The 54,691-nt window shown below is 72.9% G+C and carries 50 protein-coding genes, 2 pseudogenes and 1 riboswitch; of the genes and pseudogenes, 28 read left to right on the forward strand and 24 right to left on the reverse strand.

The genetic code is table 11. The features are described from left to right. Positions 1-630 precede the first annotated feature (630 nt). Positions 631-930: pseudogene (locus ACGFZF_RS36020) on the reverse strand (DnaB-like helicase N-terminal domain-containing protein); the annotation flags it as partial. A 638-nt stretch (positions 931-1,568) separates the two neighbouring features. Here ACGFZF_RS36020 and ACGFZF_RS36025 point away from each other — a divergent pair. The 4 genes and pseudogenes from ACGFZF_RS36025 to ACGFZF_RS36040 all read left to right on the forward strand — a co-directional run bounded on the left by ACGFZF_RS36025 (position 1,569) and on the right by ACGFZF_RS36040 (position 5,100). Continuing rightward, positions 1,569-2,417 carry a hypothetical protein gene (locus ACGFZF_RS36025; protein WP_393561323.1) on the forward strand — a complete coding sequence of 283 codons (849 nt, stop codon included), beginning with the start codon at positions 1,569-1,571 and terminating at the stop codon, positions 2,415-2,417. Between the two features lie 80 nt (positions 2,418-2,497). Continuing rightward, entirely contained in the window at positions 2,498-3,571 is a 1,074-nt protein-coding gene (locus ACGFZF_RS36030) for a hypothetical protein (RefSeq protein ID WP_393561325.1), read from the forward strand. A gap of 417 nt (positions 3,572-3,988) precedes the next feature. Then, positions 3,989-4,273, forward strand: a pseudogene (locus ACGFZF_RS36035) (SH3 domain-containing protein); the annotation flags it as partial. A gap of 596 nt (positions 4,274-4,869) precedes the next feature. Continuing rightward, positions 4,870-5,100 (forward strand): hypothetical protein, encoded by a 231-nt coding sequence (locus ACGFZF_RS36040; RefSeq protein ID WP_393561327.1) that lies wholly within the window; start codon positions 4,870-4,872, stop codon positions 5,098-5,100. Positions 5,101-5,147: 47 nt separating this feature from the next. Here ACGFZF_RS36040 and ACGFZF_RS36045 read toward each other — a convergent pair whose 3' ends face one another. From ACGFZF_RS36045 to ACGFZF_RS36055, 3 genes are all read right to left on the reverse strand, one after another. Then, the gene (locus ACGFZF_RS36045) at positions 5,148-5,330 is read right to left on the reverse strand and encodes a DUF6207 family protein (RefSeq protein ID WP_328940561.1); all 183 of its coding nucleotides are present in this window, start codon (positions 5,328-5,330) and stop codon (positions 5,148-5,150) included. 72 nt (positions 5,331-5,402) lie between these two features. After that, complete coding sequence (locus tag ACGFZF_RS36050; RefSeq protein WP_393561329.1) at positions 5,403-6,521, reverse strand: fatty acid desaturase family protein; 1,119 nt, start codon at positions 6,519-6,521, stop codon at positions 5,403-5,405. A gap of 7 nt (positions 6,522-6,528) precedes the next feature. Beyond that, entirely contained in the window at positions 6,529-7,584 is a 1,056-nt protein-coding gene (locus ACGFZF_RS36055) for a ferredoxin reductase (RefSeq protein WP_393561331.1), read from the reverse strand. Between the two features lie 87 nt (positions 7,585-7,671). On the opposite strand from ACGFZF_RS36055, the gene ACGFZF_RS36060 reads away from it, so the two are divergent. Together ACGFZF_RS36060 and ACGFZF_RS36065 are read left to right on the forward strand one after the other, a co-directional pair. After that, positions 7,672-8,811, forward strand: coding sequence for a PucR family transcriptional regulator (locus tag ACGFZF_RS36060; RefSeq protein WP_393561333.1), 1,140 nt, complete (start codon positions 7,672-7,674; stop codon positions 8,809-8,811). Between the two features lie 348 nt (positions 8,812-9,159). Then, positions 9,160-9,309 carry an integrase gene (locus tag ACGFZF_RS36065; protein ID WP_189801159.1) on the forward strand — a complete coding sequence of 50 codons (150 nt, stop codon included), beginning with the start codon at positions 9,160-9,162 and terminating at the stop codon, positions 9,307-9,309. Between the two features lie 162 nt (positions 9,310-9,471). Here ACGFZF_RS36065 and ACGFZF_RS36070 read toward each other — a convergent pair whose 3' ends face one another. Both ACGFZF_RS36070 and ACGFZF_RS36075 read right to left on the reverse strand, forming a co-directional pair. After that, a complete protein-coding gene (locus tag ACGFZF_RS36070; protein ID WP_361309942.1) occupies positions 9,472-10,995 on the reverse strand; it encodes an aldehyde dehydrogenase family protein in 1,524 nt (507 codons plus the stop codon). A 45-nt stretch (positions 10,996-11,040) separates the two neighbouring features. Next, complete coding sequence (locus ACGFZF_RS36075) at positions 11,041-12,372, reverse strand: GAF domain-containing protein (protein WP_393561336.1); 1,332 nt, start codon at positions 12,370-12,372, stop codon at positions 11,041-11,043. 177 nt (positions 12,373-12,549) lie between these two features. Then, positions 12,550-12,654, forward strand: a riboswitch (ZMP/ZTP riboswitch). Between the two features lie 28 nt (positions 12,655-12,682). Here ACGFZF_RS36075 and ACGFZF_RS36080 point away from each other — a divergent pair. After that, complete coding sequence (locus ACGFZF_RS36080; protein ID WP_393561338.1) at positions 12,683-13,537, forward strand: bifunctional 5,10-methylenetetrahydrofolate dehydrogenase/5,10-methenyltetrahydrofolate cyclohydrolase; 855 nt, start codon at positions 12,683-12,685, stop codon at positions 13,535-13,537. Between the two features lie 173 nt (positions 13,538-13,710). Beyond that, positions 13,711-14,457 (forward strand): hypothetical protein, encoded by a 747-nt coding sequence (locus tag ACGFZF_RS36085; protein WP_393561340.1) that lies wholly within the window; start codon positions 13,711-13,713, stop codon positions 14,455-14,457. Between the two features lie 53 nt (positions 14,458-14,510). Here ACGFZF_RS36085 and ACGFZF_RS36090 read toward each other — a convergent pair whose 3' ends face one another. Next, on the reverse strand, positions 14,511-15,824 hold the full coding sequence (locus ACGFZF_RS36090) for an SWF or SNF family helicase (protein ID WP_393561342.1): 1,314 nt from the start codon (positions 15,822-15,824) through the stop codon (positions 14,511-14,513). Further along, the gene (locus tag ACGFZF_RS36095) at positions 15,821-18,829 is read right to left on the reverse strand and encodes a DEAD/DEAH box helicase (RefSeq protein WP_393561344.1); all 3,009 of its coding nucleotides are present in this window, start codon (positions 18,827-18,829) and stop codon (positions 15,821-15,823) included. The genes ACGFZF_RS36090 and ACGFZF_RS36095 overlap by 4 nt, the downstream gene beginning before the upstream one ends. A 293-nt stretch (positions 18,830-19,122) precedes the next feature. On the opposite strand from ACGFZF_RS36095, the gene ACGFZF_RS36100 reads away from it, so the two are divergent. The 3 genes from ACGFZF_RS36100 to ACGFZF_RS36110 all read left to right on the forward strand — a co-directional run bounded on the left by ACGFZF_RS36100 (position 19,123) and on the right by ACGFZF_RS36110 (position 21,039). After that, positions 19,123-20,211 (forward strand): fatty acid desaturase family protein, encoded by a 1,089-nt coding sequence (locus ACGFZF_RS36100; protein WP_393561346.1) that lies wholly within the window; start codon positions 19,123-19,125, stop codon positions 20,209-20,211. A gap of 39 nt (positions 20,212-20,250) precedes the next feature. Continuing rightward, on the forward strand, positions 20,251-20,433 hold the full coding sequence (locus ACGFZF_RS36105) for a hypothetical protein (RefSeq protein ID WP_147976450.1): 183 nt from the start codon (positions 20,251-20,253) through the stop codon (positions 20,431-20,433). 63 nt (positions 20,434-20,496) lie between these two features. Further along, positions 20,497-21,039, forward strand: a complete 543-nt coding sequence (locus ACGFZF_RS36110; RefSeq protein ID WP_393561349.1) for an MOSC domain-containing protein — start codon at positions 20,497-20,499, stop codon at positions 21,037-21,039. A 9-nt stretch (positions 21,040-21,048) separates the two neighbouring features. On the opposite strand, the gene ACGFZF_RS36115 is transcribed toward ACGFZF_RS36110, so the two are convergent. The 4 genes from ACGFZF_RS36115 to ACGFZF_RS36130 form a co-directional block, all read right to left on the reverse strand. Then, positions 21,049-22,422 (reverse strand): tannase/feruloyl esterase family alpha/beta hydrolase, encoded by a 1,374-nt coding sequence (locus ACGFZF_RS36115; RefSeq protein WP_393561351.1) that lies wholly within the window; start codon positions 22,420-22,422, stop codon positions 21,049-21,051. A gap of 137 nt (positions 22,423-22,559) precedes the next feature. Further along, positions 22,560-23,459 (reverse strand): hypothetical protein, encoded by a 900-nt coding sequence (locus ACGFZF_RS36120; RefSeq protein ID WP_393561353.1) that lies wholly within the window; start codon positions 23,457-23,459, stop codon positions 22,560-22,562. Between the two features lie 219 nt (positions 23,460-23,678). Next, entirely contained in the window at positions 23,679-23,993 is a 315-nt protein-coding gene (locus ACGFZF_RS36125; RefSeq protein WP_393561355.1) for a hypothetical protein, read from the reverse strand. A gap of 159 nt (positions 23,994-24,152) precedes the next feature. After that, complete coding sequence (locus tag ACGFZF_RS36130) at positions 24,153-24,752, reverse strand: class I SAM-dependent methyltransferase (RefSeq protein ID WP_393561356.1); 600 nt, start codon at positions 24,750-24,752, stop codon at positions 24,153-24,155. A gap of 150 nt (positions 24,753-24,902) precedes the next feature. Between ACGFZF_RS36130 and ACGFZF_RS36135 the strand changes: the two genes are divergently transcribed. The 5 genes from ACGFZF_RS36135 (at position 24,903) to ACGFZF_RS36155 (ending at position 30,422) form a co-directional block, all read left to right on the forward strand. Next, positions 24,903-25,835 (forward strand): MHYT domain-containing protein, encoded by a 933-nt coding sequence (locus ACGFZF_RS36135; RefSeq protein WP_393561358.1) that lies wholly within the window; start codon positions 24,903-24,905, stop codon positions 25,833-25,835. Between the two features lie 297 nt (positions 25,836-26,132). After that, entirely contained in the window at positions 26,133-28,961 is a 2,829-nt protein-coding gene (locus tag ACGFZF_RS36140) for a nitrate- and nitrite sensing domain-containing protein (protein WP_393561360.1), read from the forward strand. Beyond that, entirely contained in the window at positions 28,958-29,392 is a 435-nt protein-coding gene (locus ACGFZF_RS36145; RefSeq protein ID WP_356605152.1) for a roadblock/LC7 domain-containing protein, read from the forward strand. Before ACGFZF_RS36140 ends, ACGFZF_RS36145 begins: the two co-directional genes overlap by 4 nt. A 12-nt stretch (positions 29,393-29,404) precedes the next feature. Beyond that, complete coding sequence (locus tag ACGFZF_RS36150; RefSeq protein WP_147976457.1) at positions 29,405-29,830, forward strand: DUF742 domain-containing protein; 426 nt, start codon at positions 29,405-29,407, stop codon at positions 29,828-29,830. Continuing rightward, the gene (locus tag ACGFZF_RS36155; protein WP_393561363.1) at positions 29,811-30,422 is read left to right on the forward strand and encodes an ATP/GTP-binding protein; all 612 of its coding nucleotides are present in this window, start codon (positions 29,811-29,813) and stop codon (positions 30,420-30,422) included. The genes ACGFZF_RS36150 and ACGFZF_RS36155 overlap by 20 nt, the downstream gene beginning before the upstream one ends. Before the next feature lie 155 nt (positions 30,423-30,577). On the opposite strand, the gene ACGFZF_RS36160 is transcribed toward ACGFZF_RS36155, so the two are convergent. Beyond that, complete coding sequence (locus ACGFZF_RS36160) at positions 30,578-31,003, reverse strand: PPOX class F420-dependent oxidoreductase (RefSeq protein ID WP_356605149.1); 426 nt, start codon at positions 31,001-31,003, stop codon at positions 30,578-30,580. 136 nt (positions 31,004-31,139) lie between these two features. Here ACGFZF_RS36160 and ACGFZF_RS36165 point away from each other — a divergent pair, with 136 nt between their 5' ends. The 3 genes from ACGFZF_RS36165 to ACGFZF_RS36175 all read left to right on the forward strand — a co-directional run bounded on the left by ACGFZF_RS36165 (position 31,140) and on the right by ACGFZF_RS36175 (position 34,212). Continuing rightward, positions 31,140-31,553 (forward strand): roadblock/LC7 domain-containing protein, encoded by a 414-nt coding sequence (locus ACGFZF_RS36165; RefSeq protein WP_393561365.1) that lies wholly within the window; start codon positions 31,140-31,142, stop codon positions 31,551-31,553. A 145-nt stretch (positions 31,554-31,698) separates the two neighbouring features. Further along, complete coding sequence (locus ACGFZF_RS36170) at positions 31,699-32,610, forward strand: DUF6397 family protein (protein WP_393561367.1); 912 nt, start codon at positions 31,699-31,701, stop codon at positions 32,608-32,610. Between the two features lie 54 nt (positions 32,611-32,664). Next, positions 32,665-34,212 carry an ATP-dependent DNA ligase gene (locus ACGFZF_RS36175; RefSeq protein WP_393561369.1) on the forward strand — a complete coding sequence of 516 codons (1,548 nt, stop codon included), beginning with the start codon at positions 32,665-32,667 and terminating at the stop codon, positions 34,210-34,212. 22 nt (positions 34,213-34,234) lie between these two features. Here the strand turns inward: ACGFZF_RS36175 and ACGFZF_RS36180 are convergent, their stop codons facing one another. Continuing rightward, positions 34,235-34,864: a DUF6328 family protein gene (locus ACGFZF_RS36180; RefSeq protein ID WP_393561371.1), complete on the reverse strand. Its 630-nt coding sequence runs from the start codon at positions 34,862-34,864 to the stop codon at positions 34,235-34,237. Between the two features lie 192 nt (positions 34,865-35,056). Between ACGFZF_RS36180 and ACGFZF_RS36185 the strand changes: the two genes are divergently transcribed. Together ACGFZF_RS36185 and ACGFZF_RS36190 are read left to right on the forward strand one after the other, a co-directional pair. Next, a complete protein-coding gene (locus ACGFZF_RS36185; protein ID WP_393561373.1) occupies positions 35,057-35,434 on the forward strand; it encodes a hypothetical protein in 378 nt (125 codons plus the stop codon). A gap of 721 nt (positions 35,435-36,155) precedes the next feature. Continuing rightward, positions 36,156-36,932 carry a polysaccharide deacetylase family protein gene (locus tag ACGFZF_RS36190; RefSeq protein WP_393561374.1) on the forward strand — a complete coding sequence of 259 codons (777 nt, stop codon included), beginning with the start codon at positions 36,156-36,158 and terminating at the stop codon, positions 36,930-36,932. A 395-nt stretch (positions 36,933-37,327) separates the two neighbouring features. Here the strand turns inward: ACGFZF_RS36190 and ACGFZF_RS36195 are convergent, their stop codons facing one another. From ACGFZF_RS36195 to ACGFZF_RS36225, 7 genes are all read right to left on the reverse strand, one after another. After that, positions 37,328-38,527: a globin domain-containing protein gene (locus ACGFZF_RS36195; protein WP_393561376.1), complete on the reverse strand. Its 1,200-nt coding sequence runs from the start codon at positions 38,525-38,527 to the stop codon at positions 37,328-37,330. A gap of 88 nt (positions 38,528-38,615) precedes the next feature. Continuing rightward, positions 38,616-39,059 (reverse strand): RrF2 family transcriptional regulator, encoded by a 444-nt coding sequence (locus ACGFZF_RS36200; protein ID WP_393561378.1) that lies wholly within the window; start codon positions 39,057-39,059, stop codon positions 38,616-38,618. Positions 39,060-39,095: 36 nt separating this feature from the next. Next, the gene (locus ACGFZF_RS36205; RefSeq protein ID WP_393561380.1) at positions 39,096-39,908 is read right to left on the reverse strand and encodes a hypothetical protein; all 813 of its coding nucleotides are present in this window, start codon (positions 39,906-39,908) and stop codon (positions 39,096-39,098) included. Positions 39,909-40,042: 134 nt separating this feature from the next. Then, positions 40,043-40,438 carry an SHOCT domain-containing protein gene (locus tag ACGFZF_RS36210; protein ID WP_356605131.1) on the reverse strand — a complete coding sequence of 132 codons (396 nt, stop codon included), beginning with the start codon at positions 40,436-40,438 and terminating at the stop codon, positions 40,043-40,045. A 117-nt stretch (positions 40,439-40,555) separates the two neighbouring features. Further along, positions 40,556-41,011 (reverse strand): peroxiredoxin, encoded by a 456-nt coding sequence (locus ACGFZF_RS36215; protein WP_356605129.1) that lies wholly within the window; start codon positions 41,009-41,011, stop codon positions 40,556-40,558. A 103-nt stretch (positions 41,012-41,114) separates the two neighbouring features. After that, positions 41,115-42,107, reverse strand: coding sequence for a LysR family transcriptional regulator (locus tag ACGFZF_RS36220; protein WP_393561383.1), 993 nt, complete (start codon positions 42,105-42,107; stop codon positions 41,115-41,117). Positions 42,108-42,174: 67 nt separating this feature from the next. Then, positions 42,175-42,747: a PadR family transcriptional regulator gene (locus ACGFZF_RS36225; protein ID WP_393561385.1), complete on the reverse strand. Its 573-nt coding sequence runs from the start codon at positions 42,745-42,747 to the stop codon at positions 42,175-42,177. A gap of 298 nt (positions 42,748-43,045) precedes the next feature. Here ACGFZF_RS36225 and ACGFZF_RS36230 point away from each other — a divergent pair, with 298 nt between their 5' ends. The 4 genes from ACGFZF_RS36230 (at position 43,046) to ACGFZF_RS36245 (ending at position 46,099) form a co-directional block, all read left to right on the forward strand. Further along, a complete protein-coding gene (locus ACGFZF_RS36230) occupies positions 43,046-43,531 on the forward strand; it encodes an SRPBCC domain-containing protein (protein WP_393561387.1) in 486 nt (161 codons plus the stop codon). Positions 43,532-43,637: 106 nt separating this feature from the next. Continuing rightward, positions 43,638-44,201 (forward strand): MBL fold metallo-hydrolase, encoded by a 564-nt coding sequence (locus tag ACGFZF_RS36235; RefSeq protein ID WP_393561389.1) that lies wholly within the window; start codon positions 43,638-43,640, stop codon positions 44,199-44,201. 135 nt (positions 44,202-44,336) lie between these two features. Further along, positions 44,337-45,683 (forward strand): Ig-like domain-containing protein, encoded by a 1,347-nt coding sequence (locus ACGFZF_RS36240; protein WP_393561391.1) that lies wholly within the window; start codon positions 44,337-44,339, stop codon positions 45,681-45,683. Between the two features lie 98 nt (positions 45,684-45,781). After that, complete coding sequence (locus ACGFZF_RS36245; RefSeq protein WP_393561393.1) at positions 45,782-46,099, forward strand: CU044_2847 family protein; 318 nt, start codon at positions 45,782-45,784, stop codon at positions 46,097-46,099. A 24-nt stretch (positions 46,100-46,123) separates the two neighbouring features. On the opposite strand, the gene ACGFZF_RS36250 is transcribed toward ACGFZF_RS36245, so the two are convergent. After that, complete coding sequence (locus tag ACGFZF_RS36250; protein ID WP_393561395.1) at positions 46,124-46,909, reverse strand: DeoR/GlpR family DNA-binding transcription regulator; 786 nt, start codon at positions 46,907-46,909, stop codon at positions 46,124-46,126. 55 nt (positions 46,910-46,964) lie between these two features. Here ACGFZF_RS36250 and ACGFZF_RS36255 point away from each other — a divergent pair, with 55 nt between their 5' ends. Together ACGFZF_RS36255 and helR are read left to right on the forward strand one after the other, a co-directional pair. Continuing rightward, positions 46,965-48,167 carry an MFS transporter gene (locus ACGFZF_RS36255; RefSeq protein WP_393561397.1) on the forward strand — a complete coding sequence of 401 codons (1,203 nt, stop codon included), beginning with the start codon at positions 46,965-46,967 and terminating at the stop codon, positions 48,165-48,167. A gap of 494 nt (positions 48,168-48,661) precedes the next feature. Beyond that, on the forward strand, positions 48,662-50,815 hold the full coding sequence (gene helR, locus ACGFZF_RS36260; protein ID WP_393561399.1) for an RNA polymerase recycling motor ATPase HelR: 2,154 nt from the start codon (positions 48,662-48,664) through the stop codon (positions 50,813-50,815). Positions 50,816-50,872: 57 nt separating this feature from the next. On the opposite strand, the gene ACGFZF_RS36265 is transcribed toward helR, so the two are convergent. Together ACGFZF_RS36265 and ACGFZF_RS36270 are read right to left on the reverse strand one after the other, a co-directional pair. Further along, a complete protein-coding gene (locus ACGFZF_RS36265; RefSeq protein WP_393561401.1) occupies positions 50,873-52,159 on the reverse strand; it encodes an alpha/beta hydrolase in 1,287 nt (428 codons plus the stop codon). Between the two features lie 166 nt (positions 52,160-52,325). Continuing rightward, on the reverse strand, positions 52,326-53,942 hold the full coding sequence (locus tag ACGFZF_RS36270) for a PHB depolymerase family esterase (RefSeq protein ID WP_393561403.1): 1,617 nt from the start codon (positions 53,940-53,942) through the stop codon (positions 52,326-52,328). A 166-nt stretch (positions 53,943-54,108) separates the two neighbouring features. Between ACGFZF_RS36270 and ACGFZF_RS36275 the strand changes: the two genes are divergently transcribed. After that, complete coding sequence (locus ACGFZF_RS36275; RefSeq protein ID WP_393561405.1) at positions 54,109-54,621, forward strand: tetratricopeptide repeat protein; 513 nt, start codon at positions 54,109-54,111, stop codon at positions 54,619-54,621. The last annotated feature ends 70 nt before the right edge of the window (positions 54,622-54,691 follow it).

A 54,691-nucleotide genomic window follows, 5' to 3' on the forward strand; every position in this document is an offset into this window, starting at 1 on the left:
CTCCCGGGCCGCGTCCGCGCCCCGGGCCCGGCCCCCCCGGGGGGGGGCCCCCCCGGGCCCCCCCGGGGGGGGGGGGGGGCCCGGCCCCCCCCCCCCCCCCGCGGCCCGGTGCTTTCCACATGCTGCTCCACAGCCGGAGGGACTCTGTCTGCCGTCTCGGCAAGACGCCTCGACTGCACAGGCACTGAGCTGCCCGACGGGACGCTCGCCGAACCGGTCCGCCAGCCCGTCACTCGATCAGGGGCCACTCTGAAAGAGCTCCGTGGCTGGTCCGGAACAGTCGGTCTGGAGTGGGAGAGAATCGGGATGAATGGGGAGGAACAGGAAGAATCGACGTCCGCGTCGAGCGGGTTGCGCCATCGGCGCCTGACGCAAAGCCCAGGTCAGACGCCGTTGTTTGTGCTCCTAGAAGAAGCCGAGCCGCTTCGGCGAGTAGGAGACGAGGAGATTCTTCGAGTGCTGGTGGTACACGCCTCGCGCGGCCGCTGACCAGCGGAACGGCCATGATTCGGCCAGGCCGCGGGTGGCTGGTCCGCGTGTGGCCCGGATCTTGGTCGGCTCGGAGCGGGGTTCGAAGCCGGCGGTGAGCAGGCCGCGCTGCTGGCCCTCCCAGAGCACGGTGATCGGGTCGACGCTGTGGAGGTAGGAGGCGGTCAGTCCGCGGGCCTGTTCGAGAGCGGCGGTGAGAACTTCTTCGAGCCACTTGGTGTTCTGCGCGTGCTGAGCCGGGTCGGGGGTCGGCAGGGAGCGGACGGCAGCGAACAGTGCGGCGTGTGCGGCTGTGGAGAATGCGTCTGGACCGATGCCGGGCACGTCGCCGAGGCGTTGCGGGTCGAGGAGGAGGGCCCCGAGGAGGGCCTGCTCGGCGTAGAAGACCGGATGCGGGATCGTGTCGAGGTCTTCCTCGTCGGGACTCGGAGTACGGGGCATCAAGCGGCCAGGGTGAAGTCGTCGGGGTTCAGGGGGGCTCAGGTGCGGTGCGAGGAGGTGGCCTGCGAGCAGACATGCACAGGCCTCCATGCCTGACCACAACTCGCCGTACCGAGGCCATTTGCGCCGACGTCGCCGACCTGTCTTCGACGGTTTCACGCCGACCGCGCGGCCGGCCGCTGCGGTCCCGACTCCGGCGTGGCGCGCCGTCGGCCGATTTGCCAGCCCCGGGCATCGGACAGATCCTGTTGTTGTCCGGCGCCCGACACTACCGCCCGTCGCTGCGGTCGAAAGGGTGCCGGGATCACTGGGGCGGTGAACGAAAGCCGTCCTTCGTTGCGCAGGTAAGCGCGATGAGGCACGCATGAAGCATCTCGTCCCAGCGCGAGCGAGCCCTCGGGGAGGTCTACGCGGATCGCAGTCCGGTTGCGCAGGGCCGGCCAGGCTCCTTCAGAAACCGGAGGCAGGCAATGCTGTGCCACAGCCGGAAGATGAGGCGCTGCCTCGTCATCGCCACCGCAACCGTGTTGACCACACTCTTCGCCCTTTTGTCATCTTCGCGTACCGGGGCGTCGGCCGAAGCTTCCCGGTACGCGACAGTAAATCCGTCCGTCAGCTCCAGGGAAGGATGGCAGCAAATGCCGCTTTCCGTTGGAAAAGGCGAGACGTTCGCCGTGTTCTATGTCTCCGGTTCGTGGACCGTGGACGTGCGAAACTTCCCTATGGTCGGCCCCGGAGGCTACGGGGCAGACATCGACAGGAAGATCTTCCAGCCCTGCAAGTTCGTCGCGGGCCAAGCGTTCGGGGAACTCCTGGGTCGCATCGGAGAGAGCGGCACAGCGTTCTCGGTCGGCGCGGGCGGCATGTTGACCGCTCCGGACAGTGGCACCCTGTTCCTCCGTATCAATGACGCGGACCGCTGCCTCGGTGACAACGACGGATCGATCACCGTCGCCTTGGCGGGCGGCGATGACGATGTGCGCCATCCTCTGTCCCGGCGGAGTTTCGATGAGTACTGCAGGGATCAAGGGTTCGAAGAGGGTGCAGTCACCACGGGAAGCGACGCGTACTCCGTGCGGTGCAAGAACAGCGATGGCAGCCTTCAAGAGTTCAACAACCCGGAAGACATCCACAACTTCGTGGGTGAGGTATGCCAGTCAACGTATCCGGACATCGGCGTGATCGACCGACTCACCACGATGCAGGGAACGTACGGCGCCTGGGAGTGCATGAACCGCACGTCCTATGCGGGGGTTCCCGATCTCCAGGGATGGTGCGAGTCCAGGGGTCTCACCTTGTCCCACAGGACTGATGCCAGGTATGCCGCTTATGGCTGGACCTGCGTGAACGCCGACCGGACACGCAGCGAGGGCATCTCCGTGGGCCTGGTGTGCAAAGGCCAGTTCGGACAGGACGCCCTTGATCGCGTATCCAATGTCCGGGCCAAGGACATCGGGGACGCATGGGATTGCCGGTACGTCAGATAGGGGTCGGCTGCGGCGTACGGGCTCCGCATCCTGGTGGCACATTCGCTTGCGCCCGAGCACGAACGACGACGGGGCCTGTTATGACTCACATACTCAGCACCCGGGTGGGGGCGGTAACGGCCGCGCTGCTCAGTGGATTCCTGGCCCTGGCGATGGTGATCTCCGTTCCACCGGCGCAAGGATCCGTCGGGAGCGGAGGAGATCGAACGTCCCGGGCGGAAGGCATCGACTGGAAGAACCTGACCTACGGGCTCACCTGCGACGACTCCGTGGACAGACCAGTCCCGGTTGCCCTGCGCGATGGAGCCGGGACGGCGAGGGACGACGCGATCGGAAGGGATCGCCATTGGGAGGTTCAGATCCAGCGGATCGTCCACGGCACCCTCCCCCGCTTCGGCAAGGTCACTTCCATTCTCTTCTACTGCCACCCACAGCCGACGAACTACTTCCGCCAGGAGCTACGCGTCTACCACAGCGGCGACGGAACCGAGATCGGGCGCACGCCCACCTTCGATGTTTCCGGCTTTCCTCCGGAGTATCAGCCGGAAACACTAGAGATCAAGAACGGCCACGTGTCCGCCGATCTCGCGTTCTACGGGGAGGAAGACGCTCACGGCCACCCCTCGATACTCCGCCATGTCACCTGGGCCTGGAACGGTCGGCAGTTCGTGAAGCGATCCGAGACCGACGCCCTCTCGAGCCGCGTCGACCTCCGCCGTGAACGTGTCACGGTCAACGGAATCGGCCCCGTACGCATCGGCATGAGCGGTCAGCAAGTGGAGGAGGCGATCGGTTCACCGCTCACCATCGTCGGTGACTTCTCGCACTGCGCCGACGGAACGGTGGCGGGAGCACCCGACGGGCTGTCACTGCGGTTCATATTCGGCACCCTCGTCGCCGTATCAGTGGAGCCACCGGCCAAGACCTCCACGGCTTCCGGGATGCGCGTCGGCACCACACGGGATGATTTGATCCGCACCTACGCCGACGAGATCACCTCGGTCGGGGTAGACGGTGGCTCCGAGCGGCTTGTGTTCGCACCCACCGCACCACGGTTCGGCGGAAGGGTCATCGTGTTCGACCTCGTGGACGGTCAGGTCGAGAGGTTCACCGCGGGAACGCGCGACGGAGCGACCGCCGGTCCCTGTCCCTAGACGCAACAACCATGCCGCCGTACTGCCGGATCGCCGACTCGACCGAATCCTCCTTGGTGAGGCGGTGCATCGCCCCTTCCAACGAGCCAAGGAGCGTGCACCTACCCAGCTACTGCACAACGGCGCTGTCACCTAGGAATCCCTGGCGAGCCGCAGCTCGTCGGCCTCCACCTGCGGCGCGACCTCCAGGCGTTGACGTTCCGCCTTGACCACACCGAACTCTCCCGCCCGCGCTGGTGCAGTCCTGGCTTATCCACCGCGGCTGCCCGCCAGAGGCCATCCGCCTCACGGGAATGGGCCCCGCGCCGGCGGACAAGGCGGCACAAGCGCTCGAGCGACGCCTCGGACGCGACGGAGACCACTACGCGCTCGGCTACAGCCACACCCGCGACGACCCCGACCGCCCCGGTCATCCTCGTGGCCCTGCGCGCCCGCGACGAGAGCGCGCCGTTGCGCCCTTCCGTGTCGCGGTGGAGGAGTCGGACACCGATGCGTGCACCTACACCCTGCGCGAGGGCGGCTTCTCCACGGCAGGAGAAGCCCTGCAATGGTGCCACCGCGGTCGGCTTCCTCTACCGCGGCCACGAGTTCACCGTCCATAAGACGAGCGGCAGCTGGTACTACATCACGGACCGGACCACCGGCGTGAGGGGCTGGGCGTCCGGAACCTACGTCTATCGCGACGTCCGAATGTGCCTCGACTCACAACACGACTACGACGTGGCCGAGTTCCCTTCCGGTCGATTTCCTTCCCAAGAGCGACTGGGCCGTTGTGCCCGGCGGAAAGGAGTTCTCTGTCCGACGGCAAAGAGGACCGCGCAGCGAGGACAGCAGCCCCAAGGGCTGAGCCGCAATCTGGCCCGTGTATAGCCCGGAACTGCTGGCCAGGACTGGGATAGGGGTGGGATGAACTGGAGGAAGGGGAGTATTTCGACGCCTCCCTCATGGGAAGGTGCGGGCGCTCCCAGAAGACGCCTGACCCGGGGAAAGCCCCAGGTCAGGCGCCCTTCTGTGGATCTCTAGAAGAAGCCCAGTTTCTTCGCCGAGTACGACACGAGGAGGTTCTTCGTGTGCTGGTGGTACACGCCTCGCGCGGCCGCTGACCAGCGGAAACGGCCACGAATCGACCCGGCTGCAGGCGGCCGGTCCGCGTATGGCCCGGATCTTGGTCGGCACGGAAGACCCCTGACCGTCGCCCCGTGGCGGCGGCAAGGGGGCACACAAACGAGGGGTGTGCCGACAGGGCTCCACGGAGCATGCCTCGACATGACGCTGGACTGCCGATATAAGTGCGAACCATGGCGGCATCGCAGCCCTTCAGCCTCATGGACAACCCCGGGCATGCGCGGCTGTCGGAGGCGGATGACGAGATCGTGGACCGGGCGCTCACCGTGCGCACGATGGCGGCTGGCCCAGTCCGACTGATCACGTACGACACGAGCATGGCGATGCGAGCGAAGTTCGCGACCCTGCCCGTACTGAAGCTGCGCACGGGCGCAGGCACTGGCAAGGAGCCGGGGAAGAGATAGAGCCCCTCACGCACCAGCGGGGCGCGAGCCACCCAAGCGTCCCTGCGTCATGGCGGAGCGCAGGTCAGGCCGTGAACGGGCGAGCAGCAAGGAGTTCTTGGACCTCGCGCAGAACCGTCGAGGGCGGCAGGGTGCCGTCGACGACGAGCTGGGCGCACGTCCAGGAAGCGCAGCCGGACGCCGGGCTGCCCCGGATCCCGTGTCGTACGGTCTGAATCGCGGCCGCCCACCGTCCGCAACGGGTCTCACCGGACCCGGCGGTGCCGCTGGTACGGCCGAAAGATCTGAACCAATACCGGGAATCAGGCCGCGACGAGCTCCTGCTCGCGGTCCGGCGTCTTGACCTTGGGCTTCTTGTTCGGCAGCGAGAGCCGGAAGACCTTGTGCCACGCGGAGAACACCTGCTTGGGCAGCGGCCCGGTGACGTACTCCAGCTCGTACTTTTCGAACAGCGCGCGCACCTTCACCGCGACCTCGGCGTACCGGTTGCTCGGCAGGTCCGGGAACAGGTGGTGCTCGATCTGGTGCGACAGGTTGCCGGTCATGAAGTGCATGGCCCTGCTGCCGCTGATGTTCGCCGAGCCCATCATCTGGCGCAGGTACCACTGGCCGCGAGTCTCGCCCTTGATCGACCGGCGCTCGAAGACCTGCACGCCCTCGGGGAAGTGCCCGCACATGATCACCGAGTGGGACCAGATGTTGCGGACCAGGTTCGCGGTGAACGTGGCGGCGAGCGTGGTGAGGAACGACGGGCCCGACAGCAGCGGGTGGATCACGTAGTCCTTGAGCACCTGCTTGCGGATCTTGCGGCCCACGGCCTTGGCCCGCGCGCGGAACTCCGGGTTCTTGCGGCGGCGCCTGTGCAGGTTCTTGCCGAGCTCCAGGTCGTACGCCGCGATGCCGTACTCGAAGAAGCAGGCGTTGATGAAGTTCCACAGCGGCTGGCCGAGGTGGAACGGGTGCCACCGCTGATCCTCGTCGACGCGCATGATGCCGTAGCCGAGGTCGTTGTCCTTGCCGATCACGTTGGTGTACGTGTGGTGCAGCTCGTTGTGCGAGTGCTTCCACTGATCGGCCGGCGAGACGTGGTCCCACTCCCAGGTGGTGGAATGGATCTTCGGGTCCCGCATCCAGTCCCACTGGCCGTGCAGGATGTTGTGGCCGATCTCCATGTTGTCCATGATCTTCGCCACGGACAGACCGGCGGTGCCGATCAGCCACGCGGGCGGGAAGATCGAGAACAGCAGTACGCCCCTGCTGACCAGCTCGAGCTTGCGCTGCGCCGAGATGACCTTGCGGATGTAGGCGGCGTCCTGCTCGCCGCGGGCGGCGAGCACCTCGTCGCGGATCGCGTCCAGCTCGCGGCCGAGCTCCTCGATCTGCTCCGCGGTCAGGTGGGCGGTGGGGTCGATGGCGGTCAAGGTGTTCCTACCGTTCGATGTCGCAGGGGCCCGCCGCGGCGGACACGCAGGTCTGGATGAGGACGCCCGGCTCGGCCTCGGTGATGTCCCCGGTGCGCAGATCGCGGACGGCGCCCGACTTGAGCGGCGTGACACAGCCGAAGCAGATGCCCATGCGGCACCCGGAGGGCATGAGCACGCCGGCCTCCTCGCCGATGTCCAGCAACGGCGTGCCGCCGTCCGCGTCGACGGTCTTGCCGCTGGCGCTGAACGTGACCTCGCCGCCTTCGCCTGCGACGACGATGCCGGAGCGGAAGCGTTCGGTGTGCAGGCGCTCTCGCACGCCGTGCGCGGTCCAGTGCTCCTCGACGGCGTCGAGGAGGCCCGCGGGCCCGCAGGCCCAGGTCTCGCGCTCGGCCCAGTCGGGTACCAGTTCGTCGAGACGGGCGATGTCGAGCACGCCGTCCGTGTCGGTGTGCACCTCGGTGAGCCGCAGCTTCTTGTCCGCGACCATGTCGTGCAGTTCGTTGCGGAAGATCACGTCCTGCGGCTGTGGCGCGCAGTGGACCATGACGACGTCGTCGAGCTCGATGTCACGCAGCATGCCCATCACAGGCGTGATGCCGCTGCCGGCCGTCAGATGGAGCACCTTGGCGGGCTTGGCCTTCGGCAGGACGAAGTCACCGGCCGGCTGGTCGAGCTGTACCAGAGTGCCCGGTTTCGTCCTGTGGACCAGGTGGTTGCTGACCTTGCCGTCCGGGATTGCCTTCACGGTGATCGTGACGCGGCCGTCCTGGCGGTTTGCCGGCGAGGTGATGGAGTAGGCACGCCACAGGCGCACCCCGTCGACGTCGACCCCGATCCGCACGTACTGACCGGCCGTGTGGCCGCGCCACCCCCGTCCCGGCCGGATCACGATGGTCGCGGCGTCACGCGTCTCGGGGTGCACGGCCTCAATGCGCCCCCGCAGGTCGGCGCCCGCACGCAGCGGGCTGACCAGGTCGAGATAGTCCGACGGCAGCAGCGGCGTCGTGACCATCTCCAGCAGTTTCCACGCCTTGCTGCGGAGGGCTGTACTCGTCATGGGCCCAGCTTGCTGCGTCTCAAGGCGTAAAGTCCTGACCGCAGGACGTGAATCTGATCGGGGTAATTGTTCGCAGGGAATAAGAACGTGAGCCATGTAACCCAGAGGGCCAGCGAACTGGCCCTGAATGAGACGACGGTCACCGCACTTCGGGCCGCGCTGAAGACCACCGCCGACGAGGTCGTCCAGGCGATCATCGACGAGGTCCCTCCCTACGCCAACGCCCTTTCGGGCCGCATGGGCGGCACCATCCGCCGAGCCGTCCGCACCGCCCTGGGGCACTACCTGGACCTCGCGAGCGGGAACGCCACAGGCGGCGACGGCGGTGACGCGGCCTACGAGCTGGGCCGCGGCGAGGTGCGAGACGGCCGTTCGATGGACGCCCTGCTCAGCGCATACCGCGTCGGCGCCCGCGTGGCCTGGCGATGCCTGGCAGCGGGTGCAGTACCCGCAGGCCTGCCCGCCGCCGAGGTCGCCAAGTTCGCCGAGCTGACCTTCGCCTACATCGACGAGCTCTCCGCCGCGAGCGCCGCGGGCCACGCCGACGAACTGGCCGCCCGGGGCAGGGCCCACGAGCGCCACCTGGAACACCTGGCCCGCGACCTCCTCGCCGGCGCGAGCCCGGACGTGTTGCTGGCCTCTGTTCAACGGGCCGGGTGGCAGCCTCCGGTTTCGCTGACCGCGGTTCTGCTGCCCGCCGCCCAGGCCCGGCCTGCCTACCGCGCGCTCGACCCGAGCACCCTCGTCCTCGACGATCTGCCGGACGCCTTCGGTGTGCTGCTCGTCCCCGATGCCGACCGGTCACATCTCTTGCGGCAGCTGACCGACCGCACCGCCGTGGTCGGCCCGGCCCGGCCATGGACTCGTGCGTCCGCCTCGTACGCACGCGCCGTACGCGCGCGCTCCCTCTCCCCTGATATTCGCGACACCGAGGACCACCTGCCCGAGCTGGTGCTGAGCGCCGACGTGGACGCGTTCGCAGACCTGCGTGCCCGAGCCCTCGCACCGTTGCGGACCTTGTCTGTCGCGACCGCACGGCGGCTGGAGGAGACGTTGCGGGAGTGGCTGCTGCACCAGGGCAGGCGGGACGAGGTGGCGGCGGCGTTGTTCGTCCATCCCCAGACCGTCCGGTACCGGATGTCGCAGCTGCGGGAGCTGTTTCCGGATCTCGCATCGCCACATCGGGTCCTTGAACTGACGCTGGCGGTCGGTCTTCGGGTCAGCTGACGCATACTTCGACCGTCCACGACCGAGTCCGCGAGCGATCCACTATGGCCCGTGTACGCAATCGACGCTGAGAATACGGTGCCGTTTCTAGGGTCTCGCACTTCGTGGCACGGGTCGGGCTTCTTCGAACCGTCTCACAAACGTGGCATTTCTCGGAGAGAGCCTTTGCTGGGCGGCGGTCGGCCGAGCGGGTACATCCCGGCCCCACTCGCTCTGACGGAGGCCGTGACGCCGGCCGGAGCCTGACCGCCGTTGGCTTGCCCTCGGGAGAAGAGGTGCGCCGTTCTGAGGTCAGCAGCGCTGCCGAGGTGGCACCTCAGCCCCTGCGGACTCGCCGGGGCCGAGTGGGTGCGCGGCTCCCACGACGTCCTCCTCGGCGACCTCTTCCGGCACTACGCCAAGTTCCTGGACGGCGTGCGAGCGCAGGCCAACCGCCTCAACGAGAAGTCCATGGAGGAGTGGGACCGTGTCAGCCGGGGCCAGGCGCCTGAGCGGTGAGTCCGGAGTTTGGTCCGTGACTGGTCCGGAAGTGCTGGTCAGGGGTGGGACACCGGTGGGACGAACTGGGAGTTTCGGCGCAAACGAGCTCCCTCCCTGTGCGGTGTCAGCGAGAGGCGCCTGACCGGTGAGAGCCCAGGTCAGGCGCCTCCTTTCGTGTCCCTAGAAGAACCCGAGCTTCTTCGGCGAGTAGCTGACCAGCAGGTTCTTCGTCTGCTGGTAGTGGTCGAGCATCATCTTGTGCGTCTCGCGGCCGATGCCCGACTGCTTGTAGCCGCCGAACGCCGCGTGCGCCGGATAGGCGTGGTAGCAGTTCGTCCAGACGCGGCCCGCCTGGATCGCGCGCCCCGCGCGGTACGCGGTGTTGGCGTCGCGCGTCCACACGCCCGCACCGAGGCCGTAGAGCGTGTCGTTCGCCGTGGCGATCGCGTCGTCGAAGTCGGTGAAGGAGGTGACCGCGACGACCGGGCCGAAGATCTCCTCCTGGAAGACCCGCATGCGGTTGTCGCCCTCGAAGATCGTCGGCTGCACGTAGTAGCCGCCCGCCAGTTCGCCGTCGTACTCGACGCGGCTGCCGCCGGTGAGGATCTTGGCGCCCTCCTGCTGGCCGATGTCCAGGTACGAGAGGATCTTCTGGAGCTGGTCGTTGGAGGCCTGGGCGCCGATCATCGTGTCGGTGTCCAGGGGGTGGCCCGGCACGATCTTCTCCGTGCGGACGACCGCCGCCTCCAGGAACTCGCCGTAGTGGCCGCGCTGGACCAGGGCCCGGGACGGGCAGGTGCACACCTCGCCCTGGTTGAGGGCGAACATGGTGAAGCCTTCGAGGGCCTTGTCGCGGAAGTCGTCGTCCGCCGCCCACACGTCGTCGAAGAAGATGTTCGGCGACTTGCCGCCCAGCTCCAGCGTCACCGGTTTGATGTTCTCCGAGGCGTACTGCATGATCAGCCGCCCGGTCGTGGTCTCCCCGGTGAAGGCGATCTTCGCGACGCGCGGCGAGGACGCCAGCGGCTTGCCCGCCTCCGCACCGAAGCCGTTGACGATGTTGACCACGCCCGGCGGCAGCAGGTCCGCGATCAGGCTCATCCAGAAGTGGACGGACACCGGGGTCTGTTCGGCCGGCTTCAGGACCACCGCGTTGCCGGCCGCGAGCGCCGGGGCCAGCTTCCAGACCGCCATCAGGATCGGGAAGTTCCACGGGATGATCTGCGCGACCACGCCGAGCGGCTCGTGGAAGTGGTACGCGACGGTGTCGTCGTCGATCTCGCTGAGCGCGCCCTCCTGGCCGCGCAGCGCCCCCGCGAAGTAGCGGAAGTGGTCGACGGCCAGCGGGATGTCCGCCGCCAGCGTCTCGCGCACCGGCTTGCCGTTCTCCCAGCTCTCGGCGACCGCCAGTTCCTCCAGGTGCGACTCCATCCGGTCGGCGATCCGCAGCAGGACGTTGGACCGCTCGGTCGGGGACGTGCGACCCCATGCCGGGGCCGCCGCGTGGGCCGCGTCCAGGGCCCGCTCGACGTCCTCGGCGGTGCCGCGGGCGACCTCGGTGAAGGGACGGCCGTCGACCGGGCTCGGGTTCTCGAAGTACCGGCCGAGGGCCGGGGCGACGAACTCACCGCCGATCCAGTGGTCGTAGCGGGACTGGTACGACATGATCGCGCCCTCGGTACCGGGTGCGGCGTAACGGGTCATGGACAGGGCCTCCCTCGGACCGCGCCGGCCGTCCCTGGCCGGCGCTCACCGCCGAGTCTGGGGACCCCGACGTTGCAACCGCGTTGCGCCCTCGACGGGCCCGCCCGCGAGGCCGGCCGGGCCGGCCAGGCCGTCCGCGCCCCGAGAGAGTTCCTCGTCCAGCGCGGTCAGCCGGGCCAGCACGGGCGGCCGCTGCGCCGCCGGAACCGCCGCCGACAGGGCCCGCCACATCTCCACGTCGTCCTCGCCCCAGGCGCTGTACGTCCAGTCGGCGAGCAGCGCCGGGTCGCCCCGGTCCCGCAGCGCCGCCCGCAGCCGGTCCGTCAGCCGCTCCCGGAGCCGTACGACCCCGGGCGCGCGGGAGCCGGGCAGCAGGGGCCCCGCGTACTCGCCGAGCGCCGCCGCGAGTGCGCCCGAACGCAGCCGCCGGTCCACCGTCGCGAAGTCCGCGTCCACCGCCGCCGCCAGCCGGTACGGGCGGGAACGCAGCAGCTCCGGGCCGAGCAGTCCGCGCAGCCGCGACAGTTCGGCGCGCAGCGTGACCGGGGTGATCGACTCGTCCTCGTACAGCCGCACCAGGAGTTCGTCCCCGCTCACTCCCTCCGGGTGGTGGGCGAGCACCACCAGGATCTCGCTGTGGCGGCGGCTCAGCCGCAGCCTGCGGCCCGCCGCCGTCAGCACCGCCTCGTCCCGGCCGAGCGCGGCGAGCCGGATCCGGTCCGCCGCGGGAGCGGGTCCCGCCAGCGCCAGCTGGGACTCCGCGGCCCGCGCCACCGCCTGCACGAACGCCAGGCTGTGCGGATGGCCCAGCCGGTCCCCGCCGGTGATGTCCACCGCGCCCAGCAGGCGCCCGGTGTGCGGATCGTGCACGGGAGCGGCGGCGCAGGTCCAGGCCTGCACCGGCCGCTGGAAGTGCTCGGCGGTGAACACCTGCACCGGACGGTCCACGGCGATCGCGGTCCCCGGTGCGTTCGTCCCGGCCGCCGACTCCGACCAGCGGGCGCCCGCGACGAAGTTCATGGCCCGGGCCCGGCGCAGCGTCCCCGGGTGCCCCTCCACCCACAGCATCCGGCCCGACGCGTCGCAGACCGCCAGCAGGTGCTCCCCGTCCGTCGCGTACGCCCCCATCAGCTCCCGGATCACCGGCATCGCGGCGGCCAGCGGATGGCCGTCCCGGTGTCCGGCGAGTTCCTCGTCGTCCAGCTCGACGCCGGCGAGTCCGTCCGGACTGACCCGGGCCCGCGCCGAGCGGCGCCAGGACTCGGCGACCAGCGGCCGCACCGGCGGGAGCTCCATCCGGCCGCGCGTCGTGAACGCCTCGTGCGCCCTGCGCACCGCTCCGGCGTCCGGTTCCGCCGCCACCCACGCATCGCTCAACTCGGCCTCCCCGGTGAGGTCGTCGGTCCCGTGCCGTCATCGTGGTCCGTGCCCGGGCCGCCCACAAGCGTCCGGACGCCCCGGCATATGCGCCCTGACCGGACCGCACCCCCCCGGTGCCCCGCACCGTCTGCCTCCCCGTCCCGGGACCCCGGCCCATGGCCTCACGTACAGTGGTGCGCGGGCCGTGACTGGCGCTTGAGGTGGATCACCACCGGGGAGCGGCCCCGTGGACACCGCGCACCCGCGTGGACCGCGCTGCCGTGCGCCTGGGCGAACACCGGTCATCGACGACGCCCAGGAGTGGCCCATGTCCACCAGCACCGCCTCCCTCATGGACGGCACCACGCTCGCCCGCCGCACGGTCGAGGAGACCGCGGCACGTGCCGCCGAGGTCACCCGCCGCACCGGGGTCACGCCCTGCCTCGCCACCGTGCTCGTCGGCGCCGATCCGGCCTCCGTCACCTACGTGAAGATGAAGCAGAACCGCTGCGCGAAGGCCGGAATCCGCTCCCGCCACGTCGAGTTGCCCGCCGAGACGACGACCGGGGAACTCGTCGCCGCGATCACCGCGCTCTCCACGGACCCCGAGGTCCACGGCATCCTGCTGCAGCATCCGGTCGGGCCGCACATCGACGAGCGCGCCGCCTTCGAGGCCATCGCCCCGGAGAAGGACGTGGACGGTGTGACCATGGCGTCGTTCGCCGCGATGGGCTTCGGTCTGCCCGGCTTCGTCTCCTGCACGCCCGGCGGCATCATGCGCCTCCTCGACGCGTACGAGGTGTCCCTCAGCGGCAAGCGGGCGGTCGTCGTCGGCCGTTCGGCGATCCTCGGCAAGCCGGCGGGCCTCCTGCTGCTCGGCCGGGACGCCACCGTCACGTACTGCCACTCCCGCACCACCGACCTCTCCTCGGTCGTCCGCGAGGCCGACGTCCTCGTGGCGGCGGTCGGCAAGCCGAACTTCATCAGGGGCGAGGACATCAAGCCGGGCGCGGTCGTCGTCGACGCCGGCTACAACCCCGGCAACGTCGGGGACGTCGACTTCGCGTCGGCCGCCGGGAGGGCCTCCCTCATCACCCCGGTACCGGGCGGCGTGGGCCCGATGACGATCGCCGTACTGCTGGCCCAGACCGTCGAGGCGGCCGAGCGGCAGCTGGGCCTGTAGGTCCCGCCCCCGACCGATCGCAGGTCCCCGGGACCGCCGGGCTTGATCGACGGGACGCCCTCCCGCACACTTGCCGCCACGGCGAACAGCCCGTACGGAATCGTGGATTGTCACGATTCCGTACGGGACGTGCTTCAACTCGCCTTCAAAGAGCGTGAGATGACGAAAAGGAGGTGACGCTGGTCACCATGGCCCCGCTCTCCGCCGACCGGTCGTCACCTCTCCGGTACCTCCTCGTCCCGCTCCTGGTCCTGTCGGCCGTCGCCCTCGTGGCGGCGGCCCTGGTCGCGAGCCGTGACGGAGGCCGGGACGCGCGGCCGGGGGACGCCACCCGGCTCGGCGCGCCCGGCGAGGAACGGACCACCCAGGCCGCCGGACGCCGGCCCGCACCGCAGGGCGGGATCGCGACCACCCGGAGCCCTTCCCGCGTCCCCGCCACCACACCCGCACCGGCCCGAACCCGGCCGCGCGGCACCGCGCCCACCCCGCGGCCCTCCCGCAGCCCGTCGCCGGCGCCGTCGCCCGTGCCGTTCGACCGGCTCCGGGCGGGGGAGTGCTTCGACATCGACCGGTCCGCGCCCGGCACCGTCACCCGGCGCTCCTGCGTCCGGCCCCACGACGCCCAGGTCGTGGCCGTACTCCGGCTGACCGGCGACCACGACTCCGACGAGGCGGTGCGCGACGCGGCCGCGTCGCTCTGCCGCGACCTCCTGCGCCGCAAGGCCGCCGACCAGCCGCGCGGCACCCGCTGGACCACCTTCGTCCAGTACCCGTTCCGCACCAGCTACCTGCTCGGCACCGACACCGTGACCTGCAGCCTCGCGGTGAACGCCGGTACCGGGTCCGGGACCGGCGACGACGCCGACACCGGGGACGACGCCACGGCGGCCCTACGCAAGCTCACGGCACCGCTCCTGTGACGTCCCGCCCCTGACCCCTCCCCGCTCCTCACCCGCCGCCGGCGCCGCCGGTCTCAGTCGTCACCCGCCGCGAGCACCGCGGCCAGCGCCGCCGCCGGGTCGGAGTCCGACGGACCCGCCGGAACCCACCGGTCCCGTTCCTTGCGGCACGCCCACCAGCGGCCGTCCGCGGCGAGCCGCAGCTGGGCCTCCGCGCCGACCACCGTCCAGCGGCCGGTCCCTGCCGGGCGCAGTACCGGCCTCGGCCCGGCACCCTCCCACGCCTGCGCGAGCTGCGCCTTCGCCCGGCCGAGCAGCTCCGGTTCCGGATCCCACTCCTCCTCCAGAGCGGCCAGGGCGGGAGCGCCGCCCACTCGCCACGCTCGCGCGGCCGGCTCAAGATCGGTCCGCCGGCGCCCGGACCCGGCGGCCAGCCGGGCCGTGATCGACGACGTCGGCGTCCCGGTCGCGACCAGCCGTACCGCGTCCTGGCCGATCGTCAGATCCGCCTCCACGGGCTGCCGTTCGTGCCCCGGCGCCAGCGCCGCCGCCAGCATCCGGTGGGCCCGGGAGGCCGCGTCGGCCGCCAGGAACTCCAGCGCCGCCGCGTCGACACCCGGTTCCGGGTCCGTCTCGGTGTCGAGCGACGGCGGCTCGCCCGGGACCGACGGCAGCGTGGGCGGCGCCGGCAACGGCGGCAGGATGTCCCGCGCGGCGAACGCCTCCCGCGCGGACACCCCCGCGGAAGGGGCGTCCGGCCCCTCCGTCGCGGACCCCGTCCCCGTCGCACGCGACGCGCTGCGCTCCTGGAGCTCGTCCAGCACCGCCCGCTCGCCCCGCCCCCGCATCAGCAGCAGGACGAACGGGTCCTCGTCCAGCAGCCGCGCCACCTGGTAGCACAGCGCGGCCGTGTGCGGGCAGTGGTCCCATGCCTCGCAGCCGCATTCCGGGTCCAGGTCGCCGATGCCCGGGAGGAGTTCGAGCCCGGCCGCCGCAGCGTCCTCGACCAGGTGCGGAGGCATGTCACGGTCGAGCAGCGCCGCGATGTGCCCCGCGCTGTCCACCGCCAGGTCCAGCAACCGGTCCCACTCCTCCTCCGACAGTTCCTGCAGCAGCACGTCACTGCGGTACCCGGTGCCGTCCCGGTCCTTGACCACCGCGGTGATCCGGCCCGGGCGGACGGACACGGCGCCCACCGCGCCCTCGCGCGCGTGGCGGCGCCCCTGCTTCAGCTGCTGGTTGTCGAGCGCGGTGTCCTCCAGCGCCTTCAGCCACGCCCGGCCCCACCACGTCCGGGCGAACGCGGAACCGCGCGCCGGCGGCAGCGCCGCGAAGGTCCGCTCCTCGTCGTGCCGGCCCGCCGTGCCCCCGGTCTCGTACCCGCTCATCGTCCGTCCCCTCGCAGCCCCACCAGATCGGCCAGTTCGGCATCCGTCAGCTCGGTCAGTGCCGCCTCGCCCGCGCCGAGCACGGCGTCGGCCAACTCCCTTTTGCGGACCAGCATGTCGGCGATGCGGTCCTCGATGGTGCCCTCGGCGATCAGCCGGTGGACCTGGACCGGCTGGGTCTGCCCGATGCGGTAGGCCCGGTCGGTCGCCTGCGCCTCCACCGCCGGGTTCCACCAGCGGTCGTAGTGCACGACGTGACCGGCCCGGGTGAGGTTGAGGCCGGTGCCCGCGGCCTTCAGCGACAGCAGGAACACGGGCACCTCGCCGTCCTGGAAGCGGGCCACCATCGCCTCCCGCTCGGCGACCGGCGTCCCGCCGTGCAGGAACTGCGTCCGCACGCCCCGGGTCGCCAGGTGCCGTTCGAGCAGCCGCGCCATCTGCACGTACTGGGTGAAGACCAGCACGCTCGCGTCCTCGGCGAGGATCGTGTCCAGCAGCTCGTCCAGCAGCTCCAGCTTCCCCGAGCGGCCCTCGATCAGGGGACGCTCCTCCTTCAGGTACTGGGCCGGGTGGTTGCAGATCTGCTTGAGGCCGGTCAGCAGTTTCACGACCAGTCCGCGCCGTTCCATGCCGTCGGCCTCGGCGATCGCCGCGAGGGTCTCGCGCACCACCGCCTCGTACAGGCCGGCCTGTTCCTTCGTCAGGGAGACGGCGCGGTCGGTCTCGGTCTTCGGCGGCAGCTCGGGGGCGATGCCGGGGTCCGACTTCCTCCGGCGCAGCAGGAACGGGCGGACCAGTGACGAGAGCCGTTCCGCGGCGGCCGGGTCCCGGCCGCCCTCGACGGCGGAGGCGTACCGGGACCGGAAGGTGCCGAGCCTGCCGAGGAGGCCGGGGGTCGTCCAGTCGAGGATCGCCCACAGCTCGGAGAGGTTGTTCTCCACGGGCGTTCCGGACAGTGCGACGCGCGCCTTGGTGCCGATCGTGCGGAGCTGCTTCGCGGTGGCGGAGTACGGGTTCTTGACGTGCTGGGCCTCGTCCGCGACGACCAGGCCCCAGGCCGGGGCGGCGAGTCGCGCCGTGTCCAGCCGCATGGTGCCGTAGGTGGTGAGGACGAACTCGCCGTCCGCGAGCCCCTCCAGACCGCGGGCCGCGCCGTGGAAGCGGCGTACGGGGGTGCCCGGCGCGAACCGCTCGATCTCGCGCTGCCAGTTGCCCATGAGCGAGGTCGGGCAGACGACGAGCGTGGGTCCGGCGGCGGACGGGTCGGTCTGCCGGTGCAGGTGGAGGGCGATGAGGGTGATCGTCTTGCCCAGTCCCATGTCGTCGGCGAGGCAGCCGCCGAGACCCAGGGAGGTCATCCGGTGGAGCCAGTTCAGGCCGCGCAGCTGGTAGTCGCGGAGCGTCGCGGCGAGCGCCGCGGGCTGGGCGACCTCCTGCCGGCCGCCCTCCGGATCGGCCAGCCGGGCGCGCAGCTGTTCCAGCGCGCCGGTCGCCCGGACCTCGACGCGGCGGCCGGCGACCTCGGTGGTGCCGGTCAGGACGGCGCCGAGCGCGTCGACCGGGGTGACCTTGTGGTCCTGCGCGGCGCGCGCACGCCGGAGTTCGGCGGGGTCGATCAGGACCCACCGGTCCCGCAGCCTGACCAGGGGGCGGGCGGACTCGGCCAAAAGGTCCAGCTCCGCGCGGGACAGCTCCCGGTCGCCCAGCGCGAAGCGCCAGTTGAAGGCCAGGAGGGCGTCGGCGGACAGGAACGACGGGAGCCCGGAGAGTCCGGCCCCCGGCTCGCCGTCGTTCGTGCCCGCGGCGTCCTGGCCGGCCTCGCGGGCCGGTTCGTCCGGAGGCCCGATCACCGCGGTCGTCGTGAGCCGGTGGGCGAGTTCGCGCGGCCAGTGGATCCGTACGCCGGTGGCGGCGAGGGCCCGGGCGGCCGGACCGAGGAGTTCCGTGACCTCCTCGTCGGCCAGTTCCACGGCGTCCGGGACCGCCGCCGAGAGCAGCGGGGCCAACGGAGGCCAGGCGCGGGCGGCGCGGCGCAGGGCGAGGAGGGCGTCCAGCCGGGCGCGCGGGCCGAACGCGGCGCCGGACGGGCCCGATCCGGCCCAGATCTCGGCCGCGTCGGCGGCGAGCGCGGGGTCGGCGACGCTGTGGATCTGCAGCACAGCCCGGAAGGCCGGCGCCTCCGGCCCCTCGGACGGCGCCCCGTCGGACGCGTCGGAGCCCTCCACGAGCGCGCCGAGCCCGGGCAGCTCGATGCGCAGGGAGAGGCGTACGCCCGCGTCGTGGCCGGCGGCCACGTCGGCCGCCCACGGCCGCTGACCGGGCAGCGTCTGCGGCTCGGGCGCGGCGAAGGCGGGGCCGCCGGCGGCGAGCGGTGCGGCCGGCGTACGGGGCAGCGTGTCGGCGACGGCGTCGACGAACGCACGCAGCAGGCCCTCCGGCTCGGGCAGCCGCAGGGCGTCCGGGCCGTCCGGCGGCATCGTCGTGCGCACCGGCCCGGGCAGCGGTGCCGCGTGGGCGGACGGCGGCATCGAGGCGGCCAGCGTGCGCAGGGCCGAGACCTCCTCGGGGCCGAGGGGGCCGGCCCGCCAGGCGTCGTGGTCGGTCGGGGTGAGACCGGGCAGGACGAGCCCCCGGGCGACGAACCCGAGGGCGAGCAGGGCGGCGGCGCCCCAGAAGGCGGTGGACGGCGAGGCGTGGTCGTGCAGCCGGGCCCGGGTCAGCAGCGGCAGGGCCTCCCGAACGGGGAGGAGCAGCGCCGGCACCGTGCGGGTGTCGAGATCCTCGGTCACCACGGTCACCGTGGTCAGCCCGTCCTCGGCCACCCGACGGTCCGCGTCCTTCCGGTCCTCCTGCGCTCCTTGCGTCCCGCGCGCCTCCCGACCGGCCCGCGCGTTCTCGTCCCCCTCCGACGACCAGAAGGCGATCCGGCCTTCGCGCGGGGGGTCGGCGGGCAGGAAGACGGCGGAACGGCGGGCGAGTTCATCAGGGCTCTGCGACAGCGTCAACGCATTCCTCAAATTTGACTACTGGGGTCGAGCGGCCGAGGGTACCCGAACCGCCGGGCGGACCGGGAACGGAAACACCGTGATCCGGCTCACACCGCCCCGTTTCGGGAGCGCCCCGGCCGATCCCCGCGGCCGCCGCCCCCGACGGTGGGGCCAGCCCCACCCCCCGCACCCGGGCATCCCCCCGGGATTCCGGGGGATGCCGCCATGGCCGCGGGCGATCACCGATCCGTACGTTCGACCCAGGCCGCGCAGCCAGCGCCCAGGCCCCGCCACGGACACCGGAGACCTCCATGCCCCAGGCCACCGCCACGCTCACGGCCCCCGAGAAGGCCCCCGCCGCAGCCGCCCGGCGCGGCGCCGGGGGCAGCGAGTTCGGCCCCCTGCTGCGCACGGTCAAGGAGCAGGGGCTGCTCGACCGCCGGGCAGGCTGGTACGCCCGCGGAATCACCGTCAACCTCCTCGCCCTCACCGCGGTGGCCGTCGGACTGGTCCTCCTCGGCCCGACCTGGTGGGCCCTGCCGCTGGCCGTCCCGCTCGCCCTCTTCTCCGCCCGGGCCGCCTTCGTCGGACACGACGCCGGCCACTCCCAGATCAGCGCGCACCGCAAGCGCAACCGGGCCCTCCAGCTCGTCCACGCCAACCTCCTGCTCGGCATGAGCCAGGAGTGGTGGAACGACAAGCACAACCGCCACCACGCCCACCCCAACCACCTGGAGAAGGATCCGGACGTCGCCGCCGACATCCTCGTCTTCGCCCAGCACCAGACGGCGGGCCGCACGGGCCTGCGCGGCTGGCTCACCCGCCACCAGGCGTGGCTGTTCTTCCCGCTGACCACCCTGGAGGGCATCGCCCTCAAGGTCTACGGCTTCCAGGCACTGTTCTCCGCGGACGGCCCCTACCGCACCCGCCGCGACCGGCTCGTCGAAGGCGCCCTCCTCTGCGCCCACGTCGCCGGCTACGCCACGCTGCTCCTGACCAGCCTCACCCTCGGACAGGCCCTGGTCTTCGCCCTGATCCACCAGATGCTCCTCGGCCTCCACCTCGGCATGGCCTTCGCCCCGAACCACAAGGGCATGGAGATGCCGGACGCCCACCCCGACGGCGACAGCTGGGGCCATCTGCGCCGGCAGGTGCTCACCTCGCGCAACATCCGCGGCGGCGCCCTCACCGACTGGTTCCTCGGCGGACTGAACTACCAGATCGAGCACCACCTCTTCCCGAGCATGCCCCGGCCGCATCTCCGCCTCGCCCAGCCCGCCGTGCGTGCCCATTGCCGCACACTGGGTATCCCCTACACGGAGACCGGTTTCGTCGAGTCCTACCGGCAGGCGCTCGGTCATCTCCACGAGGTCGGCGAGCCGCTTCGCACGGCAGCCTGAACGCTGTCGGCGGCGGCCTGAGAAGGAGGCGTCGGAACCATGACGACACGCACGAAGATCGTGATCGGGGGAGTGGCCGTCGGCCTGCTCCTCATCCCCCTCATCGGATTCTGGATGTCGCTGCTCGTGATCCTCGGCGTCCCCGCCGTGGCCTACCTGGCCCTCGACCCCGGCCAGCGGCGCCGGCTGCGCCGGATCTCCCGCAAGGAACTCCGTCGCTGATGCCGAAGGCCCTCCCGTAGAGTCGCAAGTGATCATCTGTTCGGGAGAGGGGAGCTCCGCGTCATGAGCGGCACGGTCACGACGGTCAGCAGCAACGGCGAGTACGCGTTCACCAAGCCGAACCGGGACAGCATCACGCTGCTGGCCGGGCTCGGCGTGGAAGGGGACGTCCACGCGGGGGTGACGGTCAAGCACCGCTCGCGGGTCGCGAAGGACCCGACCGTGCCGAACCTGCGCCAGGTGCACCTCATCCACGCCGAACTCCTCGACGAGGTCGCCGGCGCCGGCTTCGAGGTGGCGCCCGGCGCGCTCGGCGAGAACGTCACGACGCGGGGGATCGACCTGCTCGGCCTGCCCACCGGGACCCGCCTGCGGCTCGGCGCCGAGGCCGTGGTCGAGGTCACCGGGCTCCGCAACCCGTGCGCGCAGATCGACACCTACCGCCACGGACTCCTCAAGCAGGTCCTCGGCCGCGACGAGGACGGCCGGATCGTCCGCAAGGCCGGCATCATGAGCGTCGTGCTGACCGGCGGGGAGGTGCGGCCCGGCGACCCGATCACGATCGAGCTCCCGGCCGAGCCGCACCGTCCCCTGGAGATGGTCTGAACCCGCTCCCTACTCCTCCAGCGCGCAGGAGTTGACCGGGTCACCGCCCGCGGGCCGCGCGATCGTGCGGTCGGCGGGCGGTGCCGTGCCCGCCTCCACCCACCGGGTCAGCGCCGCGAACGCCGAGCGGTAGCAGGGCAGGATCGGCCGCAGCCGGTCCGGGTACGTGTCGTACAGGGCGTCGGTGTGGGTGCCGCCCTGCACCGTGTAGTACCGGTGGAGGCGGTCCCGGCCGCGCGCGCCGACCATCTCCTCGTACACGTCCGAGTCGGTCGCGATCGGCAGCAGCGTGTCCAGGTCGCCGTGCAGGGTGATGAGCGGCTTGCCGATCCGTCCGGTGAGCGCGACCTTCGCCACGGCCCGCCGGACCGCGCGGGGACGCGTGGCGTAGTCGTAGGCGGCGTCCGACGCGCAGGGCGCCAGGATCTGCTCGACGGTGGTCCCGGCGGTGGTGCCCGGGCAGCCCGGGTCGTACGACGGGTCGAACTCCGCCCGGAAGATCTTCTGGGTCAGCCCCCAGTACGCCTTCTCGTGGTACGGCCACAGGAACGCCGAGCCCGGCGCGAAACCGGCCGCGACCAGATCGTCGTCGGTCGCCCGCCCGAAGGAACGCGCCACGGTCACCGGCAGGCTCGTCAGCAGGTTCGGGCCCCGGGTCGTCCACAGGACGCCCTCCCAGTCCACGCCCCCGTCGTACAGCTCGGGACGGTTCTCCAGCTGCCAGCGGGTCAGGTAGCCGGCGTTGGAGATGCCGGTCATGTAGGTGCGGCGCGGGGCGTGGCCGTAGCGCTGCCCGACGGCCTGCTTGGCGGCCCTGGTCAGCTCGGTCACCCGGTGGTTCCACTCGGCCACCGCGTCACCCGGCTCCCTGCCGTCGGTGAAGAAGTCCGGTCCGGTGTTGCCCTTGTCGGTGGCGGCGTAGGCGAAGCCCTGGGCGAGGACGTGGTCCGAGATCAGGGTGTCGGTGGAGTACTGGCGCCGGGTGCCGGGCGCCCCCGTGACGACCAGGCCGCCGTTCCAGCGCTCGGGGAGCCGGATGACGAACTGGGAGTCGTGGGCCCAGCCGTGGGTGGCGTTGAGACGGGAGTCGTCGGGGAAGTAGCCGTCGATCTGGATGCCGGGGACCCCGGACGGGTTCCTCGTGCCCTTCGCCGAGAGACCTGCCTGGTCGGCCATGTCGGTGTAGGCGGTGCCGGCCAGCCCGGCGGTGGTCAGATCGCCGAGGCAGGCGGTCCGCTGGCGCTCCGCGCCGGGGACGCGCAGCCGCTCCTGACGGGCACAGGACGGGCCGCCGTCCTCGGCCCCGGCCGGGGCGGCGGGGCCGAGGACGGTCAGACCCGTCAGGAGCGCGGCGAGCAGGGGAACGCCTCGGATGGGGCGCATGGACGGCCTCCGGTGGGACGGGGGGACGGGAATGCGTCACCCGTGGGGCGCGCCGCCACATCGTGCGGGGCGCTCCTGCCGCGCGGCCATGGTCCGGGGCCACACCTCGGGCCGACGGCCCATGTGGTGCCCTCCGGTCAGGAGGGGCGGACGGCCATCGCCTCCAGCGCTTCCAGGAGGGCGGGCAGCTTCGGCCCCCGCGCCACCGGGAGGACCTCGCGCGGTTCGTCGTCCAGGAGGACGAAGGCCATGTCGTCGGTCCGGGCGACCAGCGACCAGCCGGGGCCGTCGGCCCGCAGCATCCGCGCGTCACCGGTGGCGAAGCTCGACCGCACCCGTCCGACCGGCGGCGCCTCCTCCAGATACCCGCGCAGCTCGGCGAGGGCCCGGCGGACGCCGTCGTACGGGTCGGCGGGAGCCGCGCCTGCGCCCTCGGGGTCCGGGTTCCCGGTGTCCGCCGCGGCGGCCGGGGCCGGGCCGGCGTCCTCGCGGACCGCCGTCGCCGGGACGGTGTCGGCCGCTTCGCCGGCCTCGTCGGGGGCGTCGTCGGGGCCGTCCATCCGGGCCCGCCACGCGGCCCACTGGAGCGCCACCTCGTCGGCGCCGAGCCGGCGCTGGGCCGGGCCCCAGGCGTCCTCGGACGGCGGGGCGAGCGCCGTCCGCGCGCCCTGCTCCGGCTCCGGATCGTGCGGGGCCGGAAGGTCGGGGGCCGCCGAGGCGACCGCGAGCGGCCAGCCCGGCAGGGCGGCCACGACGGAGCGCTCGTCCGGGGAGAGGTCGTAGGCCATGCCGCAGTCCCAGGAAGCGATCGCCACCGCGACCAGCGAGACGTCGTCGACGATCACCGTCCACCGGGCGCCCTCGCCGTCCTGGCCGAGCACGAGTCCGTACCCCTCGGCGTACGGCTCCAGCTCCAGCGCCGCGCACGCCGCCGGATAGTCGTCGCCGAGCACGCTCGGGAACCGCGCAGGCGTCAGCAGCACCGCCGTCAACACGTACAGCGCGTCGTCGTCGGCGGTAGGTTCCGTCCCACCCACGGCAGCCTCCCCTTCTGGTCGTCGGCGCACCTTAACCAGTGGGTAACCCGTGCGTCGAGAGTTCCCGGGCGGGAGACGGCGAAAGTGACGCGCCCGATTCCGGCAGGCCGGGCCCGCCGGAACCGCGGGCGGCGGATCCGGTGCACCCACGGATCCGATGTTTTCCGGCATCACTCCGATCTTTTCCGGCATCAGGCCCGAAGGCGCGATGCCGCAGGCTCAGGCCGCCGGGGTCTCGGGCAGGCCGAGCAGGGAGCGGGCCACGGCCTCCGGCGACTGGTCGCGCTCGCGGGCGAGCGCGATCACTGCCCGGCAGGCGAGCTCGTTGATGCCGAAGCTGAGCGCGTCGGGGGAGACCCAGCCCGCCGCCTCGTCCGCCCGTTCCTCGTCGTCCTCGGCGCCGGCCGCCACGTACACCGCCGCCGCTTCGAAGAGGTTGTGGGTCCGGCGCGGCCGGCGCGTGCCCGGTCCCGAGGGCGAGGCCGGGCGGGTGGAGGGGAGAAGCCTGCGGAATCGATCACGTACGCGCGTCACGGCCTGCCGCCTTCCCCGGGCACGGCTGCCCGGCACCTCCACGGTAGACACGGAACGGGCGTGGCAGAAGGGCGCGTGCCGGGCGGCCGTGACCGGCCCGCCCGAGGGCCGTGCCCGGCGTGCGGCGGGGTGGCCTCCGCGGTCCGCTCGCCGCGGCGTTCAGCCCTCGCGGACGGCGATCACGAGGTAACGGTCTTCGCGGTCCACGTAACTGACCATCCGCCAGCCGGAACCGGCCAGCACCGGGCGGAGGTTGGGCTCGGCCCGCAGGTCGTCCTCGGTGACCCGGCGGCCGTGCCGGGCCGCCAGCGCGGCCCGGCCGATGGGGTGGAAGAGCGCGAGCCGGCCGCCGGGGCGCACCACGCGGGCCAGTTCGGCCAGGTCCGCGGCGGGGTCGGCCAGATGGGAGACGAGCCCTGCGCCGAACACCGCGTCGAGCGCGCCGTCGCGCAGCGGCAGCCGGGAGACGTCGGCGAGCAGCAGCGTGCCGGCCCCGTCCCGCCCGGCCGCGGTCGCCGCGTCGAGCATCTCGGGGGTGAGGTCGGCTCCCAGGACCGTTCCGCCGTGCCCCACGGCCTCGCGCAGGGGCGGCAAGGCGCGGCCGGTGCCGCAGCCTGCGTCCAGCACGGCGTCGCCGGGGCGCAGACCGAGGTCGTGCACGGCGGCGGCGTACGCGGGCCCGTCGTCGGGGAACCGCGCGTCCCAGCCGGCGGCGCGGACGCCGAAGAACTCCTGCACACGCGTCGGGTCGTCGTTCATGTGTCCATATTCCTCAACCCTCAGGGTGAACGCTCTGCGCGCACGTTCGAGCGCTGCACGATCGTTCAGGAACATCTCTGCGTCATATTCCATCAGGTTTCGAAATGCGCCCTCAGTGCGCCCCCTTCACAGGACTAGCGTCCCTGAGCCATGGGACACCTGGACCACGCCACCTTCGGGTGGCTGACACCCGCGCTGTCGTACGTGATGGCCTGCGTCGGCGCCGCGCTCGGACTGCGCTGCACCGTCCGAGCCCTCGAGACGACCGGCCGATCACGGCGCAACTGGCTGCTCACCGCGGCGTCCGCCCTCGGCACCGGCATCTGGACGATGCACTTCGTCGCCATGCTCGGCTTCGGGGTGACGGGGACGGACATCCGCTACAACGTTCCCCTGACCGTCCTCAGCCTGCTGATCGCCATGGCCGTCGTCGGAGTCGGCGTCTTCGCCGTCGGGTACGGCGGCGACCGCGTCGGATCGCTCCTCATCGGCGGGCTCACCACCGGTATCGGCGTCGCGAGCATGCACTACATGGGGATGGCCGCACTGCGCCTGCACGGACAGGTGCGCTACGACCCGATGCTCGTCGCGCTCTCCGTCGTCATCGCGGTCGTCGCCGCGACGGCGGCGCTCTGGGCGGCGCTCCACATCCACGCCCCGGTCGCGGTGGCGATCGCCTCGCTCGTCATGGGCGCGGCGGTCAGCAGCATGCACTACACCGGGATGTTCGCCGTGCGCGTCGACGTCGTCCCCTCGTCGACGGAACTCTCCGGCGCCACGGTGATGCAGTTCGTCTTCCCGCTGGCCGTGGGGCTCGGCTCCTACCTCTTCATCACCTCGGCCTTCGTGGCGCTCTCGCCGACCGCACGGGAACGCGCGGCCTACGCCTCGGCGGAACGCCTCACCGAACCGGACGAGCGCGCGGTGGACGTCGCCCCGCCCGGATTCCGCCCCGGAGCCGCGGACGCCGGAAGGGCGCACGGCGCCGGGACCGGACGCGCCGCCGAGGCCCCACCGTCCTACGCCTACCCGGCGGGCCCGGTCGACGAGGCCCGCGACCACCGGCGGGAGGCCCGCGGATGACCGCCCGATGCGCCTGGCGCGCCCTCCCCCGCGCCCCGCGGCCGAACCGGCGCGACCTCCCCACCACCGGCCGGACCTGCCCCGCCCGGCACGCACCGCTCCCGCGGACCGTGCCGAGGACGGTTCCCCGGGCCTCCTGCCGGTACTCGGACGGCGGCACCCCCCCGCCGCACGGCTGACCCCACGGTCGGCCCCCGTCCGGCGCCCGGTCACCCTCCCAGACCGGGCGCCGGACCCACCCGGGCACCGCCCCACCGCACACGCACCAGGACAGACGCAGCCGGAAACGAGGAGGCCATGCGAACTCCCCGCAGGAACCAGCGCCCCGACGCGACGGCGCAGCCGCGCACGACGGCGGCACGCGGGCGGCGCGCCCACGCCGGGCCACCCGCCGACGAACCACCGGTGCCCACCCCCGAACCCCGGGCCCGACGGGCCGAAGAGCCCGAACGGCCCGAGGAGTCCGCCCCGGCCGGACCGGGCACCCTGCCCAAGCGCCGCGGACTGCGCCCCCGTACCGTCCGCGCGAAGATCGTCTCCCTGCTGATGGTCCCCGTCGTGTCGCTCCTCGCCCTGTGGGGGTTCGCCACCGTCACCACCGCCCAGGACATCGCCCGGCTGCGCCAGCTCCAGCGGGTCGACACCGACGTCCGCCGGCCGGTCGCCGCCGCCGTCACCGCCCTGCAGGACGAGCGAGGCGCCGCCGTCCGCCAGGCCGTCGCGCCCGGCGCCGCGCGCGCCGCCGAGCTCAAGGAGCGGATGCGGGACACCGACGCCGCCGTCGACCGGCTCCGCCTCGACGACCGGCACACCATCGGCGACACCGGCGACCTGCCCCGCGAGGTCGCCGACCGCATCGGCTCCTTCGTCACCACCGTCGGCCGGCTCAGCCGGCTCAGGGCCGCCGCCGCAGGAGGAGGCGGCGCCGACGGGAAGCAGGTGTACGAGGAGTACACCGCCGCCGTCACCTCCGCCTTCGCGATCGAGGGCGCCCTCACCGGCGTCCAGGAGGCACAGCCCGGCACCGACGCCCGGGTGCTGCTCGAATTCGCCCGTGCCGGCGAGATGCTCTCCCGCGAGGACGCCCTCCTCGGCGCTGCCCAACTCGGCGGTCAGCTCGACGCAGAAAGGCTTCAGCACTTCATCGGCGTCGTCGAGACCCGCCGCGCCCTCGCCGCCTCGGCCACCGCCGACCTCCGCGCCCCCGACCGCGCCGCCTGGCGGAAACTCGCCGACAGCCACGCGTACGGGCAGCTCACCGCCGCCGAGGACCGCGTCCGGGCCGCCGCGCCCGGACGCAAGGCCGCCCAGGCATCGCCCTCCGCCGCCTGGGACGACGCCCACGACGCCGTCCGCGAGGAACTCCTCGCGATCGAGGACGACGCCCGCCGCGCCGCCGCCGACCGCGCCGACCCCTTCGGCGGCGGCGCCCTGTCACCCGGAGGAGCGGCGGTCATCCTCGGCCTCGCCGCCGTCGCCGCCTCGCTGGTGATCTCCGTACGCATCGGCCGCGGTCTGGTCGTCGAACTCATCAGCCTGCGCAACACCGCCCTGGGGATCGCGCGCCGCAAACTCCCCGCCGCCATGCGGCGACTGCGGGCCGGGGAGGAGATCGACGTCCGGGCCGAGACCCCGCCCGGCCCCGCCCCGCAGGACGAGATCGGCCAGGTCGGCGAAGCCCTCGTCACCGTCCACCGGGCGGCCCTGTCCGCCGCCGTCGAACGCGCCGAACTCGCCAACGGCATCTCCGGCGTCTTCGTCAACCTCGCCCGCCGCAGCCAGGTCCTCGTCCATCGCCAGCTCAACCTGCTGGACAGCATGGAGCGGCGCGCCGACGACCCGAACGAACTCGGCGATCTCTTCCGGCTCGACCACCTCACCACCCGGATGCGCCGTCACGCCGAGAGCCTGATCATCCTCTCGGGCGCCGCGCCCGGCCGGGCCTGGCGCATGCCCGTCCCGCTGACCAACGTCGTACGGGCCGCCGTCTCCGAGATCGAGGACTACGCGCGCGTCGAGGTACGGCGGCTCCCCGAGGCGGCCGTCGTCGGCGGCGCCGTCGCCGACCTCACCCACCTCCTCGCCGAACTCGTCGAGAACGCCGCCCAGTTCTCCCCGCCGCACACCAAGGTCCGGATCAGCGGTGAACCCGTCGGCAACGGCTACGCCCTGGAGATCGAGGACCGGGGACTCGGCATGGGCAAGGAGACACTCGCCGAGGCCAACACGAGGATCCGGCAGTCCGAGGCCCTCGACCTCTTCGACAGCGACCGGCTGGGCCTGTTCGTGGTCAGCCGCCTCTCCTCGCGGCACGACATCAAGGTCCACCTCCGGACCTCGCCCTACGGCGGGACGACCGCGGTCGTCCTGCTCCCCACCGAGCTGCTGCAGGGCGCGCTGCCGCCGGGCAGGGGCCGGCACCACGCGACGACGGTGACGGTGGACGACCGGGACCCCGCCGAGGGCGCGCCGCCACGGCAGTCGGGCGCCCCCGGCGTCGGGACCGCCCCGACCTCCGCCCCGGCTCAGCCGCTGCCCCGGCCGCCCCGCATCCCGGCCCTCGCGGCGCCCCCCGAGGAACAGCGGCCGGGACCCGCCGACGGGACGCCCGCCGGCGTCACCTCCCTGCGGCTGCGCGGCCGTTCGGGACCACCGCCGTCGCCCCCCGGGCCCGCCCGGACCCCCGGAGCCGGGAAAGCTCCCGGGGCCGACCCCGGGGCGGGATCCGGCACCGACCCCGGGGCGGGCGAGGACCGGTCCGGACGAGGAGCGGCGTCCCCGCCGGCCCCCGTACCCGCGCAGCTGTCCCGACCCACCCGGACGGCCGTCCCGCCACCGGCCGCCCCGCCACAGGCCCCGCCCCTCTCGCCGGTCGCGTCCGCCGACGACGGGAGCGACCTGCCCCGCCGGGTGCGCCAGGCCCACCTCGTCCCGCAGCTGCGCGAGGCGCCCCCGGCCGACCCCGCGCCCACCGCGGCGTCTCAGGGCGCCGACGAACGCACCCCCGAACAGGTCAGGGACCGTATGACCGCCTACCGCGACGGCTGGACCCGCGGCGGCGGCGCGGCCCCCGGCGCGAGACGCCCCCTCGGAACAGGCTTCGGCAATGAAGGAGAGCACGCATGATCGACCACGAGAGGATCTCCCATCACCGCTCCGGTGAGCTGGACTGGCTCCTCGACGACCTCGTCGTCCGCGTCCGCGAGGTCCGCCACACCGTCGTGCTGTCGAACGACGGGCTCGCCGTCGGTTCCTCCAGCGGCCTCAGCCGTGAGGACGCCGAGCACCTCGCGGCCATCGCCTCCGGGTTCCACAGCCTCGCCAAGGGCGCGGGGCGGCAGTTCCACACCGGCGGAGTGCGCCAGACCATGGTGGAGATGGACGACGGCTTCCTCTTCGTCGCGGCCGCCGGGGACGGCTCCTGCCTGGCGGTCCTCAGCTCGGTGCACGCCGACATCGGCCTCATCGCCTACGAGATGGCCCGTCTGGTGAAGCGGGTCGGCGAGCACCTCCACACGCCGCCGAGGCTCACCACGACCCCGCCGGCCGCCGGCTGACCGGGGACTCCGATGAACGACGACAGGACCGGTCAGGGCCCGGGCGCCCCGGGGACCCCGGGCGGTCAGTGGTACGACGCGGAGGCCGGACCGCTCGTCCGCCCGTACGCGATGACCGGCGGCCGCACCAAGCCGGGACCGAGCAACGTCCGGTTCGACCTCATCGCGCTCGTCGTCGTCGACGACAACCCGCCCGACCGGGCCGAGGAAGGGTTCCTCGGCCCGGAACACCGGGCCCTGCTCACGCTGTGCCGCGCCGAGACCCAGTCGGTGGCGGAACTCGCCGCCGACGCCGACCTGCCGGTCGGAGTCGTCCGGGTGCTCCTCGGAGACCTCCTCGAAGCGGGCCTCGTCAGGGTGAGCAGGCCCGTACCGCCCGCACAGCTCCCCGACGAACGGATCCTGAGGGAAGTAATCGATGGCCTACGAGCGCTCTGAGAGCACCGGCGGCGGCGTGGACTCCACGTCCCTCGCGCTGAAGATCCTGGTCGCCGGCGGGTTCGGCGTCGGGAAGACCACCCTGGTGGGGGCGGTCAGTGAGATACGTCCGCTCCGGACGGAGGAACGGCTCAGCCGGGCCGGGGAGTCGGTCGACGACACGGGAGGGGTCGACCAGAAGAGCACGACCACGGTGGCCATGGACTTCGGCCGCATCACGATCCGCTCAGGACTCTCCCTGTACCTCTTCGGCACGCCGGGGCAGGACCGCTTCTGGTTCCTCTGGGACGAGCTGTCCCAGGGGGCCCTCGGCGCCGTCGTGCTCGCGGACACCCGCCGCCTGGAGGACTGCTTCCCCGCGGTGGACTACTTCGAGCACCGCAAGATCCCCTTCGTCGTCGCGGTCAACTGCTTTCCCGGCGCCCGCAACTACGGTGCCCACGAGGTGTCCCGGGCGCTCGACCTGGACCGCGGCACGCCGGTCGTGCTGTGCGACGCGCGCGACCGGGACTCGGGCAAGGAGGTCCTCATCCGGCTGGTGGAGTACGCGGGGAGGATGCACACCGCCCGGCTGCTCGACTCGGTCGGCTGAGCGCCGTGTCCGGGCGGGTGCCTCCGCGGGGCACCGCGACGTGGGGCGTGCGGGCGCCGGGTACGCGTGCCTCGTTCGGACGGCCGTGGCGCGGCCGTGAGGTCCGCGGCCCGAGCGGCGGGTCCGGCCGGGCGCCGCGGCCGGCGCCCCGGCGGTCAGTCGGAGACGTCGCCCTCCGCGGTCACCTTCTCGATCCGTACGCGCACCAGCAGTTCGCCCGGGACGGCGTTGCGGGCGCCGAACTCCTCGGCCCGGTCCTCGCCCATGTAGCGGCCGCCGATCCGGGTCGCCCAGCGGCGCAGTTCGGCCGGGTCCTCGCTGATCTCGGCGCGGCCCCGGAGCGTGACGAAGGCGAACGGCGGACGGTCGTCGTCCACGCACAGCGCGACCCGTCCGTCCCGCGCCAGATTGCGGCCCTTCACCGTGCCCTTGCCGGTGTTGAAGACCACGTCGTCGCCGTCGAGCACGAACCAGATCGGCACGACGTGCGGACTCCCGTCGCTCCGCACGGTGGCCAGCTTGCCGGTGCGGGTGCCCGCGGACACGAACGCCCGCCACTGTTCCTCGGTCATCTTTGCCATGGGTCCATCCTGCGGCACGCACGGGGGGCCGGTGGTGCTTGCTCTGTCCACGACAGTGCGTAAGGCTTGCCGGGACACGCGGACCGCGGGGACTACGGGTCGACGGGGACGCACCACACAGGGGGAGGACCGACACATGGCGTTGGACAAGGGACTGGATTGGCTCCTTGACGACCTGACCCAACGGGTCGAGTACATACAGCACGCGCTGGTGCTGTCGAACGACGGACTGGTGACGGGCGCGAGCAGCGACCTGGAGCGCGAGGACGCCGAGCACCTGGCCGCGGTCTCCTCCGGGCTGCACAGTCTGGCCCGTGGCTCGGGCCGGCACTTCAAGGCCGGCCGGGCCAGGCAGACGATGGTGGAGTTCGACGACGCCCTGCTCTTCGTGACGGCGGCGGGCGAGGGCAGCTGCCTGTGCGTGCTGAGCGCCGCGGAGGCCGACGTGGGCCAGGTCGCCTACGAGATGACGCTGCTGGTGAACCGCGTCGGCGAGCACCTCGGGGTGGCCGCCCGTCAGCCGGGCCGGGCGGGTCTCGACGCCCTCTGACCCGGCGCGCCGCGCAGGCCGCCGACCCTGCCGTCCACAGCCGGCCGGAGCGCCGGGGGTGAGTTGTCCACAGGCCGAGCGGAGAAGGGTCACCGAGAGCTACGGTCGTCACCGAGAGTATCCGTCACTCACGGGGGAGGACCGCATGACGGTGGAAGAGAGCGTGCGCACGCTTGCGCTGGGGCGTGCCGCGCGGGAACTGGAACTGAGGCGCGACGAGTTCCGGCTCGCCGTCCAGCTGGGCCTTGTCCGTACGGTGCCGGGCGCCGTCGCCGGTGAGCCTGGTCGGCCGGCCGGCGCGCGGGGCGCCCCGCGACGGGTGGACCGGGGCGAGGTCGACCGGCTGAGAGCGGCCCCGGACTTCCCGGCCGGCCTGCGCGACAGGGTCCGCACGGTGGGTACGGCGGAGGGCGCGGCGATCCTCTCGGTGACGCCCGACCGCTTCGGCAGACTGGCCCGGACGGGTCACTTCAGCCCGGTGCGGTTCCGTCTCAACCGCTACCGGGCGGTGGTCTGGCTCTATCCGGCGGGCGAGCTGGCCGAGTTCGCGCCCGCTCACGGCGCTCTGCTCCGCGGCCGGCTGCCCCACGGGTTGCGCGAGCGGCTCGACGCGGGCGAGGACCTGCGTCCCCGGAACTGGCGGTCACGGCGGCTCGGCCTCCTGCTGCGCGCGGCGGCGGACCCCTGGGAGCGGGCCGCGGCGATCGCGTCTCTCCTCGACCCCCTCCTGCTCGCCGATGCCGTCAGCGATCCCCGTGAGCGCGCGCATCTCGACACGCTGCGACCCGAACCGCCGCCGGGACGACCGGAGTCGGTGGCCGGGCGCGAGATCGTGGACCGGCTCGTCCTCGCGGCCGAACCGGACGAGATCCTCTGGTACGGCATGAGTCTGTCCCTCGCCCTGGACGAGGCCCGCGGGGCCCGCGCGGTACAGCCGGCACCGGCACCGGCGCGGCGGCCGTCCCCGAGCGGTGGCAGGCGGTCACCCCGCCGGGCGGCGAGCAGACGACCGGAGGGCCGCACGGCCGCCCGGCGGGAGGTGCCGGAGAGAGGCTGACTTCCGGGCGCGTCCGAGGTGCGGTGCCGACGTCGGCGGGGGGACGATGGGCGCATGCTGCTGGCCCGACTCGCGGACGCCTCCCACCAGGTCGCCACCACCTCGGCGCGTTCACGGAAGATCGCCGTGCTTGCCGAGCTGTTCTCCGAGGCCGTGCCCGAGGAGAGCCCGTTGGTGATCGCCTACCTCTCCGGGCGCCTTCCCCAGGGGCGCATCGGGGTGGGCTGGAGCGTCCTCAAGAACGCCGTCCCGCCCGCTGTTCCCCCCGCCGAGCAGGCGACACTCACCCTGGCCCGAACCGACGCGGCCATGACCGAGTTGGCCGCCGTCTCCGGCGCCGGGTCCCAGGCGGAGCGCGTCCGGCGCGTCAGGGAACTCATGGCCGCGGCCACTTCGGCCGAGCAGGAGTTCCTGCTCCGGCTGCTCTCGGGAGAGGTACGGCAGGGGGCGCTCGACGCCATCGCGCTCGAAGGGGTGGCGCGGGCCGCCGGCGTCCCCTCCGACGACCTGCGGCGGGCCGTGATGCTCGAAGGGTCGCTTCCCCGGGTGGCCCGGGCCGTTCTCGCCGAGGGCCCCGCCGCACTGGAGGCGTTCTCCCTGCGGGTCGGCAGCCCCGTGTTCCCGATGCTCGCCCACACCGCCGCCTCCGTCACCGAGGCGGTCACCGGCCTCGGTCCCTGCGTCGTGGAGGAGAAGCTGGACGGTATCCGTATCCAGGTGCACCGCAGCGGTGACGACGTCAGGGTGTTCACCCGCTCACTGGACGACATCACCGACCGGCTCCCCGAAGTCGTCGATGTCGCGCGCGGGATGACGGCCGACCCGTTCATCCTCGACGGGGAGGTGATCGCGCTCGATCCCGGGAGCGGCCGGCCGATGCCGTTCCAGGACATCGCCTCCCGGGTCGGCTCCCGCGTCGACGTGGCCACCGCTCGGGCGACGCTGCCGTTGTCGCCCGTGTTCTTCGACGTCCTCGCCGCCGACGGCGCGGTTCTCATCGACCGGCCCGGTCACGAGCGCCACGAGGTCCTCGCGCGGATCCTTCCCGACGCCCTGCGGGTCCGCCGCACGGTCGTCGACGATCCGGGGTCCTCCGCCCAGACCGAGGCCGCCGAGCGGTTCTTCGGCGACACCCTCGCCCGTGGGCACGAAGGCGTCCTGGTGAAGGCACTGGACGCGCCGTACGTCGCCGGCCGCCGTGGCCGCACGTGGCTCAAGGTGAAGCCCGTGCACACGCTCGATCTCGTCGTCCTCGCCGCCGAATGGGGGCACGGCCGCCGCACCGGTCAGCTGTCCAACCTCCACCTCGGCGCCCGCGCCGCCGACGGCGGCTTCGTGATGCTCGGCAAGACCTTCAAGGGCCTCACCGACGAGATGCTGCGCTGGCAGACCGCGCGCCTGGGCGAACTGGCCCTGGAGGACGACGGTTTCACCGTACGGGTGCGCCCCGAGCTCGTCGTGGAGATCGCCTACGACGGCCTCCAGCGTTCCACCCGGTACCCCGCCGGGGTCACCCTGCGGTTCGCCCGCGTCGTCCGCCACCGACCCGACAAGGCGGCCACCGAGGCCGACACCGTCGGTCAGGTGCTGGGCGACTCCTGAATCCGGCCGGGGCCGCCGGCGCTCACGACTCCTCTCGCTCGCCGTCCGAGGCCGCCTTCTCCGCGGGTGCCGTCCGCTCCGAGGCGGTGTCGGGGGTGCCGCTCGTGTAGCGGCCGCGTACCCACAGGGGCAGTGCGAACCAGCACAGCACACACCAGGCGACGAGCCCCGCCACCAGCCACGGCACGTAGTCCGCCTCCGTGGCGACCCGCAGGACCAGCAGGAGCGCCGAGCCCAGCGTGGCGAGCAGGAGGAGCAGACCCACGAAGGTCAGCCGGGACGCCCATGCCACGGCCTGCGGTTTGATCCGTCGTCCCGCGACGATCCGGTGGAAGGAGACAGGCCCGATCAAGGCTCCGGTCGCCGCCGCCCCGAGCGAGACGGTGACGATGTAGATCGTCCGGTCGGTGGACTGCAACTCCGGGAAGCGGGTGGTGAAGACGACGGTGAGGAGGAAACCGAAGAGGATCTGCACCCCGGTCTGGGCGACCCTGATCTCCTGGATCAACTCGCTCCACCGCCGGTCCGCCCGTTCGTTCGGCGTCTCGTGCCGTCCGCGGATCAGCCCGTCCCCGTCCCCGTCGCCGTGGCCGCCGTCGCCATGGCCCCGACCGTCGCCGGCCGGCACCTGCCGTCCCGTCCGCTCGGCCATCCGTCCTCCAGCGTGTCGCCCGCGGCGCCCGACGCGCCGTCCGCCCGCGTGGTCTCGGGGTACCCGCTCCAGGCTGTCACCGCGACGTCGTCTCCGCACGGCGCACGCGTCCCGGCCGGGTCTCGCGGGACGGCCCGCCACGAGGGATGCTGGAAGCGTGGCACGACGAGCGACCTTCCGTGCATCGAGGAGATGAGCGACGTGTACGAGACGCACATCGACACGGACGTCACCGTGCAGCTGAGTGACTGCCGCCGGGAGGACGCCCAAGCCGTCTTCGACGCCCTCGACCGCGTCTACGAACTCGAGGACATGTCCGCGCCGGGCCCCCAGGCGGCCACGGCGCCGGCGGCCACCGTCTGGATGGCCACGTTCGACACCGCCGCGGGCCGTCACGAGGAGAGCCGCCCGGTTCCGCTCGCGGCCATGGTCGGAGCGGTGCTGACCGGTGGGTACCACGCGGTCGAGGAGGTCGAGAAGACCCTCGCCGCGAGCTTCGACATCCGCTCGCAGGAGTCGGTCTCCGGTGACCAGGAGACCGAGGCACGCCTTCTGCTCGCCTCCCGCTGACGCGCCGGCCGCCGCGCGCCGCAGTTCCCAGTGGTGTTGCCGCGGCGGCGTGGCCCGGCATCCCTGCTCCCCGGGCGGAGCGGACGGGCGCCGCCCGGGGTCACCTGTGTCCGGAACCAGCCCCGGGCCCCGCCGAGCGCAGGTCGCCCGCACCTAGGGGGTGTCTTGCCGATCTTGCCGGGCTCGCGGTGTCCTGAGACTCCGTCTCCGGCGTTGTCGTCGGTCGGCATGGCTCCGCCATGCCTTCTTCCTCCGCCTTGGATCCGAAGCCCCAGGACGCCGCTCGTTGTCCGGCCTGGTCGACAAGACACCCCCTAGCGGACCTGACCGTCCTCTCCTCCGCGCGCCTTCACCTGCCCACCCCGTCGCGGCGGGGTGTCCCGGGCCGCGGTGGTGTCGCCGCGCCCACGTCGGCCCTGAGCGGAGGCCGACCGCTCCTCCGCGTCACCCACCTCCCCGCCCACCCCACGCACCTCTCCGCCCACCCCGCCCACCTCCCTGATCCGCCCGCGCCCGGGCCGTTCCCGCCCGCGCCCCGGGCCGTTCCCGGCCGCTCGCCGGACGTCCCCGCACACCGCCACGCCCCGGGCGCCGGCGGGGCACCCCCCTATGCATGCCGTGTATACACCGTACGTAGAGTGTTCGACGTGCCGTTCGACGCTGCTCTGACCAGGCGCGAAGGGTCGATCGAAATCACCTACGGGGAAAGCGGGTTGCCAGCATGTTCCGATCCAGGCCAGGTGCGTTCCGGGCTCCGGCCGTCGCCCTTGTGGCGGCGGCCTCTCTGATCCTCACGCTCTCGGGGTGCGGCGTGGATCCGGTCACGCCCGGCGACGCCCGCGGGAAGGCCGCCTCGGACTCCAAGGGGGGCGGGGGCGAGGGGGCCGTCGACTGCGCCCGGGCCAAGTGCATCGCCCTGACCTTCGACGCGGGCCCGGGCAAGGACACGCCCCACCTCCTCGACATCCTCAAGGAGAAGCAGGTCCCGGCCACCTTCTTCCTGCTCGGCAAGAAGCACGTCGACCGGTATCCCGAGGTCGTCAAGCGGATCGCGGACGAGGGGCACGAGGTCGCCAACCACACCTGGACGCACCGCATCCTGACCGACCTGGACGCCGACGAGGTGCGGGACGAGCTCTCCCGCACCCAGGAGGCGATACGGAAGATCACCGGACGCGCGCCCACGCTCATGCGTCCGCCGCAGGGCCGCACCGACGGCACGGTCTCCGACGTCAGCCGTGACCTCGGCCTCGCCCAGATCCTGTGGAGCGTCACGGCCAAGGACTACTCCACGACCGACTCCGCGCTCATACGTCAGCGGGTCGTCGACGCCGCCCAGGGCGACGGGATCATCCTGCTGCACGACATCTACGACGGGACGGTCCCGGCCGTGCCGGGGATCATCGACGAGTTGAAGCGGCGAGGATTCACATTCGTGACCGTGCCCCAGTTGTTGGCCCCCGGCGCGGCCGAGCCGGGCACCGTCTACCGCCCGTAGGGCCAGGGGTTCGGGCGAGGCGAAAAGGGGTGAGGTGACTCACATCGGTCACTTCGAACGCCCTGGAACAACCGCCGGACGTTCATCGTTCACCCATATGTGACCGCGAAGGGGTCCGGTCCCCAGGTCCCCCCCTTGTGGTGACCCCCCTTCGCCCGTCACGGCAATCGGCCCCGGTTGGAATCCCCCGTCCGACCGGGGCTCTGTCGTATCCGGACCGCGGTCCACGCGCTCCCCCTGTACCCGCCCCTGCTCCACGGCCTGGCGCCCTCTCCCGCCCCTGCCGTCCCCAGCGGTGACGGCTCCCGCGCCCGCCGGGCACGGGGAGCCGGCGGGGCCGCCCGGCTGATCGCGCGGCCGGGCGGCCCCTGGTCCGGCGTGCGCGCCGTCCCGGCTCAGGCGTCGGCGCCGAGCCACAGGTCGGGGCCGAAGACCTCGTAGTGGACGGCCGAAGCGGCCACCCCGCGGGCCAGCAGGTCGCCCCGCACCGCACGCATGAAGGGCAGCGGGCCGCAGAGGTACACCGACACGTCGGCGGGCAGGTCCAGGACCGAGACGTCCGCGCGGCCGGTGCGCGCCCCCGCCGCCTCGTCCGCGGCCCCGCCGTCCTCGTACCAGAGGTGCAGGGCGCCCTGCGGGAGGGCGTCGACCAGGCGGCGCAGCTCCTCGCGGTGCGCGTGGCCGGCGGGGGAGCGGTCGGCGTGGACGACCGTGACCGCGCGGGTCGACCCGGTCGCGGCGAGGTGGTCGAGCATGGCCAGCATCGGGGTGCTCCCGATCCCCGCGGAGGCCAGCAGGAGGGGCCCGTCGCCCTCGGGCAGGACGAGGTCGCCGAACGGGGCGGAGACCTCGACCGTGTCACCGACCCGGCCGTGGGCGTGCAGCCAGGTCGACACCTCGCCCGCCGGGTCGCCGTCGACGCGCTTCACGGTGATCCGCCACTGGGGCCGGCCGGGCGCGGACGAGAGGCTGTACTGCCGGATCTGCCGGGCTCCGTCGGGGAGCCCGACCTGCACGCTCACGTACTGACCCGGCCGGAACGCCTCCGTCGGCCGCCCGTCCGCGTGCCGCAGCACGAAGGAGACCGTGTCGGCCGTCTCCTCGCGGCGCTCGGCGATCTCCATCGTCTGCCACACCCCGCCCTCGGCGACCCCCTTGTCGGCGTAGAGCCGCGCCTCCAGGGCGATGAGGGCGTTGGCCATCAGCCAGTAGACCTCGTCCCACGCCTGGGCGACTTCGGGTGTGACGGCCTCGCCGAGGACGTCGACGATCGCGGCGAACAGGTGCTCGTGGACGACCTTGTACTGCGCCGACGTGACGCCGAGGGAGGCGTGCTTGTGCGCGATCCGGGCGAGCATGGCGTCCGGCCGGGCGTCGGGGTGCGCGAGGAGGGCGCCGGCGAAGGCGGCTATGGATCCTGCCAGGGCCCGCCGCTGGTCGCCGCTCGCCTGGTTGCCGCGGTTGAAGAGGTCCCGGAGCAGCTCGGGGTGGGCGTCGAACAGGCCCGCGTAGAACCGCTCGGTGATCTCGTCGAGGGCGGCCCCCACGACGGGGAGGGTGGCGCGTACGACCGGGGTGGCCTGCTGGGACAGCATCGAGACTCCAATGTGGTAGATGATCTGCGTATTTAAAGGCGACAGAAAGAGCGGAGGGTGGTCGGCGCGTCGAGCGCCGGGGTGTGGGTCAGTCCGGGCGTCGCCCGGAGAGCGAGACGAGGACGGGGCCGGTCGGGGATTCCACGAGATCCGCCACGGTCAGCGGGTCGAGGGTGCGGTAGAACGCCTCCTGCGCCTCACGCAGCGCGCCGCGCAGCCGGCAGGCCGTCCGCAGGGGGCACGGCGGGTCGCCCTCGCAGGCGACGACCTCCTCCTCGCCCTCCAGGGTCCGGACCAGCCATCCGACGGAGGCCTGCCGCCCGGTCCCGGTGAGGGTCAGGCCGCCGCCCCGGCCGCGCCGCGCCTCGACGACGCCGAGGTGCTGCAGCCGGGTGACCACCTTCGCCATGTGGGCGTAGGGCACGGCCATCTCCTCGGCCACCTCGCGCGTGGTGGCCGAGTCGTCCTGCTCGGAGACCGCCAGACGCATCACGGCACGCAGCGCCAGGTCGGTGAATTTCGTCAACCGCACATGCTGACGCTATCAAATAGGTATCTGGCGTACTGATTAAGGGGGGTCTTCTCGGTCCAGCTCGTCGGCCGAGTCCTCGCGCCGGCGGCGTCGCCACAGCCACAGCCCGCCCATGAGGAACGAGCCCGTGACGAGCACGGCGGTCAGCACCGGCCACCGGCTGCCCGCGATGTCGAGGTCCGTGAGCAGGACCAGCGTCACCGCCACGACCACCACGAGCAGCGACCCTGCGCCGCGCAGTGCGGCGAGCGCCGTGCCCGGGTCGAGGCGCCCCGGCCGCCGGGCCGCGGGGACCGGCCCGCCGAAGTAGAAGACGGCCGCCCGGTGGTTCAGCCGGCGCGTCGCCCGCTGGTAGTTGAACGCCATGTACGGGAGCCAGACCAGCGGCGCGACCAGGCCGGTCAGGAACACGACCGCCAGCAGTGTCCACTGCCCGATCCGGACGAGTCGCCGGGGAGCCTCGTCGGGCGTCACCAGGCCGAGCAGCCGCGCCATCCGCAGGACCAGCACCCAGAGGGACGACAGTCGGCCCCGGGGTGCGGGCGGCGGCTCCGGGCCGGACTCCAGGCCCTTCGCGGCCGCACCGACGTCGGCGTACACCCCTTGCAGCACCAGCAGTTCGGCCGCGCGGGCCGGGTCGGTGGTGTCCCGGCCGTCGAGACCGGCCAGTTCCAGGATCGTGCGCGCCTGGGCCAGCAGCGCCGCACAGAAGGCGAACGGCACGAGGACCATGAACGGGCCGCCCACGAAGGCTCCTTCGGTGACGACCCGGTGGCGCCCCCGGGTCGTCACGAGCGTCTGGAGTTCCTCCGGTCCCGCGTCGGGGTGTGCGTCGCGCAGCCGTGCCACGCTCCGGCCGGCACGGGCGCCGTGCAGGCGCAACGCGAACCCGGCCAGCAGCTCGGGCAGCCGGCCGGGTTCCTCGCGCGCTCTCGCGAGGAGCGAACGGGAGGCGGCGTCGGAGGCCGATCCTCCGGTCCCGGTCAGGACAGGACCTTGGCCTTCGCCTTCTGGAACTCCTCCTCCGTGATGGCGCCGGAACTCTTCAGTTCGGCGAGTCTGGCCAGTTCGTCGGCGTGACTCTTCCCGTCACCCGAACCGGCCGTCTTGCGGATGTACGACTGGAACGCGGCCTCGCTCTCCTTGGCCTGCTTCAGATCGCGTTGGGTCATGCTCTTGCCCCGGGCGATCACGTAGATCAGCACGCCGAGGTAGGGGACCAGGATGCACAGGACCAGCCAGCCGGCCTTGGCCCAACCGTTCAGTTCGTGGTCCCGGAAGATGTCGGTGATCACCTTGAACAGCAGGAAGAGCCACATGATCCAGATGAAGAACCAGAGCATCGTCCAGAAGACGTTGAGCAGGGGATAGTCGTCCATTCCTGTACTCCGTTCCCACAGCGGGGCGCTTACGGCGCCGCTATAGGAGTGAGTGTCACCGAACAGCCGATCGCCCGCATGTCGAAAGCGATCGGCTGCTCGCGCGGAACGGAGGGGTCAGGCGGTGCGGGTGCGCAGCGCGGCCAGCGCACGGTCGGCGTGGGCGCTCATCCGCAGCTCGCTGCGGACGACCTCCAGGACCCGGCGGTCCTGGTCGATCACGAAGGTCACGCGCTTCGTCGGCGCGAGCGAGAAGCCGCGCGTCACCCCGAACCGGTCCCTTATCTCGCCCTTCGGGTCGGACAGCAGGGGGTAGCCGAGCGAGTGCCGGTCGGCGAATTCCTGCTGCCGCTCGACCTCGTCGGAGCTGATGCCGACCGGTCGTGCCCCGGCGGCCCGGAACTCGCCCGCGAGGTCGCGGAAGTGGCAGGCCTCGGCCGTGCAGCCGGGGGTCATGGCGGCCGGGTAGAAGAAGAGCACGACCGGCCCCTCCTCGAGCAGCCCGGTCAGCGACCGGGAGGTCCCCGTTTCATCCGGAAGAGTGAAGTCCTCGACGATGTCACCGATCTTCATCCGGCCCGCCCCTTGTCCGCTCGACTGCGTCTGCGCGAATCCGCCACAGTGCCGACGGCCCCACCGGCCGCCGACCAGGCGACGTTACCGCAGGGTAGGTGCGTCACCAACGGGGGGCGGCGGCGAGCAACCGGTCGCGGACCAGCGCCACGTGCGGGTTGTCGGGGGTGCCCGGCCGCCGGACCAGGTAGGCCGTGTTGATCGGCGGGTCCTCGGGGTCGAGCAGGGCCACCAGCCGGCCCGCCTCGAACTCCGCCCGGCACAGGTAGCGCGGCAGTACGCCGAAGCCGGCTCCGGCCGTGATCGTGGCCAGGACGCCCCGCAGGTCCGGCATGGTGACGGCCGCCTCGCCCGTCAGCCGTCGGCCGAAGACATGCCGCCAGTACCGGCGGGCGATCGGCAGGTCCTCCGCGTACGTCACCATCGGCACGCCGTGCAGCGCGGCCGGCCCGTCGGTCGCGAGCGCCTCCCGGTCGATCCGCAGCGCCCGTTCCGGGGCGGCGACGAGGACGAACTCCTCGTCCACCAGCGGAACGGCGGTCAGCGTGCGCCCGCGGGGCCGGACGGTGGAGACCACCAGGTCGTGGTGACCCGCGCGCAGTCCGTCGAGGAGCTCCTCCGTGAGCCCCGTGGTCACCCGGAGCCGGACCCCCTCCTCGACCAGGGGCGCCAGCGCGGGCAGCGCGGCCTCGCACAGGAACTCGGCCGGACCCGCCAGATGGACCGGCTGCGGCGCGGGGTGCGCCTGCGGGCCGTGGTCGGCGACCGCCGCCAGAGCGTCGAGCGGGGCCGCCACGCGGGCGGCCAGTTCGTCGGCGTAGGGCGTCGGGGCCACCCCGCGCGGCTGCCGCTCGAACAGCTCGCGGTCGAGCCGGCGCTCCAGGGCGCGGATCTGGGTGGTGACGGTCGGCTGGGACAGCGTCAGCAGCCGGGCGGCGGCGGTGAAGGACCCGGTGCGGTGCACGGCGAGGAAGGTGCGCAGCAGGGACAGGTCGAGCGGCCCCCGCGGCGAGGCCGCCGACCTCCCGCTGCGGTCGTCCTCGAAGCCGGCCGCCCCGGCGCCCTCGTCCGCGCCATCGGCCTTCCTATCGGTCACGGTGAGAAGCATAGGCGGACGAGGGGGGACAGGGTCCCGCCCCGTATCCGCCGGCACGCGCGGTGCCTCAGTGCGTCTGCTTCGCGGAGCTCAGCCGCTGTTCGAGGATCGTCAGCACCTGCTCGCCCCAGCGCAGGTTCTCCTCCTCCAGGGACCGGCCGCGCATGAGGGTGAGGTAGGGGCCGATCCGCTCGGCCTCCCGCAGGTACGTCACCTCGTCCCGGCCGTCGAGCAGCCAGTCGCGCAGCCGGTCGTAGCGCGCCAGCTTCCCCCGCGACCACTCCATCCGCTCGCGGACGAAGCCGCGGACCGCCTCGGTGTCGCCCTCGTCGCAGGCCTGCACCTGCACCATCAGCTCGTCCCGGATGGCGGTGGGGCGCGGCGGATTGGTCGTGTAGGCGACCAGGTCCTCACGGCCCGCCTCGGTGAGCGTGAACATCCGCTTGTTGGGACGCCGTTCCTGCTGGACCACCCGGGCGGCGATCAGGCCCGCCTCGGAGAGCCGGTCCAGCTCCCGGTAGAGCTGCTGCGGCGTGGCCGCCCAGAAGTTGGCCACGGACACGTCGAAGATCTTGGCCAGGTCGTATCCGGATGCCTCGCCCTCCAGAAGAGCGGCGAGGACGGCGTGCTTGAGGGACATCCGGACACGCTAGCAGTTCGTTGAATAGTTTCTTCCGCACCTATTCAACGGATGGCCTCGTGCGGGGCATGTGGGGCGGAACGGGCGAACTCGCCCGATCGGCTGCGGAGATCGTACGCGCCTCCGGCCGGGCGGTACCGCGCCGTCCGCCGCCCGGGTCCGGCCGCACGGGCCGGTGGCGGGCCGGGGCCCAGGCGTCTGCGTGGCGGTCGGGCACCCGGCTGCCTACCGTGGAGGTAGTCGGAAGACTGCGCGGTGAGGCGGGGGATGCGCGAGAGTCAGCATGGGAGCGGCCCCGATGGACAGCAACGCGTTCGTCTACACCACGTACATCCGCACCACCCCGGACGAGCTGTGGCAGGCCCTGACCGACGCCGCCTTCACGCGCCGCTACTGGGGCGTCGCCTTCGAGACCACATGGACGGCCGGCTCGCGGATGGTCTGGGACCAGGACGGCCGTCAGACCGTCGACCCGGACCAGGTGGTCCTCGCGGCCCGGCCGGGCCGCCTGCTCTCGTACACCTGGCACTCCTTCACGCCCGAGTGGGCCGAGGCGGTCGGAGTGGACGACGAGACCTACGCGAGGCTGTCGAAGGAACGCCGTTCCAAGGTGACGTTCGCGATCGAGCCGGCGGGGGACATCGTCAAGCTCGTCGTCACCCACGACGACCTGGAACCCGACGGGATGATGCGCGGCATGATCGCCGAGGGCTGGCCCTCGCTGCTCTCCAGTCTCAAGTCCCTCCTGGAGACGGGGGAGGAGCTGCCCGAGCCGCCGCGCTGAGAAGCCCGCGGCGCCTCGGCGCCCGTGTGATCATTGGCGAGAATTCGCGAGGGCAGGTGGCTGAAAATCGCTCAACTGCCCGGCCGGGCCGCGCTAGCGTGCGCCCATGACCGCCACCTTGACCGTCCTGACCGCCGGTTATGTCGGCCCCCGCACCGCGTCCACCGTCAGCCTCCTGCGCGAGGGCGACGTCGTGGTCGTCGTCGATCCCGGCATGGTCGCCGACCGCACCCTCATCCTGGGGCCGCTCGCGGACGCCGGTATCGCTCCCGAGCAGGTCACGGACGTGGTCTTCAGCCACCATCACCCCGACCACACCCTCAACGCCGCCCTCTTCCCGGCGGCCCGGTACCACGACCACTGGGCCGTCTACCAGGACGACCTGTGGACCGACCGCCCGGCCGACGGCTTCCGGCTCTCACCGTCGATCAGGCTCGCGGCCACTCCGGGCCACACGGCGGAAGACATCAGCACCCTCGCCGACACCGCGGACGGGCTGGTCGTCCTCACCCACCTGTGGTGGTCCGCCGACGGTCCGGCCGAGGACCCGTACGCCACCGACCCCGACGCCCTCCACGCCTCCCGCCGCGCGATCCTCGACCTCGCCCCGGCCCTCGTCGTCCCCGGCCACGGCGCCGCCTTCGCGCCCACCCCCGGCACGCCCGCCTGAGGCACCGGATTGGTGCTTTCGAGTCGTCTCCGAGCCCTCCCTCGCGCCACGCCCGTCGGTTGATCATCTTTTCGTTCTGTCATCCGTTTTGATGCTGCGGTCGACCGGTAACGCGGGGAAGGAAGGGCGTCCGACGTGCCGTCACGAAGGAACACCACGAGGCGGGGTGCGCTCTCCGTCACGGTCGGCGTCGTCCTCGTCGCCACCGCGGCACAGTTCCCGGCGGAGGGCCGCGCGCTCCGGCCGGCCGCGGCGCCCGACCGCCCGTCGATCCTCCGGGTGGACCCCTGCGGGCCCGCCGGCGGCCTGTGCGGAGCTCCCCGGTACACCGTGCTGCTGCCCGCCGGCGCCGTCACGGCGGTCAGCCCCCTCACCTTCGAGGAGACCGCCACCGGACCGGTCGAGATCGCGCTCGGGACCCCCGGCCGGATGACCGACGTCACGGTCGTCGACGAACGGGGGCGGCAGGTCGCCGGACACTCGGCCGAGGACCGCACCCGCTGGACCAGCGAGAACGCGCTCCCCGCCGGCGGCCGGTTCACCGCCCGCCTCGCCGTCGAGGGCCTCGGACCGGACCGGCGGCGACGGCAGGCGGCGCGCCTCGAGTTCCGCACCCACCGGGCCCCGGCGGGGGAGCGGCTGGTGGCGACGTTCGGGCCGGACGCCGGCGGTACCTACGGCGTGGGGCAGCCCCTCACCGCCGAGCTGAACCTGCCGGTTCCCTCCGACCGCCCCGAGGCCCGCCGCATCGTCGAACGCGCCCTGGACGTACGCTCCGAGCCGCACGTCGAAGGCTCCTGGTACTGGGTGGGCCCCACCACCCTCCACTACCGGCCCCGCGGCTACTGGCCCGCGCACGCCACGGTCCGCGTCCGCAGCGGCCTCGACGGCCTCCGCGTCACCGACGGCCTGTACGGAGGCCCTTCGAACCCGATCACCCTCACCACCGGGGATCGCGTCGAGGCCGTCACCGACGTCGCCGCCCTGCGGATGACCGTCCGCCGCAACGGCGAGATCCTGCGCACCATCCCCGTGACCACGGGCAAGGCCGGCTACCGCACCCGCGGCGGCATCAAGGTCGTGCTCGGCAAGGAGCCGACGGTCCGGATGCGCGGGGACACCATCGGAATCGCCCGCGGCAGCAAGGACTTCTACGACCTCAAGGTCCGCTGGGCGACCCGGGTCACCTGGAGCGGCGAGTACCTGCACGCCGCTCCCTGGTCGACGGACGCCCAGGGCACCGAGAACGTCAGCCACGGCTGCACCGGCATGAGCACCGAGGACGCCGCCTGGCTCTTCCGCACCGTCCGCGAGGGCGACCTCGTCCAGGTGGTCAACGGATACGGCGAGCCGATGAGTCCCTTCGACAACGGTTTCGGCGACTGGAACCTGAGCTGGAACGACTGGCGGCACGGCAGCGCGCTCGGCCCGCGCCCGGCGACGCACCCCCGCACCGCCGGCTCCCTGAACCCCGCCCTCTGAGCCGGAGGCTGGGCCGAATGACCGCTCCCCGTGCTCGCGCCGCACCCCGCGGCGATACTGACGCTCTGTTCGACACCCGCTCCTCGGGAAGGACCGCCATGCCGGACGTCACCAAGGTCGACCTCGGTGAGGCCGTCCTCTTCGTGGAAACGGAGCGCCTCGGGCCCGACCTCGCCGAGGAGGGACTGGAAGGTCCGCGGGCGCTCACCCCGGACCTCTCCGAGGTCACCCACGCCCTGTCGTCCTTCGCCGGGCAGATCGGCGAGGCCCTCCACCGCGCGGCGCCGGACCGGGCGACCGTGGAGTTCGGCTGTCAGCTGGGCCTCGAGTCGGGCAAGTTGACTGCGCTCATCGTCAAGGGCAGCGCGACGGCGAACCTGCGGGTCACACTCGAATGGGACCGATCCGCGCACTGACGGGCCGGTGCCGGCCCGGCGCGGTCAGACCCTGCGGACCGTCACGCCGGCCGCGGCCAGCGCCTCGGTCGGCTCGCGCGGGGCGGAGTCGTCCGTGACCACGGCGTGCAGCGCCGAGGCGGGCGCCACGAAGGCCAGGGCGGTCCGCGTGAGCTTGGCCCCCTCCGTCACGGCGACGACCCGGCGGGCCGAGGCGATCGCCGCCCGCTTGACCGCCGCGTCGTCCAGGTCGTACGCGGTCAGTCCGTGCTCGGCGTTCAGCCCGCAGCAGCCGACGACGGCCGTGTCGAACCGCAGGGCGGACAGCGACGCCAGCGTCAGCGGCCCGGTGAGCGCCAGCTCGCCGGGCCGGGGCCGGCCGCCGGGCACCAGAAGCGTCAGCCGCGGCCCGCCGCTCAGGGCGTTGACCGCGTGCAGGGACAGCGGCATCACGGTCAGCCGTCGCTGCTCCAGGGCGTGGGCCACCTCGACGCAGGTCGTGCCGCTGTCCAGGACGACGGACTCGCCGTCTGCGATCAGCCCGGCCACCTCGGCCGCGATCCGTCGCTTGACGTCCCGTCCCTCGCCCGACCGCAGCGCGAAGGGCGGCTCCTCGCCACGCAGCAGGAGGCTGCGCGCCCCGCCGCGGTACCGCTCCAGGACCCCCTGGTCGGCCAGCAGCTCCAGATCGCGACGGATGGTCATCTCGGACGCGCCGGTCAGCGCCGCCAGCTCGGCCACGCCGATCCGGCCCGCCTCGCGCACGGCGTCCGTGATCCGACGGAGTCGTTCGGTGTTCGTTGCACTCGCCACTCCACGAGTGAACATCATTTCTGTTCGAAACGCAAGGTTACGAACATCAGAATTGTTCGATAAGTTGGCCGGCATGGAGAGAACCCTGCGGAACGCCCGCGTCGCCACCTTCGTCTACTTCGCCCTGAACGGCTTCCTCCTGGGCATGTGGGTCGTGCACATCCCGGCCGTCGCGCACGCGGTGGGGATCGGCCACGCCGTCCTCGGATGGCTTCTGCTGCTCCTCGGCCTCGGAGCCTTCGCCGGCATGCAGCTCGCCGGACCGCTCACCGACCGCCTCGGCGCCCGCACCGTCGTCCCCCTCGGCGCGGCGCTGTGCAGCGCCGCCGTCGTGCTCCCCGGAATCGCCGTCGACACCTGGACGCTCGGCGCCGCCCTGCTGCTCCTCGGCTTCGGCAACGGCTGCCTCGACGTGAGCATGAACGCCCACGCCGTCCAGGTGGAGAGCGGCTACGGACGCCCCGTCATGTCGGCCTTCCACGCCACCTTCTCCCTCGGCGGCGTCCTCGCGGCCCTGATCGGCGCCCGCACGCTCGACCAAGGCATCCCTCCGGCGGCGACCCTCGCCGCGGCGGCCGTCCTGGGCCTCGTCGTCGCCGGTGTCACCGCCCGCGCCCTGCTGCCCGCCGCCGCCCGCGCCGCCACCGCGGCGGACGCCGGGACCGGGGCACCCGCCGGGCGCCGTACCCCCCGACGGATCTGGATCCTGGCGGCCCTCGCCCTCATGCTGATGCTCTGCGAAGGCGTCGCCAACGACTGGAGCGTGCTCCACCTGCGCGACGTCCTGGACGCGCCGGCCGCCACCGCCGCGCTCGCCTACGGGGCCTTCTCCACGGCCATGACCGTCGGACGCCTGCTCGCCGACCGCCTCACCGGCCGGTTCGGTCCGGTGGCGATCCTGCGCCACGGCTCCGCGGTCGCCGCGCTCGGCCTGACCGCGGCCGCGCTCTCCCCCTGGATCCCGCTCGCGCTCGCCGGCTGGGCCGTGTTCGGCGCCGGCCTCTCCGGCTGCATCCCCCAGCTCTTCAGCGCCGCGGGCCACGCCGACAGCGACGCCGCCGGGGTCAACGTCTCGCGGGTCGCGGGACTCGGCTACCTCGGCATGCTCGCCGGACCCGCCGTCATCGGGCCCCTGACCCACCTCGTGCCGCTCAACCTGACCTTCCTGCTGCCCGTGGCCTTCTGCGTCGTCGCCGCCTGCGCGGCCGGCATCCTGCGCGACCCGGGACCGGAGCCCACGCGTCGCGGCGTCCGACCGCGGACCGAGACCGTCTGAGCCCGGGGCGCCGCCGGCCGGGGCCGCCCGCGCGGGCGGCCCCGGCCGGCGGGTCGGCTCCGCGCAGGGACGTCGCGGTGTCGCCGTACGCGGAGAACGGTCCGTGTCCGCGTGCTCCGAACGGGTCGCGTCGCACGCGGCATCGGGGCCGTACCGACTGCGCGGCCCGGGAGCGAGCCCAGGCGGACGACGGCCGGGACGCGAAGGGAGGGGTGAGGGGGACAAGGAGGAGTACCCACTCCTTTCCACTCTCAACATATAGCGCACGGGGGGCCTTGCGGCAAGGCCCCGGTGGTGACGCAGAATCATCGGCCGAAGCCGGAAACCACCGAAAGAGGAGACTCACTCAGTGCGTGTGTTGTTGTCGGTCCAGGGGGCGTGCGGTGACGGCGAGCGGGCGCTGCGAACCGCTCAGCGGTCGCGGGCACACGGTGCCGGGAGGCGGGCCTGCCCGCACGCCCGCGCGGGCGTGAACACGGAACGGAGCCGATGACATGAACTCTCTGACCACCAGTCCGTTCGAGCTGCCCGAGCGCCTCTCCGCCAAGGCCGACCCGGCGCTCATCGCCGGCGACGAGCGGCACTTCGCGGCCATCGCGGAGAGCCTGGAGCAGACGATCGCCGAACTGTCCGAACGCCTCGACGCCACCCGCCGGGCCCCCGGCGGCGTCGGCCGGGAGGCCATGGACCGCGACGCCGAGATCCACCGGCTGACCGGCCGGCTGCGCGCCCTGCGCCGCTTCGGCATGGACCTGTGCCTCGGTCACGTCGTCGGCGCGGACGACGCCGAACCGCTGTACATCGGACGGCTCGGCCTCACCGACAGCACGGGCCGCCGCCTGCTGGTCGACTGGCGTTCCCCGGCGGCCGAGCCGTTCTTCGCGGCCACCCACGCCCGGCCCATGGGCCTGACGAGCCGTCGCAGGTACCGCTGGACCCGCGGCCGGATCGGCGACTACTGGGACGAGGTGTTCACCGCCGACGGGCTCGAACGGCACGCGGCCCTCGACGACCAGTCCGCCTTCATCGCCGGCCTGGGAGCCAACCGGACGGAGCGGATGCGCGACGTGCTCGCCACCCTCCAGGCCGACCAGGACGCCATCGTCCGGGCCGGCTCCCGCGGCGCCCTCGTCGTCGACGGCGGCCCGGGCACGGGCAAGACGGTCGTCGCCCTGCACCGCTCCGCCTACCTCCTCTACTCCGACCCCCGGCTCGGGCAGCGGCGGGGCGGCGTCCTCTTCGTCGGTCCGCACCAGCCCTACCTGGCCTACGTCGCCGATGTCCTGCCCAGCCTCGGCGAGGAGGGCGTGCGGACCTGCACCCTGCGCGATCTCGTCCCCGAGGGCGCCGCGGCCCCGGACGAGACCGACCCGGACGTCGCCCGGCTGAAGTCGTCGGCGGCCATGGTGAAGGCCATCGAGAAGGCCGTCGCCTTCTACGAGGAACCGCCGGCCGAGGCGATGACGGTCAGCACCCCGTGGGCCGAGGTCCGGCTCACCGCCGACGACTGGGCCGAGGCGTTCGCCGCGCCCGGACCGGGCACGGCGCACAACGAGGCACGGGACCACGTCTGGGACGAGCTGGTCACGATCCTGCTGGACAAGCACGACGGCGACGTCCCCGTCGACCGCTTCCGCCGGGCCCTGCTCGGCGACCGGGAACTCGTCGACACCTTCCATCGGGCATGGCCCCTCCTCGAGGCGACCGACCTCGTCGGGGACCTCTGGTCGGTGCCCGCCTACCTGAGGATGTGCGCCCCCTGGCTCGGTCCCGACGAGGTCCGGCGGCTGAAGCGCGCCGACGCCCAGGCGTGGACGACGTCCGACCTGCCGCTCCTGGACGCGGCCAGGCTGCGGCTCGGCGACCCGGAGGCGTCCCGTCGCAGGCGCCGGCAGGAGGCCTCCGCCGCCGCCGAACGCGAGCGCATGGCCGGTGTCATCGACAACATCATCGCGGCCGACGCCGACGGTGAGGGGGCGGTGACGATGCTGCGCGGACGGGACCTCCAGGACAGCCTGGTCGACGAGAGCGCGCTGCCCGGCTCCGGGGCGGACCCCCTCGCCGGCCCCTTCGCCCACATCGTGGTGGACGAGGCGCAGGAACTGACCGACGCGGAATGGCAGATGCTGCTCCTGCGCTGCCCCTCCCGGAGCTTCACCATCGTCGGGGACCGCGCCCAGGCCAGGCACGGGTTCACGGAGTCGTGGCGCGAACGGCTGGAGCGGATCGGGCTCGACCGGATCGACGTGACGTCCCTGAGCATCAACTACCGGACCCCGGAGGAGGTCATGGCCGAGGCGGAGCCGGTCATTCGGGCCGCGCTCCCGGACGCCAACGTGCCCACCTCGGTGCGCAGCAGCGGCATCCCCGTCGTCCGCGCATCCGTGACGGAGCGGGACGGGATCATCGAGTCGTGGCTCGCCGGACACGCCGAGGGGGTCGCCTGCGTCATCGGCGACCCGACCTTCCGGGACACGCCCCGCGTCCGCTCGCTGACGCCGGAGCTGTCGAAGGGGCTCGAGTTCGACCTGGTCGTCCTCGTCGACCCGGAGGACTTCGGCACGGGCGTGGCGGGAGCCGTCGACCGCTACGTCGCGATGACCCGGGCGACGCAGCGACTCGTCGTCCTCACGAGCCACCGGCCCTGAGCGGCGGCGGAGCCGAGCGGCCCCGCCCGGGATCCGGGCGGGGCCGCCGCACTGCCGTCAGGCACGGGCGAGCGTGTCGAACCAGCGCACGATCTGCGGTCCGGCCAGCTTGAAGGAGCCGTTGTGGTCCGCCTTCCCGTGGTCGACCACCGGTGCCGTCACCCCGTGGCGGGCCAGATCGGCGGCGCAGTGCGCGGAGTTGGCGATCGGCACGTCCGTGTCCCCGGCCGCGGTGTGCAGCCGGACGGGGACCGCCGGCTTCCAGTCACAGGTGCCGTCCTGGGCCCCGAGTGCCACCGCCAGCGCGCCGTCCGGATGCCGCAGCCGTTCCAGGAACGCGTCGGTCAGCAGCTCCCGCACCGAGCCGGGCAGCCGGACGACCACCTCCTCCTCGGTGTGGCGGGTGTCGAACAGCCCCTCCACCCGGTCGGCGTACGGTCGGCGGAACACCTCCGCGGGGTCCTCGTACAACGGGTGCAGTCTGTTCTGCGCGGTGAGGAAGTACGCCATGTAGAAGACACCGCTGATGTCGTTGACGCGCCCGTCGAGCAGACCGGGGACCTCCGCGCCCCGGAGGTCGTACGGCCCCGCGACCGGCGCGAGACCGCGCAGCCGGAAGCGCCGGTCCGCGCCCCGCGCCAGCTCGCGGCCGAGCGCCATGGCCACCTGCCCGCCCTGGGAGAACCCGGTGCCGTACACGTCGCCGGTGAGCGGCCTGCCCAGGCGGCCGGCGGCGGTCCGCGCGGCCCGCAGCATGTCGAGGGAGGCGGAGACGGAGGACCGGGTGTCCATGTACGGGTGGAGCCCGGGGCCCCGGCCCAGCCCGAGGTAGTCGGGGGCGGCGACGGCCCGCCCGGCGGAGGCGTGGAGGTAGGGGGCGTACAGCCCGAAGTCCTCGGTGACGGACGGGGCGTAGTCCCGGTGGACCATGGTGCCGTGCGTTTCGGACACCAGGTCGAGCCGCCGTTCCCCGCCCCGGGGGAGCACCAGCAGGCCGGTGGCGACGGTCGGAGCCCCCTGCGGGGTGACGGTCCGGTAGGTCAGCCGGTAGCCGCGCACCCCGTGGCGCACGGTCCCGGTGTCGATGCCGCCGGCGCCCAGGAACGCGGAGACCTCGGCCCGGCCGAGGTCGGACACCGGAGTGACGGCGAGGAGGGCGCCGCGCCCCGCTTCCTGCCGGTGCTGAACGGCGATGGCGGCGGCGGCCGTTCCGGCCGGTGCCGCGACGGCCGGAGCCGCGGCGAGTACGGCGAGGGCGAGGGCCGCCGAGGCCGCCGCGAGACGGCGGACGCGCCGGCTACGGGCCCCGCCCCGGGGCGAATCGGATGTGAAGGTCTCGGTCATGGCGACGACGCTACGGAGCGGACGCTCCCCGGGACATCCGACGGCCCCCCGCCTCCGGGTGGCCCCGGCCTCACCCCGGAAGCGGGGATTCCCCCCGGGCGGGGAGCGGGACGCCACCCCGCGGTGCCCGGCCCGCGGCCGGCCGGCACCGCCGGCGGGAGCGCGGCTACCGGTACTCGACCGTCAGCGTCACCGGCGTGTCCTTGTTGACGAAGAGATACGCGGTCGACGTGGGAGCCGCCTCGAACCGGAGCCGGAACTGGGTGGTCCCACCGCGGTCGAACGCCGCGAGCGCCGCTGCCGAGAGGTCCGTCGAGACCGCGCCGCCCGAGGAGAACGCGGCGACCGAAGCCCCGCCCGCCACCGTGGCGGTGGCGCCCCAGTCCGCGGCCTCGACCGCGCAGGCGCCGAAGCAGCCCGTCCGGACGTCCACCAGCAGCCGGTTCCCCGCGGGCGAGGACCACGGGTCGCCCGAACCGCTGCTGCGGTTCACCGTCAGGTAGGCCCGGGTGATCTCCTTCCCCGCGGGGATCGTCGACGTGTCGAAGGACAGCAGCGTCCGGTTCACCTTGCCGTCGGTGCCCCGTCCCAGCGCGAGCCCGTACGTGTCCTCCAGCGTCCCGACCGTCGCCCCCGAACCGTCGGCCGCCGCCTTGACGTACCCGTCCTGCGCGTCCGTGCCGGCGATCGTCACCCGGTCACCGGCCGGCGGGGGAGTGCCGCCGCCGCGCAGCGCCCGGACCATGCCCATGATCGCCTCGATCTGCTTGCCGCCGTGCCGGGCGTAGGCCGAGTCGCCGAGGTAACCCCACCAGTTCCAGCAGCCGTTGGGGTTGTCCAGCGTGGCCGTCGCGGCCGCCTGCGGGTACAGCACGATCATCCGGTTGGTGTCGGCGTACTCGTTCAGATACGCCTTGTCGATGAACTGGGTCCCGAATCCCTGGTACCCGTGGCCCTGCTTGCAGCCGTGCAGCGCCACCATCAGCGTGCAGGTCGCCCCGCCCGAGCAGGAGGCGGGGACGTACACGAAGCCGTTCTCGTCCAGCGACAGGGGCGCCGCCGCGCCGCCGGGGGCGTAGACGTTCTGGTCGAACCGGATCAGCGACCCCGTCGGCGAGGCGCTCGGGGCCGCGACCGTGCCCAGCAGGTGGCCGAGCAGGTCGCGCTCGGCGTCGAAACCGCAGTTGTTGATCCACGGAGTCTGCGTGACCGTACAGGAGTTGGGGCCCAGCGGACTGATCCACGCGTGCCCGGCCGCGGTGCTCCGGTTGTACTGGACGCGGGCGCCGAACCGCCCGTAGTAGTCGGCCAGCGCGTCGGCCACCGGCCGCTTCACGGTCGTGTCGCCCGAACCGCTGAACACGTAGACCGGGTCGCCGGCCAGCTGGGACACCGGGTCGACGAGTCCCTGCGCCGACCAGTTCCGGGTGGTCTGCTCCAGCTGCGCGAGCTGCAGGTCCTGGGTCGTGTTCATGCAGGCGTTGAGCGCGGTGGCGAGCAGGTTCTGGGCGCAGTCGTACGGGCCGGAGGCGAAGGCCGCCGATCCGCCGAAGGTGCCGGAGTACGCCACGTGCAGCTGCGTGGCCATGTAGCCGCCCGAGGAGACCCCCGAGCTGTAGACCGCGCCGACGTCGTAGGGCTGGAGTGTCCCGGGCACCGGCGCCGGGGCTGCCGCGGCCGCGGGTGTCGCGCCGCCGGGCGCCGCGAGGGGGAAGAGGACCGCGGCCACGGACAGCAGCAGCGCTGCCAGCCTGCGCGGACGGGCGGTGTGGGGTGGTCGCATGGGTACTCCCGGGCGGGCTCGGTCATGGGTGATGGCCGGGAGGCTAGGGGCGGCCGGGCCGCGGCTCCTATGGGCCGGGGCTCCACAAAACCGGGGGCGCGGTATGGCGGTCCGTCATCTGGATCGCTCCCGCACGCTTCCCGCGGCGACCTGCGAGGATGGCGGCATGAGCGAACACGTGAGCGGCGCGCGGGACGAGCAGCTGGCCGAGGCGGTCGCACTGCGGGAGAAGGGCGCCCGCGAGGAGGCGCGGGAACGTCTCCTCGCCCTCGCCGCACTCCATCCGGACGACGCCGAGGTGGCCTACCAGACCGCCTGGGCGCACGACGTCCTCGGCCTGGAGGCCGAAGCCGTCCCCTTCTACGAGACGGCGCTCGGCGCCGCCGCAGCGCTCACCGGGGAGGACCGGCGGGGCGCGTTCCTCGGACTCGGCAGCACCTACCGGGTGCTCGGCCGCTACGAGGAGGCCGTGGCCACCCTGCGTCGCGGCGCCGAGGAGTTCCCCGACGACGGGGCGCTGCGCACCTTCCTCGCCATGGCCCTGTTCAACACCGGCGAGCACCACGAGTCGACGCGGCTCCTGCTGCGCCTGCTCGCCGCCACCAGCGAGGACCCGTCGGTGCGCCGTTACCGGCAGGCCGTCGAGCACTACGCCGAGGACCTGCACGAGACCGTGTGACGGTCCGTCCGCCCCGCTCGCCGTGACCCCTGCCCGCCCTGGCCGGGCGCGGCCGTGACCGCCGGGCTCC

Source organism: Streptomyces sp. NPDC048338 (genome assembly GCF_043201055.1).
Lineage (GTDB): Bacteria > Actinomycetota > Actinomycetes > Streptomycetales > Streptomycetaceae > Streptomyces.

What these genes read in the sequence shown, in the direction of transcription:
- ACGFZF_RS36025 (WP_393561323.1), top strand. Translation starts at nt 1,569, where the DNA reads ATGCCGCTTTCCGTTGGAAAAGGCGAGACGTTCGCCGTGTTCTATGTC.
- ACGFZF_RS36030 (WP_393561325.1), top strand. Translation starts at nt 2,498, where the DNA reads ATGACTCACATACTCAGCACCCGGGTGGGGGCGGTAACGGCCGCGCTG.
- ACGFZF_RS36040 (WP_393561327.1), top strand. Translation starts at nt 4,870, where the DNA reads ATGGCGGCATCGCAGCCCTTCAGCCTCATGGACAACCCCGGGCATGCG.
- ACGFZF_RS36055 (WP_393561331.1), bottom strand. Translation starts at nt 7,584, where the DNA reads ATGACGAGTACAGCCCTCCGCAGCAAGGCGTGGAAACTGCTGGAGATG.
- ACGFZF_RS36070 (WP_361309942.1), bottom strand. Translation starts at nt 10,995, where the DNA reads ATGACCCGTTACGCCGCACCCGGTACCGAGGGCGCGATCATGTCGTAC.
- ACGFZF_RS36080 (WP_393561338.1), top strand. Translation starts at nt 12,683, where the DNA reads ATGTCCACCAGCACCGCCTCCCTCATGGACGGCACCACGCTCGCCCGC.
- ACGFZF_RS36090 (WP_393561342.1), bottom strand. Translation starts at nt 15,824, where the DNA reads ATGAGCGGGTACGAGACCGGGGGCACGGCGGGCCGGCACGACGAGGAG.
- ACGFZF_RS36100 (WP_393561346.1), top strand. Translation starts at nt 19,123, where the DNA reads ATGCCCCAGGCCACCGCCACGCTCACGGCCCCCGAGAAGGCCCCCGCC.
- ACGFZF_RS36105 (WP_147976450.1), top strand. Translation starts at nt 20,251, where the DNA reads ATGACGACACGCACGAAGATCGTGATCGGGGGAGTGGCCGTCGGCCTG.
- ACGFZF_RS36110 (WP_393561349.1), top strand. Translation starts at nt 20,497, where the DNA reads ATGAGCGGCACGGTCACGACGGTCAGCAGCAACGGCGAGTACGCGTTC.
- ACGFZF_RS36115 (WP_393561351.1), bottom strand. Translation starts at nt 22,422, where the DNA reads ATGCGCCCCATCCGAGGCGTTCCCCTGCTCGCCGCGCTCCTGACGGGT.
- ACGFZF_RS36130 (WP_393561356.1), bottom strand. Translation starts at nt 24,752, where the DNA reads ATGAACGACGACCCGACGCGTGTGCAGGAGTTCTTCGGCGTCCGCGCC.
- ACGFZF_RS36135 (WP_393561358.1), top strand. Translation starts at nt 24,903, where the DNA reads ATGGGACACCTGGACCACGCCACCTTCGGGTGGCTGACACCCGCGCTG.
- ACGFZF_RS36140 (WP_393561360.1), top strand. Translation starts at nt 26,133, where the DNA reads ATGCGAACTCCCCGCAGGAACCAGCGCCCCGACGCGACGGCGCAGCCG.
- ACGFZF_RS36145 (WP_356605152.1), top strand. Translation starts at nt 28,958, where the DNA reads ATGATCGACCACGAGAGGATCTCCCATCACCGCTCCGGTGAGCTGGAC.
- ACGFZF_RS36150 (WP_147976457.1), top strand. Translation starts at nt 29,405, where the DNA reads ATGAACGACGACAGGACCGGTCAGGGCCCGGGCGCCCCGGGGACCCCG.
- ACGFZF_RS36155 (WP_393561363.1), top strand. Translation starts at nt 29,811, where the DNA reads ATGGCCTACGAGCGCTCTGAGAGCACCGGCGGCGGCGTGGACTCCACG.
- ACGFZF_RS36160 (WP_356605149.1), bottom strand. Translation starts at nt 31,003, where the DNA reads ATGGCAAAGATGACCGAGGAACAGTGGCGGGCGTTCGTGTCCGCGGGC.
- ACGFZF_RS36165 (WP_393561365.1), top strand. Translation starts at nt 31,140, where the DNA reads ATGGCGTTGGACAAGGGACTGGATTGGCTCCTTGACGACCTGACCCAA.
- ACGFZF_RS36170 (WP_393561367.1), top strand. Translation starts at nt 31,699, where the DNA reads ATGACGGTGGAAGAGAGCGTGCGCACGCTTGCGCTGGGGCGTGCCGCG.
- ACGFZF_RS36175 (WP_393561369.1), top strand. Translation starts at nt 32,665, where the DNA reads ATGCTGCTGGCCCGACTCGCGGACGCCTCCCACCAGGTCGCCACCACC.
- ACGFZF_RS36180 (WP_393561371.1), bottom strand. Translation starts at nt 34,864, where the DNA reads ATGGCCGAGCGGACGGGACGGCAGGTGCCGGCCGGCGACGGTCGGGGC.
- ACGFZF_RS36185 (WP_393561373.1), top strand. Translation starts at nt 35,057, where the DNA reads ATGAGCGACGTGTACGAGACGCACATCGACACGGACGTCACCGTGCAG.
- ACGFZF_RS36190 (WP_393561374.1), top strand. Translation starts at nt 36,156, where the DNA reads ATGTTCCGATCCAGGCCAGGTGCGTTCCGGGCTCCGGCCGTCGCCCTT.
- ACGFZF_RS36195 (WP_393561376.1), bottom strand. Translation starts at nt 38,527, where the DNA reads ATGCTGTCCCAGCAGGCCACCCCGGTCGTACGCGCCACCCTCCCCGTC.
- ACGFZF_RS36210 (WP_356605131.1), bottom strand. Translation starts at nt 40,438, where the DNA reads ATGGACGACTATCCCCTGCTCAACGTCTTCTGGACGATGCTCTGGTTC.
- ACGFZF_RS36215 (WP_356605129.1), bottom strand. Translation starts at nt 41,011, where the DNA reads ATGAAGATCGGTGACATCGTCGAGGACTTCACTCTTCCGGATGAAACG.
- ACGFZF_RS36225 (WP_393561385.1), bottom strand. Translation starts at nt 42,747, where the DNA reads ATGTCCCTCAAGCACGCCGTCCTCGCCGCTCTTCTGGAGGGCGAGGCA.
- ACGFZF_RS36230 (WP_393561387.1), top strand. Translation starts at nt 43,046, where the DNA reads ATGGACAGCAACGCGTTCGTCTACACCACGTACATCCGCACCACCCCG.
- ACGFZF_RS36235 (WP_393561389.1), top strand. Translation starts at nt 43,638, where the DNA reads ATGACCGCCACCTTGACCGTCCTGACCGCCGGTTATGTCGGCCCCCGC.
- ACGFZF_RS36245 (WP_393561393.1), top strand. Translation starts at nt 45,782, where the DNA reads ATGCCGGACGTCACCAAGGTCGACCTCGGTGAGGCCGTCCTCTTCGTG.
- ACGFZF_RS36250 (WP_393561395.1), bottom strand. Translation starts at nt 46,909, where the DNA reads ATGATGTTCACTCGTGGAGTGGCGAGTGCAACGAACACCGAACGACTC.
- ACGFZF_RS36255 (WP_393561397.1), top strand. Translation starts at nt 46,965, where the DNA reads ATGGAGAGAACCCTGCGGAACGCCCGCGTCGCCACCTTCGTCTACTTC.
- helR (WP_393561399.1), top strand. Translation starts at nt 48,662, where the DNA reads ATGAACTCTCTGACCACCAGTCCGTTCGAGCTGCCCGAGCGCCTCTCC.
- ACGFZF_RS36265 (WP_393561401.1), bottom strand. Translation starts at nt 52,159, where the DNA reads ATGACCGAGACCTTCACATCCGATTCGCCCCGGGGCGGGGCCCGTAGC.
- ACGFZF_RS36270 (WP_393561403.1), bottom strand. Translation starts at nt 53,942, where the DNA reads ATGCGACCACCCCACACCGCCCGTCCGCGCAGGCTGGCAGCGCTGCTG.
- ACGFZF_RS36275 (WP_393561405.1), top strand. Translation starts at nt 54,109, where the DNA reads ATGAGCGAACACGTGAGCGGCGCGCGGGACGAGCAGCTGGCCGAGGCG.